At 46.6% G+C, this 56,856-nt stretch carries 56 protein-coding genes, 1 tRNA gene and 1 pseudogene (2 of these 58 running past the window's edge); 25 read left to right on the forward strand and 33 right to left on the reverse strand.

Going from position 1 to position 56,856, the window contains the following annotated elements:
- Both BGX14_RS12040 and BGX14_RS12045 read right to left on the reverse strand, forming a co-directional pair.
- Window positions 1-774: the start of a diguanylate cyclase gene (locus tag BGX14_RS12040; protein WP_095880015.1), read on the reverse strand. 1,011 nt of this gene lie to the left of the window's left edge; only the first 774 of its 1,785 coding nucleotides appear in the window; the start codon lies at window positions 772-774; the stop codon falls past the left edge of the window.
- A gap of 22 nt (window positions 775-796) precedes the next feature.
- Entirely contained in the window at window positions 797-2,311 is a 1,515-nt protein-coding gene (locus BGX14_RS12045; RefSeq protein WP_158223317.1) for an extracellular solute-binding protein, read from the reverse strand.
- A 263-nt stretch (window positions 2,312-2,574) separates the two neighbouring features.
- On the opposite strand from BGX14_RS12045, the gene BGX14_RS12050 reads away from it, so the two are divergent.
- From BGX14_RS12050 to BGX14_RS12075, 6 genes are all read left to right on the forward strand, one after another.
- Window positions 2,575-3,009 (forward strand): DUF3332 family protein, encoded by a 435-nt coding sequence (locus BGX14_RS12050; RefSeq protein ID WP_073306190.1) that lies wholly within the window; start codon window positions 2,575-2,577, stop codon window positions 3,007-3,009.
- Window positions 3,010-3,134: 125 nt separating this feature from the next.
- The gene (locus BGX14_RS12055) at window positions 3,135-3,545 is read left to right on the forward strand and encodes a hypothetical protein (protein WP_073306191.1); all 411 of its coding nucleotides are present in this window, start codon (window positions 3,135-3,137) and stop codon (window positions 3,543-3,545) included.
- A 45-nt stretch (window positions 3,546-3,590) separates the two neighbouring features.
- Window positions 3,591-7,406, forward strand: a complete 3,816-nt coding sequence (gene hrpA, locus BGX14_RS12060; protein WP_095880017.1) for an ATP-dependent RNA helicase HrpA — start codon at window positions 3,591-3,593, stop codon at window positions 7,404-7,406.
- 26 nt (window positions 7,407-7,432) lie between these two features.
- Window positions 7,433-8,248, forward strand: coding sequence for a hypothetical protein (locus BGX14_RS12065; protein ID WP_073306193.1), 816 nt, complete (start codon window positions 7,433-7,435; stop codon window positions 8,246-8,248).
- 7 nt (window positions 8,249-8,255) lie between these two features.
- Window positions 8,256-9,533 (forward strand): peptidylprolyl isomerase, encoded by a 1,278-nt coding sequence (locus BGX14_RS12070; RefSeq protein ID WP_073306194.1) that lies wholly within the window; start codon window positions 8,256-8,258, stop codon window positions 9,531-9,533.
- A 6-nt stretch (window positions 9,534-9,539) separates the two neighbouring features.
- A complete protein-coding gene (locus BGX14_RS12075) occupies window positions 9,540-10,229 on the forward strand; it encodes a cell division ATP-binding protein FtsE (RefSeq protein WP_073306195.1) in 690 nt (229 codons plus the stop codon).
- Window positions 10,230-10,310: 81 nt separating this feature from the next.
- Here the strand turns inward: BGX14_RS12075 and BGX14_RS12080 are convergent, their stop codons facing one another.
- From BGX14_RS12080 to BGX14_RS12125, 11 genes are all read right to left on the reverse strand, one after another.
- Entirely contained in the window at window positions 10,311-10,706 is a 396-nt protein-coding gene (locus tag BGX14_RS12080) for a hypothetical protein (RefSeq protein WP_073306196.1), read from the reverse strand.
- Window positions 10,703-11,713 carry a tRNA (adenosine(37)-N6)-threonylcarbamoyltransferase complex transferase subunit TsaD gene (tsaD, locus tag BGX14_RS12085; RefSeq protein ID WP_073306197.1) on the reverse strand — a complete coding sequence of 337 codons (1,011 nt, stop codon included), beginning with the start codon at window positions 11,711-11,713 and terminating at the stop codon, window positions 10,703-10,705. Before tsaD ends, BGX14_RS12080 begins: the two co-directional genes overlap by 4 nt.
- Entirely contained in the window at window positions 11,710-12,705 is a 996-nt protein-coding gene (locus BGX14_RS12090) for a YbbR-like domain-containing protein (protein WP_095880018.1), read from the reverse strand. Before BGX14_RS12090 ends, tsaD begins: the two co-directional genes overlap by 4 nt.
- Before the next feature lie 292 nt (window positions 12,706-12,997).
- Window positions 12,998-13,621: a DUF4417 domain-containing protein gene (locus tag BGX14_RS12095; RefSeq protein ID WP_083545932.1), complete on the reverse strand. Its 624-nt coding sequence runs from the start codon at window positions 13,619-13,621 to the stop codon at window positions 12,998-13,000.
- Window positions 13,622-13,693: 72 nt separating this feature from the next.
- Window positions 13,694-14,059 carry a hypothetical protein gene (locus BGX14_RS12100; RefSeq protein WP_073306200.1) on the reverse strand — a complete coding sequence of 122 codons (366 nt, stop codon included), beginning with the start codon at window positions 14,057-14,059 and terminating at the stop codon, window positions 13,694-13,696.
- Complete coding sequence (locus BGX14_RS12105) at window positions 14,059-14,403, reverse strand: EndoU domain-containing protein (RefSeq protein ID WP_095880019.1); 345 nt, start codon at window positions 14,401-14,403, stop codon at window positions 14,059-14,061. The genes BGX14_RS12100 and BGX14_RS12105 overlap by 1 nt, the downstream gene beginning before the upstream one ends.
- A gap of 72 nt (window positions 14,404-14,475) precedes the next feature.
- Window positions 14,476-14,841, reverse strand: a complete 366-nt coding sequence (locus BGX14_RS12110) for a hypothetical protein (RefSeq protein WP_095880020.1) — start codon at window positions 14,839-14,841, stop codon at window positions 14,476-14,478.
- Window positions 14,838-14,999: a hypothetical protein gene (locus tag BGX14_RS15625; RefSeq protein WP_158223318.1), complete on the reverse strand. Its 162-nt coding sequence runs from the start codon at window positions 14,997-14,999 to the stop codon at window positions 14,838-14,840. The genes BGX14_RS12110 and BGX14_RS15625 overlap by 4 nt, the downstream gene beginning before the upstream one ends.
- Window positions 14,980-16,026, reverse strand: coding sequence for an IS630 family transposase (locus BGX14_RS12115; RefSeq protein ID WP_073306514.1), 1,047 nt, complete (start codon window positions 16,024-16,026; stop codon window positions 14,980-14,982). Before BGX14_RS12115 ends, BGX14_RS15625 begins: the two co-directional genes overlap by 20 nt.
- 52 nt (window positions 16,027-16,078) lie before the next feature.
- Window positions 16,079-16,615, reverse strand: coding sequence for an EndoU domain-containing protein (locus BGX14_RS12120; protein ID WP_158223319.1), 537 nt, complete (start codon window positions 16,613-16,615; stop codon window positions 16,079-16,081).
- A gap of 486 nt (window positions 16,616-17,101) precedes the next feature.
- On the reverse strand, window positions 17,102-18,862 hold the full coding sequence (locus BGX14_RS12125; protein WP_095880022.1) for an N-6 DNA methylase: 1,761 nt from the start codon (window positions 18,860-18,862) through the stop codon (window positions 17,102-17,104).
- A 162-nt stretch (window positions 18,863-19,024) separates the two neighbouring features.
- Here BGX14_RS12125 and BGX14_RS12130 point away from each other — a divergent pair, with 162 nt between their 5' ends.
- Window positions 19,025-19,984 carry an IS30 family transposase gene (locus BGX14_RS12130; protein WP_095878741.1) on the forward strand — a complete coding sequence of 320 codons (960 nt, stop codon included), beginning with the start codon at window positions 19,025-19,027 and terminating at the stop codon, window positions 19,982-19,984.
- 6 nt (window positions 19,985-19,990) lie between these two features.
- Here BGX14_RS12130 and BGX14_RS12135 read toward each other — a convergent pair whose 3' ends face one another.
- The 5 genes from BGX14_RS12135 to BGX14_RS12155 all read right to left on the reverse strand — a co-directional run bounded on the left by BGX14_RS12135 (window position 19,991) and on the right by BGX14_RS12155 (window position 26,944).
- The gene (locus tag BGX14_RS12135) at window positions 19,991-20,824 is read right to left on the reverse strand and encodes a hypothetical protein (RefSeq protein ID WP_233126541.1); all 834 of its coding nucleotides are present in this window, start codon (window positions 20,822-20,824) and stop codon (window positions 19,991-19,993) included.
- 447 nt (window positions 20,825-21,271) lie between these two features.
- Complete coding sequence (locus BGX14_RS12140; protein ID WP_095880023.1) at window positions 21,272-21,823, reverse strand: hypothetical protein; 552 nt, start codon at window positions 21,821-21,823, stop codon at window positions 21,272-21,274.
- Between the two features lie 85 nt (window positions 21,824-21,908).
- Window positions 21,909-22,619, reverse strand: coding sequence for a hypothetical protein (locus BGX14_RS12145; protein WP_143159500.1), 711 nt, complete (start codon window positions 22,617-22,619; stop codon window positions 21,909-21,911).
- Between the two features lie 2 nt (window positions 22,620-22,621).
- Window positions 22,622-26,491 (reverse strand): hypothetical protein, encoded by a 3,870-nt coding sequence (locus BGX14_RS12150; protein WP_095880024.1) that lies wholly within the window; start codon window positions 26,489-26,491, stop codon window positions 22,622-22,624.
- Window positions 26,492-26,494: 3 nt separating this feature from the next.
- A complete protein-coding gene (locus tag BGX14_RS12155) occupies window positions 26,495-26,944 on the reverse strand; it encodes a hypothetical protein (RefSeq protein WP_095880025.1) in 450 nt (149 codons plus the stop codon).
- Window positions 26,945-27,450: 506 nt separating this feature from the next.
- Between BGX14_RS12155 and BGX14_RS12165 the strand changes: the two genes are divergently transcribed.
- The 4 genes from BGX14_RS12165 to recJ are packed head-to-tail and all read left to right on the forward strand — an operon-like array spanning window position 27,451 to window position 32,362.
- On the forward strand, window positions 27,451-28,323 hold the full coding sequence (locus BGX14_RS12165; protein WP_083545915.1) for an ABC transporter permease: 873 nt from the start codon (window positions 27,451-27,453) through the stop codon (window positions 28,321-28,323).
- Between the two features lie 42 nt (window positions 28,324-28,365).
- Window positions 28,366-29,556 (forward strand): murein hydrolase activator EnvC, encoded by a 1,191-nt coding sequence (locus BGX14_RS12170; protein ID WP_233126542.1) that lies wholly within the window; start codon window positions 28,366-28,368, stop codon window positions 29,554-29,556.
- Complete coding sequence (locus BGX14_RS12175; protein ID WP_158222210.1) at window positions 29,553-30,674, forward strand: DNA polymerase III subunit delta'; 1,122 nt, start codon at window positions 29,553-29,555, stop codon at window positions 30,672-30,674. Before BGX14_RS12170 ends, BGX14_RS12175 begins: the two co-directional genes overlap by 4 nt.
- On the forward strand, window positions 30,671-32,362 hold the full coding sequence (gene recJ / locus BGX14_RS12180) for a single-stranded-DNA-specific exonuclease RecJ (protein WP_073306133.1): 1,692 nt from the start codon (window positions 30,671-30,673) through the stop codon (window positions 32,360-32,362). The genes BGX14_RS12175 and recJ overlap by 4 nt, the downstream gene beginning before the upstream one ends.
- A gap of 19 nt (window positions 32,363-32,381) precedes the next feature.
- Here recJ and BGX14_RS12185 read toward each other — a convergent pair whose 3' ends face one another.
- The 3 genes from BGX14_RS12185 to hemG all read right to left on the reverse strand — a co-directional run bounded on the left by BGX14_RS12185 (window position 32,382) and on the right by hemG (window position 34,371).
- Window positions 32,382-32,822 (reverse strand): hypothetical protein, encoded by a 441-nt coding sequence (locus tag BGX14_RS12185; protein ID WP_078776446.1) that lies wholly within the window; start codon window positions 32,820-32,822, stop codon window positions 32,382-32,384.
- Window positions 32,823-32,839: 17 nt separating this feature from the next.
- Window positions 32,840-32,922, reverse strand: a tRNA-Leu gene (locus BGX14_RS12190).
- Between the two features lie 108 nt (window positions 32,923-33,030).
- On the reverse strand, window positions 33,031-34,371 hold the full coding sequence (hemG, locus tag BGX14_RS12195; RefSeq protein WP_095880027.1) for a protoporphyrinogen oxidase: 1,341 nt from the start codon (window positions 34,369-34,371) through the stop codon (window positions 33,031-33,033).
- 564 nt (window positions 34,372-34,935) lie between these two features.
- Here hemG and hisE point away from each other — a divergent pair.
- The 9 genes from hisE (at window position 34,936) to BGX14_RS12240 (ending at window position 41,937) form a co-directional block, all read left to right on the forward strand.
- Window positions 34,936-35,223, forward strand: a complete 288-nt coding sequence (hisE, locus tag BGX14_RS12200; protein ID WP_233126543.1) for a phosphoribosyl-ATP diphosphatase — start codon at window positions 34,936-34,938, stop codon at window positions 35,221-35,223.
- Entirely contained in the window at window positions 35,220-36,059 is an 840-nt protein-coding gene (gene hisG, locus BGX14_RS12205) for an ATP phosphoribosyltransferase (protein WP_073306136.1), read from the forward strand. The genes hisE and hisG overlap by 4 nt, the downstream gene beginning before the upstream one ends.
- A gap of 5 nt (window positions 36,060-36,064) precedes the next feature.
- Window positions 36,065-37,303, forward strand: coding sequence for an EAL and HDOD domain-containing protein (locus BGX14_RS12210; protein ID WP_095880028.1), 1,239 nt, complete (start codon window positions 36,065-36,067; stop codon window positions 37,301-37,303).
- Window positions 37,296-37,889, forward strand: coding sequence for a recombination mediator RecR (gene recR / locus BGX14_RS12215; RefSeq protein WP_233126544.1), 594 nt, complete (start codon window positions 37,296-37,298; stop codon window positions 37,887-37,889). The genes BGX14_RS12210 and recR overlap by 8 nt, the downstream gene beginning before the upstream one ends.
- Window positions 37,886-38,473, forward strand: a complete 588-nt coding sequence (gene yihA / locus BGX14_RS12220; protein WP_073306139.1) for a ribosome biogenesis GTP-binding protein YihA/YsxC — start codon at window positions 37,886-37,888, stop codon at window positions 38,471-38,473. The genes recR and yihA overlap by 4 nt, the downstream gene beginning before the upstream one ends.
- Complete coding sequence (locus BGX14_RS12225; protein WP_083545919.1) at window positions 38,470-39,342, forward strand: ABC transporter permease; 873 nt, start codon at window positions 38,470-38,472, stop codon at window positions 39,340-39,342. Before yihA ends, BGX14_RS12225 begins: the two co-directional genes overlap by 4 nt.
- A gap of 41 nt (window positions 39,343-39,383) precedes the next feature.
- Window positions 39,384-40,139: an ABC transporter ATP-binding protein gene (locus BGX14_RS12230; RefSeq protein ID WP_073306140.1), complete on the forward strand. Its 756-nt coding sequence runs from the start codon at window positions 39,384-39,386 to the stop codon at window positions 40,137-40,139.
- A 65-nt stretch (window positions 40,140-40,204) separates the two neighbouring features.
- Window positions 40,205-41,170: an MlaD family protein gene (locus BGX14_RS12235; RefSeq protein WP_078776453.1), complete on the forward strand. Its 966-nt coding sequence runs from the start codon at window positions 40,205-40,207 to the stop codon at window positions 41,168-41,170.
- On the forward strand, window positions 41,170-41,937 hold the full coding sequence (locus BGX14_RS12240; protein ID WP_095880029.1) for a hypothetical protein: 768 nt from the start codon (window positions 41,170-41,172) through the stop codon (window positions 41,935-41,937). Before BGX14_RS12235 ends, BGX14_RS12240 begins: the two co-directional genes overlap by 1 nt.
- Before the next feature lie 2 nt (window positions 41,938-41,939).
- Here BGX14_RS12240 and BGX14_RS12245 read toward each other — a convergent pair whose 3' ends face one another.
- The 4 genes from BGX14_RS12245 to BGX14_RS15360 form a co-directional block, all read right to left on the reverse strand.
- The gene (locus BGX14_RS12245; RefSeq protein WP_095880030.1) at window positions 41,940-42,182 is read right to left on the reverse strand and encodes a hypothetical protein; all 243 of its coding nucleotides are present in this window, start codon (window positions 42,180-42,182) and stop codon (window positions 41,940-41,942) included.
- Between the two features lie 9 nt (window positions 42,183-42,191).
- A complete protein-coding gene (locus BGX14_RS15355) occupies window positions 42,192-42,653 on the reverse strand; it encodes a hypothetical protein (protein WP_143394238.1) in 462 nt (153 codons plus the stop codon).
- A 309-nt stretch (window positions 42,654-42,962) separates the two neighbouring features.
- Window positions 42,963-43,400: a hypothetical protein gene (locus tag BGX14_RS12260; RefSeq protein ID WP_143394239.1), complete on the reverse strand. Its 438-nt coding sequence runs from the start codon at window positions 43,398-43,400 to the stop codon at window positions 42,963-42,965.
- Window positions 43,401-43,413: 13 nt separating this feature from the next.
- Complete coding sequence (locus BGX14_RS15360; RefSeq protein ID WP_143394240.1) at window positions 43,414-43,857, reverse strand: hypothetical protein; 444 nt, start codon at window positions 43,855-43,857, stop codon at window positions 43,414-43,416.
- A 388-nt stretch (window positions 43,858-44,245) separates the two neighbouring features.
- Here BGX14_RS15360 and BGX14_RS12270 point away from each other — a divergent pair, with 388 nt between their 5' ends.
- Together BGX14_RS12270 and BGX14_RS12275 are read left to right on the forward strand one after the other, a co-directional pair.
- Window positions 44,246-44,581, forward strand: coding sequence for a transposase (locus BGX14_RS12270; RefSeq protein WP_095878959.1), 336 nt, complete (start codon window positions 44,246-44,248; stop codon window positions 44,579-44,581).
- A gap of 11 nt (window positions 44,582-44,592) precedes the next feature.
- A complete protein-coding gene (locus BGX14_RS12275) occupies window positions 44,593-45,546 on the forward strand; it encodes a DDE-type integrase/transposase/recombinase (RefSeq protein ID WP_095878958.1) in 954 nt (317 codons plus the stop codon).
- On the opposite strand, the gene BGX14_RS12280 is transcribed toward BGX14_RS12275, so the two are convergent.
- Both BGX14_RS12280 and BGX14_RS12285 read right to left on the reverse strand, forming a co-directional pair.
- A complete protein-coding gene (locus BGX14_RS12280; protein WP_143394241.1) occupies window positions 45,522-46,580 on the reverse strand; it encodes an IS3 family transposase in 1,059 nt (352 codons plus the stop codon). The genes BGX14_RS12275 and BGX14_RS12280 overlap by 25 nt on opposite strands.
- Complete coding sequence (locus BGX14_RS12285; RefSeq protein WP_095879140.1) at window positions 46,562-47,050, reverse strand: hypothetical protein; 489 nt, start codon at window positions 47,048-47,050, stop codon at window positions 46,562-46,564. Before BGX14_RS12285 ends, BGX14_RS12280 begins: the two co-directional genes overlap by 19 nt.
- A gap of 801 nt (window positions 47,051-47,851) precedes the next feature.
- On the opposite strand from BGX14_RS12285, the gene BGX14_RS12290 reads away from it, so the two are divergent.
- Window positions 47,852-48,562, forward strand: coding sequence for a type II restriction endonuclease (locus tag BGX14_RS12290; RefSeq protein WP_233126580.1), 711 nt, complete (start codon window positions 47,852-47,854; stop codon window positions 48,560-48,562).
- 2 nt (window positions 48,563-48,564) lie between these two features.
- Window positions 48,565-49,047: pseudogene (locus BGX14_RS12295) on the forward strand (Dam family site-specific DNA-(adenine-N6)-methyltransferase); the annotation flags it as partial.
- 253 nt (window positions 49,048-49,300) lie between these two features.
- On the opposite strand, the gene BGX14_RS12300 reads toward BGX14_RS12295, so the two are convergent.
- Window positions 49,301-50,536, reverse strand: coding sequence for an IS256 family transposase (locus tag BGX14_RS12300; RefSeq protein ID WP_095879753.1), 1,236 nt, complete (start codon window positions 50,534-50,536; stop codon window positions 49,301-49,303).
- A gap of 43 nt (window positions 50,537-50,579) precedes the next feature.
- On the opposite strand from BGX14_RS12300, the gene BGX14_RS12305 reads away from it, so the two are divergent.
- On the forward strand, window positions 50,580-51,035 hold the full coding sequence (locus tag BGX14_RS12305; protein WP_158223320.1) for a DNA adenine methylase: 456 nt from the start codon (window positions 50,580-50,582) through the stop codon (window positions 51,033-51,035).
- Here the strand turns inward: BGX14_RS12305 and BGX14_RS12310 are convergent.
- The 5 genes in view from BGX14_RS12310 to BGX14_RS12330 are tightly spaced (at most 25 nt apart) and all read right to left on the reverse strand, a layout consistent with a single transcriptional unit that may run on beyond the window.
- Window positions 51,030-51,773 carry a hypothetical protein gene (locus tag BGX14_RS12310; RefSeq protein WP_095880038.1) on the reverse strand — a complete coding sequence of 248 codons (744 nt, stop codon included), beginning with the start codon at window positions 51,771-51,773 and terminating at the stop codon, window positions 51,030-51,032. The two genes, BGX14_RS12305 and BGX14_RS12310, sit on opposite strands and share 6 nt — an antisense overlap.
- A gap of 25 nt (window positions 51,774-51,798) precedes the next feature.
- Entirely contained in the window at window positions 51,799-52,671 is an 873-nt protein-coding gene (pyrF, locus tag BGX14_RS12315; RefSeq protein ID WP_233126545.1) for an orotidine-5'-phosphate decarboxylase, read from the reverse strand.
- Window positions 52,671-54,212, reverse strand: a complete 1,542-nt coding sequence (locus BGX14_RS12320; RefSeq protein WP_095880040.1) for a TrmH family RNA methyltransferase — start codon at window positions 54,210-54,212, stop codon at window positions 52,671-52,673. Before BGX14_RS12320 ends, pyrF begins: the two co-directional genes overlap by 1 nt.
- Window positions 54,209-56,077, reverse strand: a complete 1,869-nt coding sequence (gene dxs, locus BGX14_RS12325; RefSeq protein WP_073305946.1) for a 1-deoxy-D-xylulose-5-phosphate synthase — start codon at window positions 56,075-56,077, stop codon at window positions 54,209-54,211. Before dxs ends, BGX14_RS12320 begins: the two co-directional genes overlap by 4 nt.
- On the reverse strand, window positions 56,077-56,856 hold the 3' portion of the coding sequence (locus BGX14_RS12330; protein WP_073305945.1) for a polyprenyl synthetase family protein. The gene runs 108 nt beyond the window's last position; 780 of the gene's 888 nt are visible here — the last part of the coding sequence; its start codon lies beyond the right edge, outside the window; it ends in the stop codon at window positions 56,077-56,079. The genes dxs and BGX14_RS12330 overlap by 1 nt, the downstream gene beginning before the upstream one ends.

The raw sequence follows: 56,856 nt of genomic DNA on the forward strand, positions 1-56,856 counted from the left end.
CCGGTAAAAATCTTGAGAGGCTTTAAAGGTCTTCGCGTCAAAATCTTTCAATCCCAAATCTTGAACTTTCTTTTCGCCGTTTGCCCATTCTTGAATTTGGGGGTGATAGACAATGACATCGCTCTCATCTACGATAATGAAGAAACCTTTTTTCCCGGTGGAATAGTTTTCAAAAAATTCCCACAGACGTCGAATTGAGAATGAAGCCGAAAGATAGCCGTCGGATCGGGCGCGGTTTTCCACAAGAACCGCCATGATTTTTTTGGGGGTGCGCTGTTCCCAGAACAAGGGGGAAATATAGGGCTTTTGCGGCTCGACCGCTTGAAAATTTTTCAGTTCCTGGTAGGAAACGTTGATTTGGGAAATGCCGACCATCGAATTGTCGCTGACCTTTTCGTGATTGGAATTGTGCAGAACGACGTGCTCGCCGGGAATAAAAAGCGGGGAAACATTGTAGCCTTTGAGAAAACTGCTGGATTCAATGGGATCCTGATTCGATAGATAAGGCGAAGTGGCTAGCAGGGAAAGCCTTCCGATGAAAATATTGCATTGCGTCGAAATTTGCTCCAAAGCTTGTTTGGTGGCCAGTTGCTTTTCTTTGCTGGCGTTTTTTTGAAAGGAATTCATTTGCGCATAGACTAGAAAAATGCCGCCGCCTGCTAGGATGATAAAGAATACCATCGCAAAGACAATCATGCTGCGGAAAGCGATCGTATGGACAAACGGAATGTTGCTTTGGATTTTGTCGTTGGGCTTTGTATTTGCGGTTTCCATAGGACTTTTCGGAGGACAATGGTTAGCGTTTTCTCATATAAGTGAAGATGAAGCTCGAGAATACCGCCAAGAGGAATACGAAAATCGAGATGCCGATTTTATGGAAGTTCCCCGAATCTTCTGCCGGGGATGCGCTGGAATTTTCGCCGGACGAGATTTGGGTGGGAAGCAGCTCTGTAGCGGCGTTCCAAATTTTTAAAAATTCGTCGAGGCGAAGGGGCGGGCTGCTTCCTGTTGGAGCATGAAGAATATCGTTGATTTTTTGATTGTAGGTAAGGAGAGTACTGTAAACGGCCTCTTCGGAATAGAGCCCGCCGATGTCAAGCATACTCCAGATGTCGCTGAATAGATTGACCAGAGTGCCTTCGATTAAAGTCCATTCCGGGATGTTCGGGTAATTTTTCCCGTTGTCCAGCAAGCTTATGAGGATTTGATATGCCGAATCTTTTGCCCAGTCTTCAAGCACTTCCTTGACGGGAGGCAAAAAGCCGATTTGCTTGGTATAGGCGTCTAAGTTGTCGTCGCGTAGCAGGAAGCGAAGCAGTTTGGCGGCGTTAGGGTCGTTCGCCTTGGAACGGGGAATCGCCAGATTGCTCCCCCCGATAAAGCAGATGCTGCCGGCCTTGCCCATGGGGACCTGCATCATTTCGATTCCATCGGCGCTGATTTGCGAAGAGGCGAGACCGCCTTCCGCTGCCTTGTAACGGGTTTGCGCAACCAACTCGGTGGTGTTCAGAATGAAGGCGACTTCGCCGCTGTTAAAACGCTGAACCACTTGGGCGGTATTGTCGCGAAGGCTGGTTTTATTGACCAGAGAGTCTAAAATAAAATTCAGATAGGAAGCGATTCCCGTGATGGTTTGCGGATCCATCAAGTTGGAATGCCATTTGCCCTTTTCGTCTTTGAGGACGAAGCTTCCACCGGCGGACCAGATCCAGGGGGCGAAATTATGGGGAATGTTCCAGTCGCTTTTGCCCGGAAATGCGTAAGCTTTGACTTTGGATCCATCCTTGCGTAGAATTTTGGCATCGTTGATTTTTTTCAGGGATTTGCAAAAGCCTTCGTAAGTCGCGACATCTTCTGCGGAAATGCCCGCTAGCTTTAAGATGGCTTTGTTGGCGAGCAGCGCCCGGACATCGATAAACCAGGGGACGGAATAGATGGACGGATCTCCATCGGTTCCTGTTGTATTCCAGCTGGCTTTGACAAAACGCTCCGGTTGAATTTTATTCAAAATGGGATCGAGGGACGCCAGTTGCCCGCGGGATGCAAAGTAGGAAACCCAAGTTGTTCCAAGTTGGAGAACGGCGGGAGCTTCGGCTTTGCCTTCAAGGGTGTGGGTGATGGTGCTCCACGCTTCGCCCCAGTCCAAAACGACGACCTTGGTTTTCAAGCCGGTTTCTTTTTCAAAAAGGGCAAGTCTTTGTTCCAGCATTCCTTGTGGATTGGCTCCGTTTGGCATAATCCAAACTTCAAGAGGAGCTGCGGAAAGAGTTCCGATAGCCAGAACGGCAAAAAGGAAGGTTCGCACAAACATTCTTAAAAACATTTTCGACTCCAAATGTGAAACTAGCTAGAAATCTATTTAATATAATCACAAAAAGGACTTCGATGCGCGTGAAAACAGTTTTTTTATTCTTGAATTTTGTGATTTAAAGATTTGAAAAAATTGAAAATGCAAAAATGTGACTTATGTCACTAGGCGAGGGAGAGCCCCGGGGAAAAAATAAAATGGGAATAACTTTTTTTTTGGCTTTATTTCTATAATTTATCCCAAATACCTTAACGAAGGAGTTCAAAATGAAAAAAGGTCTCATCGCTCTTGGTCTCGCCGCAGCATTTTCTTTGACAGCTTGCTACGGTAGCTATGGGCTCACCAAAAAAATCTATAACTGGAACGGCACTCTGGGCAACAAGTGGCTCAATTCCTGTGTCCACTTCTTGATGTGGGTGATTCCGGTTTATCCGATTTGCATTGGTCTGGTTGATGGTCTTGTCCTCAACACCGTGGAATTCTGGACCGGTTCGAATCCGATTGCTCAGGGCGATACCTATTATGAAAAAGACGCTCAGGGTAACCAGGTCGCCGCTGTGAAGAACGCCGACGGTTCTCTCTCCATGGAAATCACCGACGTCCAGGGCAACAAGGCGAACCTCACTCTCGAACGTGATGCCGACGTCATCCGCGCTCTCGATGCCAACGGTCAGGTTGTCGCCCAGTACGAAGTCAAGTAATTTACAAGAACTTGAAACAGGCCGCAAAGAGGAATTTTCCCTTTGCGGTTTTTGTTTTTAAAGGGAATGGAATTGTTTTGAAGAGGCGGCACTTACCGCGCTGGAAATAAGTATATTAGGGAAATATGGAAGAAATGCATATCAAGTGCCCTTGTTGTGGAAACGAAATGGAAGTTTCTGTCTGCGGGAAGAAAAGCGCGCTGATGCTCTGTGTCTGTGGGCGTTGCAAAGCTCCGTTGATGATGATGGACGGCGATGTTTTTGAATTGGATCGAGAAGAATTTCAGTCTTTGCGGAAACGTTTGAGCCGCGTCGTGGACGTCTTGCGGGAAAGTGTCGAATTGCGGCGGGAAACGCTCTCGCTGACGGAGCACTTGCGGGAATTGCAAAATTCAGTCCCGTCGGAAAATCGGGAGGCGCCTGCGTCCGAAGATGTTGCGCTTCGTTCCGATAAAATCACGCAGGAAGATGTGGACAATCTGCAAATCGATTTGGAAACCTGCAAGGATGTTTCCGAATTTATCGATAGAATGTAATCCGGAATTTTTTGGTCGGGTGCTTGTGCGTCCTTGTTTATTAAAATGGCGTTGGATTTTTTGAAAGCTCCCATTGAATATCCCGATCTTCCCGTTGTTAAAAAGCGGGAAGAGTTTTTGGAATTGCTGAAAAATCACCAGGTGGTGATTGTGAAGGCGGATACCGGTTCCGGCAAATCGACGCAGGTGCCTAAATTTCTGCTGGAAAGCGGACTTGCGGAAAAGGGAAGAATCGGCGTGACGGAACCTCGCCGTCTGGCTGCGATGTCCATTGCGGACAGGTTGCGGGAAGAGCTGAAGGACGAATCGCTGGTTTCGACCCGAATCCGTTTTTTGGAAGAGGGGCCGAAGGATGCGCCTCTTAAAGTGATGACGGATGGCATTCTGTTGCAGGAGTTTCGGCGGGACAGGCTGTTCCAAATGTATTCGGCGATTTTAATCGATGAGGCGCACGAGCGTTCGCTGAATATCGACATTCTGCTTGGCATTTTCAAGGATGTCCTCCGGAATCGGCCCGATTTTCGTTTGGTGATTGCCAGTGCCACTTTGGATGCGAAACTGTTTGAAAAATTCTATGAAAATTCCGCCGTTCTTGAAGCGGAAGGACGAATGTTCCCGGTGCAAGTTGTTTTTGCGGATCCGCAGCAAAATGATTCCAAAAGCCGTGGAGATTCCGGTTTGGTCGAAGAAGCTCGCGATGCGATAATCGCTTTGGAGGAGACGGTTGGCAAGGATAATCTGCTCTGCTTTTTGCCGACGGAAAGGGACATCCAGGATTTGCAAGCGGAACTGCTCTCGAAAATGGACGAATCTAAATTCGAGATTCTTCCTCTGTTCGGTCGGATGAGCCCGCAGGAACAGAAAAGGGTTTTCAAAAATTCGGGCAAGGTCCGGATAGTGCTAGCGACAAACATTGCCGAAACATCTTTGACGATTCCCGGCATTGCTTATGTCGTAGATTCAGGCATGGCGCGGGTTTCTCGTTACAGCCCGCAAAATCGGATTCAGGGGTTGCCTGTCGAAAAAATATCACAGGCGAGCGCTCGTCAAAGAACGGGAAGGGCGGGACGTGTAAAGCCCGGTATCTGTGTTCGCCTTTACACGCAAGAGAATTTTGAAAGCAGGGAAGAATTTACGGAGCCGGAAATCCGGCGTTCCAATCTTTCGAATGTGGTTTTGCAGCTGCGCAGTTTGGGGCTTTCTGTGGAGGATTTTCCTTTTATTCAGCCGCCGCCGCGCTCCGCTTTTCGAGGGGCGTACAAAACCCTGTTTGAACTGGGGGCGCTTTCGGGAGTGGCGCGGGATGCCCGCGTGACGCCGCTGGGAATCGAAATGTCTCACTTGCCCATGGACGCGACGCTTTCGGCGGTTTTGCTTCGGGCGAGGCGTTTGGGCGTTTTACAGCCGGCGATAATTGTCTGTTCGGCACTTTCCATTCAGGACCCGCGGCTGTATCCTTCGGATGACGAAGGCCGGGAAAAGGCTCGCCGGAAACATAAATCCCTGGGCGGACACAAAAGCGATTTCCTTTGCTACTTGGCGGAATGGAACGCATTTTGCCGGGAGTGGAATGGAACCAGCTGGAATTCTCTGCGCAAGTATTGCGAAAAGAACTATCTGCATTTTTTGCGTTGCCGGGAATGGATGGATTTATACGAACAGTTTTCCCGAATTTTAAAAACGCATTTTGAATCCTATGTTTGTCCTTTCAATTCTTTTCATCGGGACAGTTTGCACATTGCGCTTCTTTCTGGGTTTTTAGGCGGCGTCGCGCAGCGCGATCGGGATAATGGATGCTATCGGCTGGTGGGTGGAAAAGACGCTTATCTTTTTCCGGGTAGCGATCTGGCCGGGAAGTTTCCTGAGTTTGTGGTGTCTGCAGAAGTTCGGGAAACAAGTCGCGTCTTTTTGAATAAATCGGCGGAAATTTTACCTGAATGGATTATCAAAGTCGCCAAGGATTTTTGCTCGTATCGTTGGTTTGCTCCCAAGTGGAATTCGGTGCGCGGTTTTGTGGAAGCATTGGAGGAGGTTTCTTTTCGGGGCATGGTGCTTTCCCGTTCTCGCCGCGTGGATTATGGGCGAGTGGATGCTAAAGAGGCCGCGCGAATTTTCTTTTTAGAAGCGGTTGTAGAAGGCGATATGCCGACGCCGTTTCCGTTTATGGAGCATAATCAGCGCGTACTTTCGGCACTTCGGGCGACCGAAGCTAGGCAGCGGCGGTGGGGAATTTGCCCTTCCGAAGATTTGCAGGTGGACTATTTGATGGATAGGGCTCCCGGCGTTTTTTCGTTGCAGACGCTGAAGGATTTCATCGAAAAAAATTCGGACAAGGCTTTACGTTACAACGAGGCGGATTGGATAAGCGCTTCAGAAGCGGGAGTGGAGCATATTGAAGCTTTTCACAATAATCCGGTGATGGACGCGCTACATAGGAAAAAAATCACCCAGATTTTAGAAGACAAAAAAAATGCCAAATTGGGCGGAGTCGTGGAATTTGAAAAAATTCTCAACCGTCAGATTCGTGCGGAGCTGGTTTTTGATTCGAGCAAGTCATGGGACGGATTGTCTTTGGAAATCCCCGCGGATTTTTTACCGCAGCTTTCTCCGGCGATTTTAGCGCATGAAATTTTAAAATGGCGTTTCTGGATATTGGAATCGTTTTTGCGTGAATTGCCCAAGTCGGAACGCAAGAGGCTGGACTCCAAAAAAGAGGAATTGGACGATAGCTTTGTGGATGCATTAGAAAGAAATCCGCAAAAATCCCCGTTGATTTCCCTTTATGAAGCGTATCGGAATTGGGGAGAAACGGAGGGAAGTTTGCCGGTGTTGAATCCGCAGAACGAACATCATTTGCGGCTGCATTTGTCGATTTATTCGTCGGCATATTCTGAAAAATTTTCGCTGGAACTTTCACCGGAATGGGGAGTTTGCACCTTTTTTGATGCGGTGCGCGCGCTCGTTTCTCCTTGCGCCCTTTCGCTATCGGTACTCGGAGTGGCGTATGCTTGGTGCCCTGAAGGTGTTCGGGCGATGTCGCTTTCTGAAGCGGAGTTCTGGCAGAAATTCTACCGGAGAATTTCTGGCGTTGGAGTGGACGATTCGCCTTTGAAATCCTTGTTTGAATCTCGATTTGTTTTTTTGAACCGGCGAGAAGAATCGACTTTTGCGTTGCGCTCCCTTTTGGCGATGACAAAAGAGGAAAAGGAAAAATTTGGAATCGAAATATTGGAATTGTCGCTTCCCCGTTTTTCGGGAATTGAATTCGCCCGGTCGCATAAAGTGCGGTCCTTTTCGGATATTTCTTCGCATCGGACAAATGAGGAAAATGCGTTTCGAGAAGGGCTGCTTCGCTTTGTTTCGGATTCGGCGTATCTCGGCGTTTCGGCTTTTGTGAAGGCTTGGGACGTTTTTCGGGAAGCCTTTGCCGGCTTTCGCAAGGGCGCAAAAGTTTCGGATTCTTTGTTGCGCTTGGCTTCTGTTCTCTCCGCTGAAGATTCTCTCTATTTTCGGATTCGACGCATTGCGGCGTTTTTGCAAGGGGAAATTTTCCGGGAAAATAGCGGGGAAGAAATGGCTTTGCCTTTGCCGTCGGCAAAGAGTTTTCGTGAAAGTTTCTCTCCGTATTTTTCAGGGCGCTTTTTGAAAGAACACGAACTAAAAAAAGCGCGGGAAGCGTTAGCCTGTGCAGAAAAAGCTCGAACGGAAAGCGAACGCTTTGAATCGGCGCTTGTTTTGCAAATTCTGTTGGAAAATTTTGAACTTCTGCGTTTTAAACGATCCATTCTGGCGCAAGCCCCAGAAGAAAAGGTGGAAATGTCCGATCTTTTGAAACTTCGGGAACGCTTTAAAAATCGCTGAAGGATAAATTTTCTAATTTAAGGCAAATGCGTTTTTATTTTTTAATTTTGATGGCTTTGATTTTAAGCGTTTCGGCCTGTAAGGTCTCGGATGACGCTTCGGATCCGACGCTTGCGCGCGTAGAAAATTCAGAATTGAAATTGTCCGAAATGCGGAAGGATGAAACTTGGGATTCGCTTTCGCAGGATGAAAAATTTCTTCGGGTAGAAAGCTGGCTTTCGCGGGCGTCGATTTATGAACAGGCTTTGGCCGAGGGCGTCGATAAATTGCCCGAAGTACAGAATTTGCTAGAAGATGCGAAAAAGAAAATCGTTTTGGATGCGTTTTTTGCAAGGGCAGTAGATACGATTTCGCTGACGACAGCGGAGGCCATCGATTTTTACGAGCAAAATCCGGAATATTTTCTGCTGGATTCCAGCATTTACAATTTGGCAGTGGTCACTTATGCGAGCGGACAGACCGCGTGGCAGTATTATGGTCCCGCGTCCCGTAAGACGATTGCAGAGGCTCCTCATAAAAATTGGCTTTTGCGGGATGTGGAAATTTTTGATTCCACCAAGACTTTGCCATTGGATTGCCCGCGGGTTGATTTGGAAACTTTATCCGTAGGTAAAATTACTCCGCCGAAGACCTGCGGCAAAAATTTGAAGAGCGTTATCGTTCTTTCTAAAATCGCATCGGGAAGCGTTCGTCCGTTTGCGGATGTCGCGGAACTGGCGCAGACGCTTGCCGCCAATGAAAAAAGAAAAAAGAGCATTGCTTCTTTGAAAAATGAAATCAAAAAGCGGCAGGCTATTTTTGTGTATCCGGAAGAAATCGCCAAAACCGTTTCGGAGGATTGAGGCTTTTATGAAATTCAAGTGGATTGTACCTTTCTTTTTGTGTGCGACAGCATTTGCCGCGCCGGAACTTTTCGAATCGATTGCGGCCATTGTCGATGGAAAGCCGATTATGCGTTCCGAAGTCATGGGGAATTTGTACCAGTTTCAGAATTCGGCTGAAGCGGCTGGGCTTTCTGAAAAAGAACAGGTCGCTTTTGTGATAGACAGGCTGATAGATGACAAGGTCTTGCTTTCTCGCGTGGACAGGGATTCCATCCAGATTTCCGACGACGAAGTGGAAATGCGGGTGACGCAGCATTTGCAAAATCTGGCCGCTCGCCAAAATATCAGCATGGCTGTTTTGGAACGGGCGATCCGTGCGCAGCTTGGTATGAGTATGGCTCAATACCGTGAAAATTTGGCGAAACAAGTTCGGGAACAAATGACCATCGGGCGCATTCGGCAGCGCTATGTCGGTGGAATCAAGCCGACCCGAAAAGAGGTTGCCGCTTTTTACGAGCAATATAAGGATTCCATCCCGCGCCAATACAACTGCATGAAACTTGCGCATATCTCTTTGAAAATTCACCCGGATTCGACGGTTGTGGATTCTGTTCGTCGTTTTGCGGAATTGCTAATCGATTCGCTGGATCATGGAATGAACTGGGAAATTTTGGCCAAAGCGCATTCGCAGGATTCGAGTGCGAACAAGGGCGGCGACATCGGGTATTTTCAAAAGGGACTTTTGGATCCGGCTTATGAGCGTGCTGTAAAATGGGTGGATAACGGAGCTTACACGCCTCAGCCGGTTTTGACGGAACGGGGCTGGAATATCATCCGCGTTATCGGGCGCAAGGAAGACGGTATTCGGACGGCGATGATTCTTTTGCAGATGATTCCGACAGCGGCGGATTCCGCTCGAGTTTTGCAGCTTGCTGATTCGCTCCGGACTGCGCTCTCTTCGGATTCGCTTTTTGAAGAAGCGGCAAAAAAAATCAGCTCGGACAAGGCGACGAATTTTAACGGCGGGAGTCTGGGCTGGGTGGAAAAAATAGAAGTGGATTCGACTTTCCAACCGATTGTTTCGGAATTGTCTGTCGGAGAAGTCTCTGAACCTTTTTTGGCAGGGGACGGTTATCATCTGCTTCGCTTGGAAGATATGAAACAGGTTCGCGATTATACGTTGGAAGATGACTTTATGAAAGTGGAAACCTTCGCCATCAATTATATGGAAGACCAGAAATTGCGAGAGCTGATTAAAAAATGGCGAGAGGAAGTGCATATTGAAATCCGCATGAAGGAATGATTTTCGATGATTCGATTTTTGCACGTCACCAAAACCTATGAGGACAATTGGAAAGCTCTTTCCGATGTGACGTTTCGCATTCATCAGGGTGAATTTGTTTTTTTGACGGGGCATAGCGGAGCGGGAAAATCGACTTTATTGAAATTGATTTATATGGACGAGCGTCCCGATGATTTTCACGGCGGCGAGGTAATGCTGCAATTTACAAAGGAGCTGGTGTTCGATTCCAAAACGGCTTCGGAAAATCAGGTTCAGGAATTGCGGCGTCACATGGGAATTATTTTTCAGGATTTTAAACTGCTTCCGGATCGCAATGTTTTTGAAAATGTGGCGCTGGCGCTTCGCATTACGGGAACGCCGACGAAACTTTTGAACGCTAAAGTTTTTGACGCGCTAGCTCTTGTGGGAATTAGTCAAAAGCGTTTAGCGATGCCTTATACGTTGTCCGGTGGCGAACAGCAGCGGGTCGCCATTGCCCGAGCTATGGTGCACAATCCGTATTTGATTTTGGCGGATGAACCGACGGGAAATCTGGATCCGGAAAATGCGAACGAGGTTTTTAAAATTTTTAAAGAAATCAACGCTCGCGGAACGACGGTTCTGATGGCTACGCACAATCCGGATTTTTATATGAACAGTCCGTTCCGGAGACTGACATTGAGCCATGGGATTCTGCAAAATCGCGATATTCTTTAACGGCGACTTCTAAAAATTCATTTTCAAAAATCGGTTGCTTTAGAGTGGCTAGAAGTGAGTGATTAGGGATTAGCGGCTAGGTTATTCGTTCTCTTCGTCTTCTTTGGCTTTTTGAATTTCGCTGGGGAAAATGCGGAAGTATTCGCGTTTTTTATCTTCAAAAAGTTGCAGCATCCGTTCCTGCTCAAATTGCTCGCGGTCGATATTTTGCATATAATATTCGTTGTTCCGAAATTCATGCTTTGTGAGCAATTCCTTGACTTCGGCAGAAAGATCGATATCGTCCCAAAGAATGTACATGGAGCCGACGGCGCCTTCGCCAAAAATGCTGACATCAAATTGGATGGAATGCGAGTTTGTGGAATCGATGTTGGAAATTTGCGCCGCTCTTTGCGGTTTGAAAACGAGAGGATTTTCCGCAGCAAAAGCCGTAGAAAGAATCAGGAATAAGGCGAAAAGGAGGACTGCTTTTTTCATAAGGCGAGAGGAAGCCAAGGTTTGACTTCGGTGGAGGTTTCGGAAAGCATTCCGGCTCGGGCCCGGCGAATGGCGGCGGCGGCGATCATCGCTCCGTTATCCGTGCTGTTGTACAGTGTGGGGAATGCTAAACGGATGCGGTGATTTTCGCAATATCTTTTCAAGCGTTCTCGTAAAAGGCCGTTGGCAGAAACTCCGCCGCCTACAATCAGGGTTTTCATTCCGGTTTTTTTGAGCGCCCAGATGGTTTTGGAAACGAGAATATCGACAATAGCGTCTTCTATGGAAGCGGCGATATCGCCCAGATTATTTTGTATAAATTCGGGCGAGTGAGATTCGACATAACGCCGAACGGCGGTTTTCAATCCGCTGAACGAAAATTCTCCATTGTTTTCGTTCTTCAAGGCGCGCGGGAAAATGTGGAACTTTCGATTTTTTCCCACGGCCAGTTTTCCGATGGCGGCTCCCGCTGGATATTGCAATCCGATGAGGATTCCGCTTTTATCAAACGCTTCTCCTGCGGCGTCATCCCTTGTTCTTCCAAGCAGGGTGTATTGGAATCCGGGTTCTTCCAAAACCAATTCCGTGTGCCCGCCGGAAACGGTCAGAGTCAGGTAGGGCGGTTTCAAATCCGGTTCGGTAAGCCATGCCGCAGACAGATGTCCTTCCAGATGGTTGATTCCGTAAGCGGGAATTTTCAAATCCCTAGACAATCCCCGAGCAAAACTCGCTCCGACCAGAAGCGGTCCCATCAGTCCGGGTCCGCGTGTAAAGGCGATGGCGTCGATATCCGAAAGGGAAATTTTGGCTTGGGAAATGGCCTCTTGACAAATGACGGTGATTTTTTCGAGATGGGCGCGGGCGGCGACTTCAGGAACGACTCCTCCGTAAAGGGCGTGTTCTTGAATCTGGCTGTAAAGCGGGTTGGAAAGGATTTCTAGCGGATCGTCGCGCAAAATCGCACAGGCTGTTTCGTCACAGCTGGATTCGATGCCTAGCCAAATCATTTTCTGTTTTCTCCATTTTTGTGCGCAGAGGAATCGCCGAGTGCAGTTGTTTCAATTGGTGCCACAGAAACGTTTTTCTTTTTGAGATAGAATTTTTCGGGATGCATCTGGAAACTTTTGATTTCTTTGTCGATTCGGACGGTCGGCGTCAGGCTGTCGGTATCTTCGATGGCAAACCGGTTAAATTCGATAAGCAGCAGAATGTCTTTTTTTTCCATTTGGGAAAGAATACCGGCTCCTCCGGAAACTTCCACGGTGGCGTTGGCGGGTTGGAGTTCGTAAAGCGAGTGGTCGTACTGGCCGATAAGCCGGACGGGAATGTTATTAAAAGACTTCCTGTCCAGTTGCTGAATGGAAACCGGAATGCGGGCGATGCTGTCGCTGGGGAGAACGTAGGGCGGAAATTTGGAAAAGTCCAAGGGCACGGAAAATTCGGCGTTGGAATCCAGATTGGACTGGATGATTTCTTCCGTCTGGATTTCAAAAAGTCGAGTCAGAGCTTCGCGGGCTCCCGAGATGGTGATGGTGTCGGGCTCTGGCGTGGGCGTTCCGATAATGGTGTAGCCTTCTTTGGGACTGAACGAACCTTTGAGGTGTACCGGAATGGTTCTGGAAATTCTCGTGTCGATTTCAATTTCAATCGCTGCGATTTGACTTGCCGATTCAAATTTGACACGCGGAAAATCCGGGGCAAAAAAATTGTCTTCCGAAAGAATGACGCGTTCTAACCCGAGTTCCGCATCGTGCAAATCGACAACGATACGGGCGGCGTTTTCGTGGGCGCTTTTCAACCGGATTAAATCGATGGTTTTTCCGCTGACGGAGATGGTAATCTGCTGGGCGGGTCTAGAAGCAATCGCCAGATTTTCCGGAAGCCGGGAAAATATCAGGGGAACCTGTATGTCGATGGTCGTCGTTCGCGCGGAAACCACGTAGAACCACAGGGCAATTCCAAAAATACAGGCGACAATTTTTAATCCGATGTGTTTCATCTTTCAAAAAATAGTTATTCGTTTCGGGGTTTTCCAAAAGAATGCATCGATTGTGATGCTTTCTAATCCCCCGGGAGTAGGAATTGAAAGAACTCATCGCTTGGAATAGGCTGTTCACCATTTTCTTCGATTACGATAAAACTGCTGCACCACCAACCGGAAGAGAGAATTAACATCTTTGGGGATTGGTTTCAAGATACTTTCTGCATCTAAAATTTCACCGTAGCAATGTTTTAACGACATTTTATTTTTTCCATTTGGATTTGCGGCTAAAGGCCTGTTCTCATTAGGTTTATAATGCCCGCTGTTGAGATTTATGTGCCAGCTCGTATTGGCTGGGATAACGGACAAGGGAAACGCCCCGCTCTCCACATTCGTTCCAGATTCTTTTATCCACAGCTCCGTAAACAAGCAAGGTACGCGGGCTTTTTCTTTTTATCAATTCCATCGTTCCTGCGAATTGGACTGTTTTGTAATCGGCATGGCGCTGCGTCCCGTGATTCCCGATAAACAGCGTTGAATTTTCAGGAATATCGTGAAAACAGAACGGATAGGATTTTTCATCGCCGAAGCGCACATTGATTATATATGGGATTCCGTTTGCGGCAAACACTTCTCGGCTGTGTTTGTTCAACTTGTCGGCATCTTTTTGAACATCCAACGGATCACACCAACCGATGCTTCTGTCGAGAGTGAGGGAACCCGAGAACTTTTTGATGTGATGGATGTAAGGCGAGAGGCCCTCCGTATAAGCCTTGCAGAGTTCCTCTTTTTCGTAGTAGTGAATCCACGCATTGTAATCCGGATAATGCAAGGACAAGGAAAAAGATTGTACCCGCTTGGGAATTTCTCTTTCGTCAAAATCTTTGCCTTTGTGCAAAACTTCAAATGGACTTGAATATTCTTCGTTCATCATTCCTCAATAGAAAAACATAAACCGCGGAATCTGAATGTGATGCCGCAATTTGCAGTGTGATGCAGAATCCGCCTAGATTTCGCCTTTGGTTTTCTGTTCCCGGAACTTGTCGCGGGCGGCAATCCATTCGTCAATCAAACGGCGAAGCTCCTGCGTGTCAACCGTGATTTCCGACGGTTCACCCTCATTCGCGAAGTTGTCGACGATTAGGGTTTCCTTGGGACCGATGTTCCAGTAGCAATCGTTACCGGAACATTCAACACGTCTTTTCTTCTTGGAAAGGACTTGTTCAATCTGGTCCTTGATTGTTTTGTAAAAATTGACAACTTCTCCAGTAAAGAAGTTCGTAAGGATTCCCGTTTCTTCTTCAAACGAGAAATACAGAAAATCTTTCTTCCCTTCAAATTCAAGGTACTTAACTGTGTAACTATAATTCATTAGTTTTCCTCCATAATCGGAAACGCACTTGAAATTTTCCCGTTTGAATTAATTCGCATTTTTATTTTCACACCTTCTTTAGAATATCCGTAAAATACTTTACCAGAAGGGTTTATCTCGCTTTTGCCCTCATACGCCTGGTTTATCGCATTCACGATATGTTGCGGCGACCAGTGCGCAGGGAAAAATGTTGACATTCCTCCCATGGTACGTTTGCGAACACCCTTGACGGTAACTTTTGACGACAAGGAAAAAGATTGAATCCGCGCAGGAATTTCTCTTTCGTCAAAATCTTTGCCTCTGTGCAAAACTTCAAATGGACTTGAATATTCTTCGTTCATCATTCCTCAATAGAAAAACATAAACCGCGGAATCTGAATGTGATGCCGCAATTTGCAGTGTGATGCAGAATCCGCCTAGATTTCGCCCTTGGCTTTCTGTTCCTTGAACTTGTCGCGGGCGGCAATCCATTCGTCAATCAAACGGCGAAGCTCCTGCGTGTCAACCGTGATTTCCGAAGGGTCGCCCTCATTGGCGAAATTATCGACGATAAGGGTTTCCTGAGGACCGATGTTCCAGTAGCATGAATTCCCGGAACATTCGTTGTGTTTTTTCTCACCACGAAGAACCGATTCCAGCTGGCACTTAATGTCGTTATAAAAATTGACGACTTCGCTATAAAGGAATATGGGCAGTATTTGATTTTCTTTTTGATCATTAAATTCAAAAATCAAATCGATCTTTTCACCATTGCGTTCAATATACTTTATTTTGTAGTTCATTTTAAGTTCTCCTTAGAGGGAAAGGCTGTTGCAATTTTGCCATTTTCGTTAATTCGCATTACAATTTTAATGCCGTCAGAATTTCCTGAATAGAGGTTTCCACCTATTATTGCTCCGGCGGATATATTTTTTACATAGTCATGCTGCATAAGAGACATGCTTGTCGCCAAAATACTTGATTACTCGTTCAGGGCTGTTGCTCACCATTTTCATGTGGGATTCCGCATGGGAGCGCAGCTTTTCGCGAGTCCGAGCCGGTGCGTTGGAAGATATTTCGTGTTTCAGGTCGGCATTAAGACGTTCGTCAGGATTCAGCTCGGGACTGTAGCTGGGCAGGTAGAATACGCTTATCTTGTCCGTGTTCGCTTCAAGCCATTCCTTTACCGGCTTGCTGTGGTGAACCCTCAGGTTGTCCATCACGAGAAACACTTTCTTCCCTTTCCCGTCTGCATACACATCCTTCACCAGAGCCGTCATGAAGTCGATGAGCTTCGTCGCGTCGAACGCCCCGTCAATCATCATCCAGTGGCACTTCCCGCGATTGTTCACCGCCGATATCATGGAAAAGCGCTCCCTGCATCCGGGAGCCTTCACGACCGGGGTCTGCCCGCAGGGGGCGTAGCTGCGGCCACGGACATCCGTGTTCACGATGGCGGTCTCGTCCGCCCAGTGGATTTCCGCATTCTCGCATACCGCATCGGCCTTTATTTTCGGGTATTCCTCTTCGAGCCACTTCTTCACCGCTTCGGGGTTTTGCTCGTACGCGCGGACAATCGGTTTTTGCGGGGTGAAGTTCCATCTTTTGAGGTAGTCGCCGACCGTTCTCTTGGCCAGCTTCACTCCAAATTTGCTGCGGACAAGCTCCGCAACCGCTTCGCGGGTCCAGAGGGCGAACTTGAACTTGAGCTGTTCGGGACGCTTGTCCCGGATTAGTTTCTGTATCTCGGATTCTTGATTGGCGGAAAGGAGCCTTTTTTCCCTTTCCTTGCGGCCCCTTGTCTTCGGCTTGAGCGCATTCATCCCGCCTTTCTCGTAAAGCGATAGAACTGCATCCACCATGGGGCGGCTCACGCCGCAGGTCTCTGCGATCTTGCTTTTCTTGAATCCCGCCTTCTTCATTTTTACGATTGTCTTCCGTTTTTCGAGAAGGCTCTGGACATTCTTTCTTGCATCATCTTTTTCCATGATGCAAATATAGTAAACTTTGCTTGTTTTGTAAAGTATTTATCTGCCTAATCTATAACTGTCGATTCTCGTAGGCATGATTGATTGCATTAACAACCTGTTGTGGCGACCAGTGCGCAGGAAAGAAGGTTGAAATTCCGCCCATAGCACGTTTTCTGATTCCTTTGACTATTACTTTACCTTGATAGACTCCATTGGCGTTTGGTGTCGACCTGGTTCCAGGAATAATTTGGCCTTCGGCATTCTGGATTACCTCGGTGTGGTAACCCGTCGCTTCCAGCCGCCTTTTCCCTTTGCCCGCCGAAGCGGACTTGATTTCGCCATTAAATATATGTTTTATCAGGTTCGCTTCAAAGTGCTCCGTATTTTCCAAGCATTCCAAATCCCCCTTGAGATAACTCTTGGGCGAATTTTCCGGTTCCTCCGTTTGGGAAAGTTCCGGGCGTTTCTGCGGAACATTTCCTTCTTCGGGAAGAAGCTCTGTTTGGATATATTTCTGGGGGAGTTCATGCAGCAAATGCTGGTGCTCCTTGGGAAGTTCTGGTGGTTTGTAGGCAACCCCTGGTTGCGTTGCGGCTTTTAGGCCCATAATATTTTCCCTTGCCTTGCGGCTGAAAAATGTTTGGATTGTTTTTTGGTAACAGTCCTTAACCTGTCGGACGGTTCGCCCGACAACTGGATGGGAATTCGATATCATTCGCTCTATGGTCTTATGCTGGACTCCTTTGGTCTGCGACCGATTGAGGTTCCATTCTTATTTAGCGGCCTTATTTGCAAATCTCCTGAAAAAGTTTTCGCTTTCCATTTTTAAAGTAGGGAAAACACAAAAAAGGCGTGGTGTCGAATGTGCTTACCTATCCTGAGGGCTACCACACCCTTTTACACAATAAGCACAAACGACCCACGCCCTAAATGGCGAGCGAAGATTCATTTGATTCTTGTGTAAAATCCTTGAAAGTGGTAGTTTCAGGGTAGGGAAACAAGAATCTTTTCAGTCTATGTCAAAATCGGATTACTTGATGGTTTTATATTCCTCCGAAGGATGTTTTTTCATTTCAAGAATGTCTTCGTTGCTTTATTGCTGTTTTAGCCAACGAATGACTTTTTGAACAACAAGTTTCTTTTGGGCAGAAATGAAGGCTTCCATGAAATCGAAATCAATTTCTCCTTGAGGCGAAATAGGTAACGAGAAAACATCCTTTCGAATTTTCGTTTTAGATATTGAGTCTCCCCAGCTATAAATGGGCTTCAAAAAATGCTTTAGCACACAAACGCAAAATAGTTGTATGTTTTCAGTTCGTTTTGCGTAGTCCTTAAAATACAATATCAAGTTATGAGAATCGTTAGAAACAAAATCTTCTGGTTGATAAGTTACAACAAGAGTTTTTCCACCAATCATTATGGAGTTTCCAGACTCTTTCAAGTTGTCTGCACATGAAATTCGAGAAACGACAGAATTATTCCCCTCGCTTGCTGTGACATAGGGCGTATTCCCGCTTTCAAAAATTACATCGCTTTTCAGATTGTTTTGGCTATTCTTTATATCGAACTTTTCAATAATGTCAAAAGGTTTAAATTCTATTTGTTGCGCATTAAATTTTTTTAGAGCCGTTTTTTCTTCCTTCGTTAGTTCGCAATCGTCTAGTCCGATGCTTTTTCCCAGGCAGTCGTCTCCGTTTTTAATCAAGTCGCCGATTTGCCAAGCCATGTATTCTTGGACAACTTTTTTGAAGTCGTCCTCGGTTGGCTTTATATCGATTTTCTTGTGCTGGCTATAGGTCCAGTCGTTGCCTTCCAATGAAATGTAATCTTCAATGTAGAAGTCCTTGTAATAATTCAAATTCTTTTCGTCTTTGCCTTTGCCGCGAACCACAAGGTTTACAAGTTCGTCGTAGCGTTCCTTGGCGTTGTCCACATCTTTTAGATTGACGCATTGGCTTGATTTTTTGCGATTTTGCCGAGCGTATCCGTCATTTGAAAAATCGATGAACTTCACGAGTTTTTCGGTATCGTGGGGAACGCCCACATCGAACACATAGATGGCCGTTTGGACGCTCGATTTCCCGATGAACAAATCCGTGCTCATGTGTATGGAGGCGACGAGTGTATTGCGCTCTAAAATCCGTCTGGTGAATCCATCGCCTTGGGAACTTCCCGCGTTTTCCTGAATCAGTACAGCGGCCTTGCCCCCGTTCATTTGAGAAAGCGCCTTCTCCACAAAAATCATTCCCTTGCCGGGCGCCGAATAGGGAGGATTCAGCAAGAATACATTGGCCGGGAATTTTTCGTCGCGAAGTTTCCCTTGCTGGTATTTTCCATCGAATTGCGTTAGAGAGTTGCCATTAATAATATTCGAAGAGCCGTCGCCCATCAAAATCATATTCAATACGGCCAGAATATATATTTCGGGAAGTTTTTCAATACCGAGCAACTGTTCCCCCTTGATTTTTGCCATTTTAGAGCGCAGTTCGTCGGGACTCTTGATTTTACGCGTTGCATCGGCAATCATCAAATGCATCGCCGAAATCAGAAAGCCCGCCGATCCCGTTGCGTAATCCCAAACATAGCTGTCCTTATTGACGGATGCCAATCTCGCCATGACTTCCGTTACGTATCTTGGAGTCAAAACGACATCGTTTTCGGCACCGTCGGGGACATCGACCCAATCATTAAGGACATTGAAAAGTCTTCCTGTAAAATCGATATTGTGCAATTCGGAAGAGAGGTAGGGCAGAATATCGTTGTGGACGATGGTGTAAACTTTTCGGAGTTTGCTTTCTCCGTTTTGGGGAGTATAGAGGTCTTGGTTTTTGAAGACGTTTGACACTTCGTTCATGATAACTTCCCGTTTTTCTTCGGGCAGTTTTTTCTCTCGCGAATTTTCACCGTCAATGCGACTGATATAGGTTGAATCGGGAAGAAAAAAAGTTCCCTAGGGCTAGCCCCTGGGGAACCTGGCCGAAACTTTTCTACCTTGCCGATTCTACCAAAAAAGGACATGGCGGTGAGTCTCAACCAAGCACAAAGATACGAAATACGAGCGCTCAATGCGGCAAAGATCCCCCCGAAAAACATAGCCTTGCAGCTGAAGGTCCACAAATCCACAATCTACAGGGAACTAAACAGGGGCGGCGGCCGCCAGCATTACGACCCGGTCAAGTCGCAGGAACGGGCAGACCTCCTTGCCGCGACAAGTCACCTGCATTACGACTACGACGAGGACGACTGGAAAATCGTGGACGGGAAAATCAAGGAAGACTACTCTCCCGAACAGGTGAACGGACGCGCGAAACTCGATGGGATGGGTGTCCCTAGCGTCGCCACGATATACAGGCATGTGAACAAGGACGAGGACCTGAAGAAGCACTTGCGGCACGGCAAGAAACCATACCGTAAGCGCGGGGAGAAGAAGGACAAGAGAGGCCAGATTGTAGGCCGCGTGCCCATCGAGGAACGTCCGGCAATCGTGGACGAGAAATCACGCGTAGGCGACATCGAGATAGACCTGATAAACAGCGCGGACCATGACGCGAACCTGCTCACGATCAACGACAGGATGACGAATTACAGCCTGATAAGGTATCTTCCGACGAAGAACGCGAAAGACCTGAAGAGAACGCTTGTGAGGGCGCTGAAGGACTTTGAGAAAACGTTCGAAGTCAAGATTCTCACAATCACTTCGGACAACGGGAAGGAGTTCGCCTGTCACGCAGAAATAGCGAAAGCTATGAAGGCGGATTACTACTTTGCGAACCCGTACCACTCCTGGGAGCGCGGTGCCAACGAGAACATGAACGGTCTAATACGCCAATATCTTCCCAAGAAGGAGTCGTTCAAGGGAATCTCTCCCCGGAAAGTTCGCTGGATACAGGATAAACTGAACAACAGGCCTCGAAAAAGGCTTGACTTTATGACCCCTTTAGAGTATATTTATACGCAAGTTAAACTACAAACCTAAGTCGCGTTAGCGACGAAAATCCGCCTCTCGTAAAAAGTCTTCTATTTTATCTACAATCTTTTGTCCGTCGTTGGATTTTTTCCCTGTTTCACCTTTCAATTCCTCGACTTTCAATCCGTCGGAAACTTCTTCTACACCGAGTCCTGCCATAATCAACCCGACAATGAGCATCACCCTGGATTTAACAGCGATTCCCAAATCGTCATGCAGGGTTTGGTTCAATCGTTTCAGTTTGGATTCGATTTCATCTTCCAAGGCGAGTTTCCGGTTTTCCAGTTCTTCTGATGTCAATTGGATTTCATCAATCATCTTGAAGAAATTCTTCCAATTTTTCTTTTTCAAAAAACTCAAATCCGTGAATTTTTCAACTTCTTTGGGTATGCTCAGGTTTTCCTTCGATAGGTAATAAACGCCTATTTCAGTTTTCAGATCATCATTCTGCTTATAACCATTCACCCCAACGGCAATCGCTTCCTGATAGGTTTCGGTATAATCGAGAATGGATTTTGCATAGTGGATTGCTCCATTGACGGCGTATTTGGCAATGGCGGCATAGTCGGGTTCCCCTTTTTTGTTCGTATTGGAAACCAATCCGTTTTCATCGGTTTTTATAAAGTCCCCTTTCGTTCCCTTGCATTCCACCATGACGGGAAGGTTCCTAAAGTCAACGGACACAAAACATTTGATGTCGGGAAGATTTTGACCGGATCCCCCTTTTTTGCTGGGGGCTTTCTTGAGAGCTTCGTCAATTTCGAAGTTGATGCTTTCTGTTTTGGTGAAGTATTTTTCCAATTGGTTTTTGCACCAATCTTCTACCTGTTCTTCAATACTTTTGGCCATTTGCGCTCCGCGTTAAAGGGGATAGAGAATCACCCTTATTCAAGCGATTGCGACTCAAGCCAAAATGTCGGGGCAACAAAAAAAGGCGTGGAGTCGGTGCGCTTATCTCTGCTGAGGACTACCACATCCTTTACCTAATAAGCACAAACGACCCACGCCCCAAACGGGACGTGAGCGTTCGTCTTATTCTCAGGAAATTTGAAAAGTGGTAGTTTTCAGCAGAGAGAATAAGAGACGAATCTCGAAATTTTCCGGGCGTTTAGAAATCCCCGCTTTGGGCGGAAATTCCTAAACTATGTCGGGATGAAATATAGATTATTTCAAGGAGGCGGCTATTTTTCCTTGGAATGTCCTTTCTTGATTTCTTCTTCACTCGGCCAGATTCAAAATGGCAGGCCCCGGCTCCTGAAGACATTTCGTCAGAAATTCCCCATATAGCGCCCCATTTTACCGCCAATAGGCAGTAAGCCAAAGATACAATTCATCCGTATATTTGCCGACATCAAAGTAAAAATCGTCGTGCCAAACTCTGAAAAACGGATAGAAAGTGGAGTCGTTCGGAACCGTGATCTTTTCCGTTCTTTCTTGAATGGTTTGGCAGTAGGATTCGCCTTGAACTTTGTAAAAGCAAACTCTAGAACCCACCTCAAAATTGGTAAAGGCGACCGAATCCTGCGATGGCGATGCTTCTCCCAGCCAGTGAGCTAAATCAAAGTCGTAATCCTTGTGCCTTTTCTTCTTATCCAAAAGGGAAAAGCGGACATGCCCATCTGTCACGGGAAAATTCCATGACGGCAACGTGTCCCCACTATCAATAAATCGGTCGGATTCCGCAACAAGGGTATCGTTTCCGGCGATGAATGTATAATGGAATCCATATTTGTATTCGCTTTTGGGTGAAGGAGTTCCCTTAACGCGTACGCTGGAACGACACGACATGTCCCGTTCGCAATGAACGGCAAGATAAACAAATAAATAAGAGCCGTGAGTTTTTGCCATCTTCACTTCTTGGGAATCATCAGAAGAGAAAATATCCGATAAATCGGAGCAGCCTAAAAATATCAGGCAGAAAAGGCAAAGGATTCTACAACGCGTCATAGTAAATCCACTTAAAAGTAAAGGAGTCTTCTTCCATCTTGTCTTCTTCATCAAAATCGTAGCGAATCACATAAGATAAACGCTCTAACGCGGCTATTTCCAAAGTAATGGTTTGCGGGTCTTTAGACGCTTTATATCTCCTGCATTCTTTATTGAATTCGTTAAAATCATCAATGCCATTATAGCAAGAACCGGAATACACAACATAAAAATTCCCTTCGGGAAGGAATATGTCGATGGAATCGCCACGAATTTCATAACGTTTTGGACTATTCAAATAAGACAATACAGGAGCCATATCCAAATCATAAGATTTAATTTCATCTGCCGAATCCCTTAAAGAAAACTTGAGATGCTTCGTAGAATCAATAGACCGGAACAATTCGACAAGAGTGGAGTCTATTCTGCTAAAAGCCTCATCCTTTACATAAAGCGAGTCCAGATAGATTCCATTCCATTCCAAAGCATAGCGAGCTCTAGAAATTATACAGTCGTCTGGACAGTCCAAGCGGTCATAAGGACCTAAGAGGGTGGCGGAAGCATTACGCAGAGAATCATCTATCCATGTAAATTCAAACCTCAATGGTTTATGAGTTGTTGTTGTTATAAAATAAGTAGCGTTGCTAGAAGGATCGCCGTAAAGTTCAATATCGCACCCCAATAGCAATAAGCAGATGAACAGTAAAATTTTAACCATGCTCACCTCAAGAGAAGAATTCGCAACGCAGGCAAATCAACGGAGCGCCCATGTCGGTATTCGCCAAAAGTTTGACCATCTAAAACCTCATATTCCCAAACATTCGTTTTATTTCGTGTGGCTAGCATAATACCATCCAATTCAGGAAATCCTGAAAAATTTTCCAACACCGAACTCGCTTTATACTTTACTCCTTGCGGAGGAACAATCAAACGTTTGTTTTTTTCGGTGTTTTCAAAGCACTGAAAATCCATAGGGCAACGACTTGTTTTTTTAGAAAAAATTTCACCATTAATGGGGTAATTCATTACGTAGGTTTTTGCTTGATAATCTTGAATTACAAACCAGTTGTTCAATAAAACTTTATCCTGTCCAAGATAATCGGCCCGCGATGAATTTTGCTGAACATTTCTAACAACGCTTTGAGAACCAATGCCTAGATCCTCTTGAGCAACCCCATAAAGATGGATGCCCATATCGACCCAGTATTTTTGAGGTGAATTTGCCAGCCACGCCATCCCTTGCTCGCCAGGCCTATCAATGACCCAAAAATTTCCACCAAAATAAAGGATGGAACGATGGTTTTCGACCGTTGATGGCATTGCAAGTTTATCGAATTTTGTGAGAAAATGCTTAGCCGTATATCCTTTCGCTTCCATCCCGGCATTCGGCAGAGAATCTACAATAAAAGCGTCCGAACCTCCTTCCACATTAAAATCGTCTCCCAGCAAGTCAAAATGAGTCACTAAAAAAGACAACAACGACCAAAATACTCCCGGGACTTCACCGGAAAATTCTTCTATCCTTTGGCGGACTTCATTTGCTCCTATAATACGGTTGTCGCTTTGTGCACCGACAGCAAGACACGATTCGTTTGGCGCATTCTTATCACAATTTGACGCCAACGTTAAAACGTTGTGATTGATGTGATGGTGAAAATCATCATCTTTATTTCTTTTACCAAACCCGGAATAGCCCCGATCTTGAATCAGAAACCCTTTTTTAGAACTAGAAAGCGTGATGGAAAGGTTGTCCTGCTGGTCATGAGCCTGTCCTCGAGTCCACATCTTGCCATTTTCCGCAATCATAGACAAAGCAACCGTATCTTCCACACCAAAGACCGTGATTAAACAAATACCGTCTTTGCAGCTGCTCCTTACCCCGGATTTAGATGGCAGGTCAGCAGGTTTCAACTGATACAAGCTTTCGTCTGGAAATCCAAAGGCAACCCACGGATTGATTTTTCCATCTTCCGGTTTTAACGGATAGGCTTCCGACCAAGCTAAAAAATTGGCGTCGCCAGTCAGTTTTGCCCAAACACGATAATCCGGATTATAGGTGCATCCATCGTCTATTTCAACAGGAATGTAGCCATAAGACGACATCGGTCGAGAAAATTCGATCATATAGTAGGGTGACTTTAAAAATTTATTTTCGATAGCGGGCATTGTTTTATTGACCGATCGGTATGCCTCCTGCAATGCGGCAAGAATGTAAGGAGCATCGTCCCAAATGTATTGAGAATAACCAGATCCTTCTGCATAGCCGCCATGTTCACCATAATGCATTTTCAAAGCACTGTTTAAATAATCTAAATTTTCGTGTGTCCCATAAAATATGAATTCATACAAGGCAATGCTCGCATAAGCTTTGGCAACTAAATTATTTTCTAAGAGCATCGGACCAGCCAATTCAAGCCACGCTCGAATGCCATCATAAACGGATTTGTACGCATCCTTTATATGTTCTCTAAATTCTCCTTTATCAATCCACGCTAGCAAAGAAATTCTTGTCATCGCATTGGAGATTTCTTGGAGTTTTCCAATATGAGAATCGAAAAAAGTTCTTGCAGAGTTCCATTTGACCGCAAATTCACCACATTCAATGACATCGTTTAAATAGCCTTCGTTATGCCCGTAGGTATAGACAAGCCTTTTGCAAAAATCTTGATAATCCAAATCGTGAATGCTTTTTCCCCATTCAATCCAATTCGTCAGTGTCGCGCCGGTTATATTCGTCGCATTGTAGCATCCTTCCAATCCTCTTACTACCCAAGCCGCATCGGAAAGCATTCCACTGTTTGTCAAGAAATAATCGGTAAAATTCATTTTTTCTGAATCGGGTTGTGTAGCATCTTGGAAATACAATTCGTCAGAATCCCTTGAAAAAGTAAAGCGTCGTTTAAATAAAGAATTTGAATCATTATTGCTTGTATCGGGATTTAGCATTCCTAAAATAACATCTGCCAATACGGCATCTAGATTTTGGGCTGTTACTTTCCAGGCATATTCTTGACGATTGCAAGTAGTGTCAGGTAAAGCGCAATGCGAAATGGCTTCTTTTTTGGTTGTTAATATCGATACTTTCTTCTCTTTAAGAGAATTCAAAAGCAAGGAGTCCCTAAGTATAGCATCCGACAATTGTCCTTGTGGAACATCTAAGTTCTCGGATTCGGCATTTCGAAACAATCGATTAAACCTATCTCTCACTCCGTCAAAATCGAAGCACCGGAGTTCATTATATAAATCATACAGCCAATAGACACCATCAACCACTCCATTCACAATGCCGGTTTGGATATCCGTCCATCCGGCAGCAAACGATTCTATCCCATCGCGAACATCTTCTGAAAAAATAGCTGAAATGCCTATCGCAGGGACGAAAGCTGCCGTCGCTACCGTATTTACAACTTTACACGCTTTTCGAAAAACACTCCTCAAACTAAAAGATTTTGCTCTAAAGAAAACGTAATTACCGACAATGCTATCCACGGGCTCTTCTATCCAACGATTTTCGGATTCAATGAAATGACCGACAGTTACCGAATCCCGCCCGGAAACATAATTAAAATCCAAGGGAAGTGCCAAAGTTACCTCCTGCCCTGATTTTAATTGTGCTTGAATATCAAAAATATCGCCTATCATTGTAAATTCATCTAAATTTTCCGGACCATGTGGATTGAAAGAAAGTTTTTTTATAACGGGGATTTGCCCATCAACAAAAACATTCTTGTCGAATTTCAATCCAACAGATGCTGACGTGTAAGGCGTTTTACCAAATGCATAATTTGCTTGAACGGAATCGCTTCCTAAACTAGTTTCGGATGCTTGTATTTGTATTTCGACAGGTTCTTCTTTTGTTGCCCACCATTTCATTTTTACTTTACGGTATTCGGGGAAAGCCATTTCAAAATAAGGAGCATATTTTGCTTTTTGGGAAAGAACAACTGTAGAAGTCCATCCTCGAATGTTTGCCTTTTTATTGCTTGCGTAAGCAAATCCATTCAGTTCCTTGCCATCCAACGGTTCGATTAGCACATAAATGCGATTGTACATATCTTCAGGCAATTTGGAAATTTTGAACATTCGAGAGCTTCCGGCAAAAATAGATTCGGCATTCATTTCTCCCAAATCCCGATAATGTGCGGTTCTCATTTCATAAAGAGAATCTGCGAATTTATACACGAGTTTCCAAATAGAATCCGCACGTGTCAATTCCGCATGTTCACATTTAGAAAAAATACGATTGTCATCAACCCACCATTGTATGGGCATCCTCTGTTGCGGATTTCCCGAATACGTAATTTTAATCTCTGTCGCAAAGGCAAAGGCGATTTCCCGGTAATAGGAGTCCAGAGCGTATTTGCAGTTGTTGACAACAAGATGCCCTGCCATCGGGACGGATGGCGTCGAGTTGATGCCGAGAACCACGCGGGAATACGCCCACCCCACCGGAAATCCCGTCAGGGAAAGCGTGTCCCCGTCGCTTAAATCGAGAACCGTCCGGACATTGTAGGGAACGGCATGAACCGCCGCAAAAGCAGACGGCGCAAACAAGAAAAAGGCAAGCAGGAGAGAAAACAGACGGACCATGGGCTATTCAAGGATAGAGAGCGCCTGAATAGGACAATACATGTAGGCGGCATTGCCCGCATTGTCCGTATTCGTGCTGCAGTTGGCATCATTTAGTCCGGCATTGGCATTGGTGACCGTAGTGGTCGCATAATTGGGGTAGATGATTTCAACCGAGCTGCGGGTGGCATAGCCCGTTTGCGCCAGGGCCTGTATTTGATTATACGCCCCGCTCGCCGATGTGACAAAGAAACGCAGCCAGTAAGTCTTGCCTCCATATTGGACGCTCTTTACCGGATCGATAAAAAACATCCCGTTGTCGGCCTGGATTCCCATGTAGAACGAGGAAAGTTTTTCGTAGCAGGACTGAACGGGAATCCCCGAGATTTGCCCATTCCCCGAACAGCCGCCCTCGGCGTATGAAAGTGTCGCAGACAAAAACAAAATGGCTAAAACGGCGTGAAATTTTCCCATAAAAGCTCCTATTCTCTTAAGAAAGGTATAATATTTTTAAGGAAATCATATACAGCATTTCAGGATTTTGGGGAGAATATGGCATTTCATCAAAAATCTCCCACAAAATCCCCAAATTCGGCTCGTGGCATTTTGCCATTCGTTGACTTTAACCCATTCCGGCTTGTGGCATTTTGCCGAATGCCGCCTTGGAGAAATTAGAGCTTAGTAGGGAGAACTTAGAGTTTAGATTTTCCGCCGCCAAAATCAACTCCCAACTCCTGCCTCTCGGCATTTTGCCTTTTGCCGACTTTCTCCGGATTGGAGTCGTGGCATTTTGCCGTTTTTTATGAAACATTATATAGTCGTTTCAAAAAATCCTTTGAATTTGTTTCAGGAGCGTTTGCAAAATTTCCCATCTGCACATTTTGTAGCTTTTGACTTTTCTCCGTTTGGGTTATCTCTAAAAATCGTGCATGGTGTATAATCCCTTTCAAAAAACTATATTCTCTTTTGTGTTTAGCTTGATGCGTTATCTTATTTTTGAAGCTTTTCGCGGTTGGAAAGAACATCGGACTGTCGTATTCCCGTCTTTGGTGACGATTTTTCTGTGCGCCGTCCTTTTGGGGCTTTCGGGCGCTTTTTTGATGGGCGCACATCGCCTTTCTCAGGTGGAAAATCGGCTTTATCGAATCGAAGCTTTTTTGAAAGATCCCGTTTCCGAAGATTCCGCGATGAGTTTGCGCCGGCAGCTGCTGATGGTGAAGCAATTTGAATCCGTCGATTACAAAAGCCCAGACGCTGCGATGGAAGATTTTAAAACGCGGTTTTCGGGAGACATGCTGGACCTGGTGACGGCAAATCCACTTCCGGCTTCTTTCATTTTCACTTTGTCCCCGCGTTATCAGGAACCGGTCATTTTACATGAATTAGTGAACCAGTTGAAAAAAAATCCGGCATTCGATGCGGTGGAATCGCCGACGGCTTTTGTGGACAGGATTGCGGAATGGAAATTCCCTTTGATTTTTTGGCCGATAGCGACGACGGTTCTGATTTTGGTGACGCTTTTTTTGATTATCGGAAATGCGGTGCGCCTTTCGCTTTTTTCGCGCAAGCTTCTGGTAGAAAACATTAAATATGCGGGCGGGTCATCGTTTTTTATTGAATTTCCCTTTTTGCTGGAAGGTGTGATGCAAGGGGTTTTTGCCAGTGGTGCGGCGGCGCTGCTTTTGCTCTTTGCCGAAAAATCGCTTTGCCGTGAGCTTCCGGTTTTAGCGTATTATCTTTCGGGTTTCGGCTATCTGCTGCTTTTGGTTGTGGTGGCGGTGACTTTGGTCTCTGTCTATTCGAGTTACCGGAGCGTTCGGGAATTTCTTCGGCGGGATGCTTTTGAAAAGTAGGCAAATGTTTTCATGAGGTTCCGTTTTTTATTCGTCGGTTTTTTGATAGTTCTTTTGGGAACGGTGCCTTTGTGGGCGGCGAAAAAATCGACAAGCTCGCAGCTCGCCAAGCAACGGGCGGAACTGAAAAATCTGGAAGCGAATCTGGCGAAGCAGCGCAAAAAAGTCCGGCTTTTGGAATCCGAAGAAAAGGGCGTTTTGAACACGATTGCCGTTTTGGACGAGAACTTGAACCGGACCAAGGAATATGTGCAGGTTCTCGCAAAAAATGAATCCACCGTGAAACAGCTCCTTGCGGAAATCGGGCATTCACTGGATTCTTTGGACAAAGAAATCGCGCGGCGCAATCGGGCGATGCAAAAGCGGATTCGCGAATTGTATATCCACGGAGATCGGGGAACGCCGGAAGAAATTCTGGCCATTTTAAAAGGCGAAACTTCGCCGGAGCGACAGATCTATTATGTGAACCGCATTTTGACCGACGACCGCGAAAAAATGGATCGGCTTTCTTGGCTTTTGCGGGAGCGGGCGCTGAAAAAGCGGGAAGCCTCGGGGCGGCTTTCGGAATTGCGCAGCCTGCAATCCAAAAAGACGGCAGAAGAAGAGGGGCTGAAACAGCAAATCCAGACGCAGGGCGCCGTGCTGGCTTCGGTACAAAAAAGCAAAAGTTTGCAGACCAAAGCGATTCAAGAAATTGAACGAAACCAGAAAACAATGCTTTCGCTGATTCGCCAGCTGGAAAAAAAGCGGGAACAGGAATTGGCGCAGGCAAAGAAAAAAAAGAATTCCAAGAAAAAAGTAACAGGGAAAAATGCGCTTCCCCGTATTCCGGTCAAGCCGATCGGCCCGAAATGCTTGCCGCTGAACGGGAGCATCATCGCGGAATACGGCATGCACGAACATCCGGTTCTGCATATTATGACCCGGAATCTGGGCGTTGAAATCCGAGGGAAAAAGGGCGACAAAATTAAAGCGGCGGCAGCGGGAAATGTGGTGATGGTTACGGAAATCGATGGGCGAGGACCTTCCGTTATTATTGAACACGAGGGGGGCGTTTATTCCGTTTATGGACACATGAGCTCTATTCGGGTAAAAGAAGGCGATCGGGTGGGAAATTGCGAAGATATTGGAACTGTCGGCGACCTCGCTTCGTTAAATGGAATTAAATTGTATTTCCAAATTAGCGAAGGAACCGATACCGTCGATCCTTTGAAATGGTTGAAGAAAAAATGACGAAATTCTGCTTACACGGACCTGAATCCCAAAAGGCGGCCCGAAAGCGTTTGGAAAATGCTTACGCCGCCGGACGATTTCCTCAAGCGTTGCTGATAGAAGGCAATCGGGGAATCGGAAAAAAGGCGCTGGCGATAGAAGTCGCCAGAATGCTTTCTTGCACGAATTCGGAACAGGTGCCTTGCGGAATATGTTCGGGCTGTAGTCTGGCGTCGAATCCCGGAAACACTCACGGTTGGATTATCCCTTTGGAAACAGCGGAAGCAAACGCCAAGTCGGCGACAGATGTCAGTGAAAATTCCAAAGCGAAAACCGTAGAAGATATCAAAGCGGGCTATATCGCAAAGATTTTTGAAAATCCCTATTCGGTATCCTATGTTTCTGGCATTGCGCAAATCGCCGTGGAACAGATTCGCGGAATGACTTCGCAGTTCTCGCTGACGAGCGAAAATTCCCGGGTTGTCATTGTGGCGGAAGCGGACAGGATGAATGAATCGGCTGCCAACGCTTTGCTGAAAACGCTGGAAGAAGTTCCGCCCAATACCTATTTTATTCTCACGTCTTCGGCTCCGGGACGTTTGCTCCAGACGATTCGAAGCCGCTGCAATTCTCTGTGTCTGCCCTCGCTTTCCCTTGCCGAAACCGAAGAAATTTCTCGTACGGTCACGGGAGAATCTTTATCGCCCGATGCTTTGGGGATGGCTCTTGGCTCTCCGGGCATGGCGATGTATTACAACAGCGATATCGCCGAAAATGAAACGCGCGCTTTCCAATTTTTAAAGGACAGCGCAGCAGGCAATTATTCGGATTTGTTTTTTGATTTGGACAAGTATTTTGCGAGGGACGCATCCGCTGTGGATTCGGCCATTGTGATGCTGGACTTTGTGGAGTTTCTGGTGGGGGACGCTTTACGGCTTTTGGTGGGGGAAGCGTGCCGCTTGCCCGATCAGCGACAAAATCTGGAGACTTTGGATTTAGGGCGTTTTGGCTCTGTCGCTTTGGAAAAAGCGATTCTGGAAATCGTATCGGCATCGGAAAAAATCGCCAATCGGAAAAATTCGGTGATTGTCGCTCTGCAGACGCTCTCGATTGGACTTTTTGAAGGCTATAAAAAATGAACGACGAGTTGCTGGCAACATCCATCGCGCACCAGTTGCATGTGCCCCATCTGATCGCCCGGATTCTTGTCGCAAGGGGTTGCGGCTCGCTGTCTGCCGCGTATGAACGAATCCATTGTACGCGGGAACATATTTTGAATCCGCTGGACGAAAAAAGACCGATGCGAGGAATGGAAAAGGCTCTGGACTGGATTCTTGCCGCTAGAAAAAGCGGAGGAAAGCTGTGCATTTTTGGGGATTATGACATGGACGGCCTTACGGGAACCGCCCTTTTGAAAAGAGGCCTTTCGGAAATCGGCATTGACGCCTCCTGGCATTTGCCTTGCCGTTTTGGAGTCGGCTCTGGTTATGGACTTTCGACGGACATTGTGGACTTGATGCTGTCGGAAAATGTCCAGCATCTTTTGACGGTTGATACGGGGATTACGGCGGTAGCAGAAATCGAGTATGCCAAATCCAAGGGCATGAACGTCATGGTGATTGATCATCATGAGCCTTCGGGGGATGGTCTCCCGGCGAGTGACGTTCTGCTCGATCCTTGTCAGGACGATTGCCCGTATCCGAACAAGGCTCTTTGTGGCGCGGGTGTTTCGTATAAATTCATCGACGCTTTGTTGAAACAGGAAAATAAAGGTTCTGCGGACAAATATCTGGATTTGGTGGCTTTGGGAACACTGGCGGATTTGGTCGAAATGACTCCGGAAAATCGCTACTTGACCCGTCGCGGGCTTTCGATGCTTTTGGAAAGTCGCTGGCCCGGAGTGCGCGCACTGTGTCGTCGGCAATTGGAAAATGCGCCCTATGTGGGCGGGCAAGACGTGCTTTTTCGAATCGCGCCATTGATGAACGCTCCCGGACGCATGGACAAACCGGATGTCGCATTGGAACTTCTTCTTTGTGACGATACGTCAAAAGTTGCATCGATTTTGGATAGGCTTCTCAAATACAATGAATTGCGCAAAAAAACGGAAGCCGATATTTCCAAAGCGGCTGTAGATTGGGTTGAAGAACGTTACGGTTCGGAACTTCCCCCGGTGCTTGTCGTCGATGGTGAATCTTGGCATCCGGGAGTGATAGGCATTGTTGCGGCAAAGGTTGCGCAGACTTTTAATCGTCCCACCGCCGTTTTGACGGTGGAAAACGGCATTGCCCAGGCGTCGGCTCGGGCGATTCCGGGATTCAACTGGCACAAGGCGCTTTTTGATGTCCGCGATCTTTTTTTGCGCTGGGGAGGCCATGCGAACGCCGCGGGATTCAGCTTGCGGGACAAGGATATTCCCACATTGCGGGAACGTCTGGTGACATGGGCGACCAGTCGAAAAGATTCCTGTTCCGGTGAACCTGTGGAAGAACATTCAGAACGGATTGCTGCGGCGTTGAATGAAATCAATGCGGACTTTATGAATGCTTTGCAAAATCTGGAGCCTTTCGGCGGGAAAAATCCTTATCCGGTTTTATTTGCTGAAAATGTACAGGTCGAAAAATTACGGGAATTGCACGGCGGCCATCTGCAATTGAAATTATCGCAGAGCGGCAGCTCATCCTTTGCGGGCATTGCGTTCGGTATGGCGAAAGCCAAAAAAATCATTGAAGAAAAGCGGAAAAAAATATCCATTGCTTTTGAACCGTCCTGGAACGTGTTCAATGGGCGAAAAAGCATTCAGCTCTTGATCAAAGAGATTTGTTAGGCTGTGAAAAATTTCCGGTCTATTTGCCGGGAGTTCGCAAAATCTGAATCAATTTGTCTTTGCAAATGTCGATTAGAACAAATGCTTCGAACATTCGAGCCTGACGCCATTTTTTTTCATATTGCTCTTCCCAATTGATGGCGACTTCCTGGGGATTTTCTTTTCCCTTTTGCTCTTCGTTCCGATACCAGACTTCCTTGTTAATTTCTTTAATCAAATCCGCCATATCCGCTGCGGGCTGAAGGGAACCGCGAACAAGCAGATAGGCTCTTAGATTGTCCAGAAGGACTTCGTTACTCGGTTCGGAACTATCTTCTTTGGAAATAATCCAGACGCGATTCTTGTGGCGTTCTGCAAAGCCCATCAAGCGTTCTTCCACTTTGGCAAGCTCGCCCTTCTTGTATTTGGCTTCGACCGTCTCGCGGGGATAGTAGATGGAATCCGGATAGTATTCGATCATGGTTTTTCTAGTGGTAATGCCCGAGGCGGGACTTGAACCCGCACGACCTTGCGGTCAAGGGATTTTAAGTCCCCAGTGTCTACCATTCCACCACCCGGACAGGTGTGAACGCACTTAATATAGAAAATTGAAAAGCGAAAAGAAGCGTCAAATGGCAAAAAGTGGTCGCCCTTTTCGTTTTTTTATACAAAAAGGGAATGTCAAAGGATTAGCGGATCCTTTCTGCGAGAGCGCGCCCTTGAGCAATTCGCTTTGCCATGCCGATGCCGTCAATGCCGTTTCCGCCCATCAGAATTCCGGGGTAAGCCTGTTCGATTCCTTTGTAGGCTTTTTCTCGAAGAGGGGTTTTCTTGTCGTATTGGGGAATCGCATGCTCGTGCCGGGTGATTTCAAAAAGGTCGGGTTCAAAATGCGGAATCTGCATGATGCTTGCGACTTCTTTGCCGACCATTTCCCGGAATTGCCCATCGTTCAGGTCCAGAAATTCCGGATGGCGAAGCCCGCCGACAAAAACGGCGAGAAGCGCTCCCCCTTGCGGTGCGCGATTCTGGAACAGGGACGACATATACAGAATGCCCAGGATGTTTCGCTTTTCCTTGGAGGGCATCAAGGCTCCGAATCCGTTCAGCGGAAGACCTGTCCAATGATTGAAACCGATAGCCGCTTCGGCGACTTTGGCGTAAAGAACCTGCGAGGCGTCGGGAAATTTTTCTTGTGCAAAGGGCAGTGCTTCGAAAACGTGGTCTGCGCCCGCTGTGAAAATCACACGGTCGAAAGGTCCGAAATTTTTTTCTCCGACTTGAATTTGGTATTCTCCGGCGGCAGGGATGACGATCGGATTGGCGTTCATCACAAAGTTCTCTTTGCCGATGTCTTTTTCGAGATGTTCCGCAAGAACGCTGAGTCCGCCTTTGGCTGAGAAAGTTTTCTTGGACGCTTTTTTATCGCGATCGGTTTTGGGTTGTTTCATTTTGGCGATGGAGCCTCGAATAAAACTGCCATAATCCCGTTCCAGATTATAGAGCTTGGGCAATGCGTATTTGGGAATCATATCGTCCGGAGTGCCAGCGTACACACCGGAAACAAACGGATCAACGGCGTATTCTAGAATGGAATTCCCAAGCCGCCTGCGTACAAATGAAGTCAGATTTTCTTCGGGGTCAGTTCCGCGCGGACGAAATGGCTCTAGGGGCATTCCGAATTTGTCTTTCCAGGAGAAAAGAGGCGTTGCAAGTCCGCTCAAAGGTCCCGTTGGAATGGGGTGCAGTTTGCCGTTTTTTAAAATGAAACGATTGCCGGAAAGTCTTGGTGCCTCTTCGAGCAGATGATGAATATTCAAATCTTCAAAAAGTTCGGTCACTTCGGGAAGGCTGACAACGCCTGTGCTGGGTCCGGTTTCATAAATGAATCCATTTTGGGAAAGTGTCTGCATGACGCCGCCGACATGGGATTTTTTGTCGAAAACAGTGACCGCGTTTCCCGCTTTTTTGGCGTAGAATGCCGCAGAAAGGCCGGTGATGCCGGCTCCGATAATTGCAACCTTTTTCATAGCGCTGCTAAAGTAGAAAAAATGGCTCGCGGTGACCGCAAGCAAAAATTCTGAATGAAAGTTTTGGGATTATCTACAATTCTTCACGAAATACCCGCAATTAAATTTAGTTCTCAGTTCCCAGTTCTCAGTTCCAACTCCCAACCTCCAACTCCCAACTCTCAACTTCCAACTTCCAACTCTCAACTTCCAACTTCCAACTTCCAACTTCCAACAAATCCCTAACCCCTAACTCGGGAAATAAGGACGAAAATGGAAAAGTTAATTTGTTTGAAAATCGGATTGACGAAGACTTGACGGAATACTTAAAAGTTTGAATAATAGAATCGAAGGATTGATTTTTGCAAATTCGAGCAAATGTTTATAAGCGGGAGTCGCTATTGCACAATCGGAAATCGTTTGCCAACGTCGCTTCAAATGAAGGAAGGGCGGATTGGCTTGCGATGGCGGGGCTTTGTTGCATTCCAAGTTCGGATTTTAAAAAAAACGCTTGCTGCTTGGAACCGTATTCGGCTGGCTTTCTTTGGCGAAAACCTTTTCGGGAGCGCATTATTTGCTAATTTTGTGGCAAAATTCAAAATCGAGGTTCTTATGACTTTTGAAGAAATGTATGCGCTCGCCTGTCAGCGAAAAAAGGAAATGCCCGAAGGCAAGGGCACGACTGAACTTTTCAAGAAAGGTCCCCATGGAATCGGCAAAAAGCTTGTGGAAGAAGCTGCTGAATCTTGGATGGCCGCTCGATTTGAATCGCATGATGCTCAATGCCTGGAATTGTCTCAGGTGCTTTATTACGTCGCCGTGATGATGGCGGAAAAGGGAATTAAACTCGAAGAGGTGTATGCGAAATTATGATTAAGGTGGCTCTCCCGAACAAAGGAATGCTCTTTGAACCGACTCAGGAGCTTCTTAAAGAATGCGGTTACAAGGCGACAAAGCCGTATAAAACGCTGACACAGATAGACGCGAAAAATGATATCGAGTTTTTCTTTTTGCGTCCCAGCGATATTCCGATGTATGTCGGGCGCGGTATTATCGACGCGGGCATTACGGGAATCGATTTCAACGCCGAAGCGAAAAGCCCTGCGGTAAAAGTGTTGGATTTGCCTTATGGTGCATCGAAAATGTGCGCGGCGGTTCCGAATGCGAGTCCCGTCCAGACGTTGGAAGATCTCAAGGATGCGACGATTGCAACCAGTTTTCCAAACATCGTGAGCGGCTACTACAAAAAGGACATGAATTTTGTCGTGCTGGAAGGCGCGGTAGAAATTTCCGTGAGCCTAGGGGTCGCCAATGCGATTGTCGATGTCGTGGAAACCGGGACGACATTGAAGCAGGCCGGACTTCGTATTGTCGGCGAACCTCTTTTTCGCAGCAACGCCGCGTTGTTCTGCCATCCGCAAAAGCAGGACTTGGAAGAAGTCCATACGCTGATTCGTCGGATTGAAGGAAAGCTCGTCGCCAAAAATTACATGATGATCGAATACGATTGTCCTTCCGAAATTTTGGATAAGGCGTGCAGCTTGACTCCGGGGCTAGACGCGCCGACGATTTCCAAATTGCATGGACGCGACTGGTATGCGGTCAAGGCGATGGTTCCGCAGGACGAAGCCAACGCGATTATGGATAAACTTTGGGATGCCGGCGCCCGCAGCATTCTGCTCTTTGCCATCAAGTCCGCTCGGATTTAATTCGGATGAGTCCAAAAGAATCTCCAGCTTATTTGGCGCGGCAGCCGATTTTGGATGCGCACCAGAGTATTTTCGCTTATGAACTTTTGTTTCGGGATTCTCCGAACAACAAGGCGGTAATACACAATGGCGTTCGCGAAACGGCGCAGGTCTTGGAAAATGTCTTGAATAACATCGGGCTTTCCAAGTTGGTGGGAAACCACAAGGCGTTTATCAATTGCAGCCGAGAAATGCTTTTGGACGGAATTTTCAGTCCATTGGATACGGAGCGTTTTGTCCTTGAAATTTTAGAGAGCGTTTCGGCGGATAAAGAAATCGTTGCTGTCGTGAAAAAATACCATTCCCGCGGATTTGATTTTGCGTTGGACGATGTGGTTTTTGAAAAGGAAAATCTAAAACGTCTGGAGCCGTTTTTCCCTTATGTGAAATATGTCAAGCTGGATTTGATGGAAAATTCTGCCGAAGCTTTGAACGCGGCGGTGCCTTATTTTAAAAAGCGGGGCATTTTGCTTCTTGCCGAAAAGGTGGAAACCGAAGAGGATTTTCAGGAACGCTTGAAAGACGGCTACGACTATTTTCAAGGTTTTTTCTTTGCGCAGCCCGAAGTGGTTCAGGGCAAACGTCTGGACGGTTCGCTGGCCTTTATTTTGCACTTGCTGCAATTTTTGCGCGGAGAGCCTTCCTTTGCCGATATAGAAAAGGTCTTTTTGCAGCAGAGCGCCCTTTCGAAAAGTCTTGTCCAATACGCCAATTCCCAAAAATCGTTCCGCCGTCGTTCGATAGAAACCGTTCAAGATGCCATCGCCTGGCTGGGGATTCCCCAAATTCAGGATTGGTTGATGCTCTTGCTTTATGCTCAACCGGAAATGGAGCGCTTTGCCCAAGGGACGCCGCTTTTTCAGAATGTTTCGCAACGGGCGCGCTTTGTGGAATCGCTTGCCGAAATCATCGACCCGGACGGTCCTCTTCCCGCACAGGCTTTTATTACGGCGATTATCAGTCGGATGGACGCTCTTGTGAAAGCGCCGATGCCGACGATTCTCGAGGATTTGAAAGTCGATAAGGAAATTACCGGTGCGCTTTTGCACGGCTCCGGGAAATTGGGAACATTGCTGGCTTTGGCGGACGCCGTGGAAAACGATCGCAATGAACGGATTGGAACGCTCTTAAAAAGGCTTTCCCTTTCGGCGCAGAATCTTGCGGACTGCTTGAATGCTGCCTATGGATGGAACAGTCATGGTTGAATCGCCAAGTCTTGAAAAGCTGGTACAGGAATTTGCCGCCCTTCCCGGAATCGGAAAAAAGACCGCTCGCCGATTGGCTTACTTTGTACTGAATCGTCCACGTCAAAATATCGAACCGCTTTCGGCGGCGATTGCGGACGCCTGTGAAAAAGTCAAGCGTTGCAGCCTTTGCCATTCCTTTGCCGAAGAGGATCCTTGTCCGATTTGCCAATCGAGAAGAGGGGCGAAAACCATTTGCGTCGTCGAAAAATTTTCGGACATCTTGCCGTTTGAAAATGCGGGCATTTATCATGGGCTCTATTTCGTTTTGGGAGGAGTCCTTTCTCCGTTAGATGGTATCGGGCCTGAAAATCTGCACATCCCGCAGCTTATTCGTCGTATTGCGTCCGAGGGGATCGAAGAAATCATTTTTGCTTTAGGTTCCAGCCCCGAAGCGGATTCGACAATTCTTTTGATTGACAAACTTCTTTCCGGCAGTCCGGTAAAACGTTCTAATTTGGCTCGGGGCATTCCGATGGGCAGCGAATTGGAATATATTGATGAAGTCACCGTTTTGCGTGCATTTGAATCGAGAACTGGATTATGATGGTAGAAGCGGAATTTATAATGGCAGCGACAAAACCGTCGCAGTTTCCTTCGGATGGACTTCCTCAGATCGCCTTTTTGGGACGTTCCAATGTTGGCAAATCCTCTCTTTTAAATGCGCTTTCCGGGAAAAAGAAGCTCGTCCGGATTAGTTCTAAACCGGGAAAAACCAAGGAAATCAATTTCTTTAAAATCAACCAGGCGTTTTATTTGGTGGACCTTCCGGGCGTTGGCTTTGCCGGCGTGAACTTTGAAAAAGTCCGGGAAATGGAAGTCGGCATCCGATCATATGTGGAAAATGCCAAGGAGCTTCGCGGCATCATTTATTTAATCGATTCGAAAATCGGCCCGCAGCCCATCGACGTGGAAGTCATTGAAAATATTCGTTCTCTTGGCTGCCCCGTACTTCCGGTGATGAGCAAATGCGACAAGGCGAATCAGTCGGAACAGGCCAAAACTCGCAATGCCATTTCTCGGATTTTTGGAAAAGATGTTCGCCCTGTTCGAATCAGCGTTCTCCGTAAAATCGGGCTGGATGAAATCTGGCAGGAAATTCTTTCGTCTGTTGCCGTCGAGGTAAAATGAAAATCCACAGAACACTGGATGATTGGAGTTTTTTTGGCTCGGTGTTCAACAAGTTGGGACGCTGTTTCCTCTCGACCGTTTTTGGAAAACAGTTTTTTCTTTTTCTACAGACGATCCATTCGATTTTTGCAAAAGAACGCAATTTCAACAGGGACTTACTGCGGATTATTCGACAGGTTTACTTCACTGCGGTTGAAATTTTTCCAGTCCTGTTTGTCGTCGCGGCTCTTGCGGGAACGATTACGATTGTCGAAGCGCTTACGGTAATGCCCCGTGTCGGCTTTTCAAGTTCTTTTGGCGGTTTGATGGTGGCGGTCATTATTCGCGAAGTCGGACCGATTTTGACCGCTTTTTTGATCGCGGGACGCAGCGGCTCGGCACTCACGACGATGATAGGAACCATGGCCATCAATTCCGAAGTGGACGCCCTTTCGACTTTGGGAGTCAATCCCATTCGCTATCTTGTCATGCCCGCGCTCATTGGCGGCGTTATCGCCATGCTGATTTCCAATGTACTGTTTTCCGTGTGCGGAATTTGCTCTGGCTTTTTGATTACGAAATTTCTGGTCGCCGTTTCCGGGGATTCGCTGAATTTGAACATTTCCTGGCATTTCCTCTCCGGCACCATCCTCTCTTCTCTTACGCTGACGGATTTTGTGCTGGCGATTGTTAAACCGATTTGCTTCGGAATCATTATTTTTATAAATGCCTGCTACCGCGGTCTCACTATCCGGCGGGATATTCGTCAAGTTCCCAAGGCGACTTCCAGTTCGGTTATCTATTCCTTTTTGTATGTGATCGTCGTCGATGTTTTGTTCTCTCTATTTTACATTTTTGACTATGCGACCCAGATGTCGAGAATTATTTAAGGATTGGGCGTGGAAATGGCTGTGGACATTGCGGAGAAAAGATGAATCAGGGCGAAGCTTTACGGATTGAAAACCTGCATTTTCGCTATCCGGGCGATTCGGAAGACTTGATCGAAGGTTTGAATATGCAACTGGGCCGAGGCGAAATCCTTTGCATTGCGGGCGCTTCCGGCCAGGGTAAAAGCATGCTTCTCCGTTTAATTGCGGGTCTGGAAATGCCTAGCGACGGAGCCATCTATTATTTTGGCGAATATCTTCCCGCCTCTTTGCATTCGGCTTTGGAAGTCGCCGAGCGTGGCGTGGAATTGATTTTCCAGAATGCGGCCTTGATTTCGAACCTGAACGTTCGGGACAATATCTCGATGCCGTTATATTATCATCATCGGGGAACGGACGAAGAAATTGAAGCCCGCGTCAATATGGCTTTGGATTTGATGCGGGTTCGCAGTGTGCAGGATCGTTTCCCGCACATGTTGAGTTCGGGGGTCGCCAAACGTGTCGCTATCGCAAGGGCGTGGGCGATGGACCCGAGGCTTCTTTTGATGGACGAGCCTACATCGGGCCTGGACAATTATAATCGCAATACGCTGATACCATTGATTGACAATATGCAGGCGATGTTCAAAACGTCTTTGATCCTGGTGACGCACGATCTGCTGATTTCTAAGGAGCTGAATGCGGACTTGTGCTTTTTGGAAAATAAAAAACTTTCCAAGCGTTGCAAGTTTGACGAATGGCTTCGTTCGGATTTGCCGATTGCGCAAGAAATGTTTCGCAATCTGCGCGATTTTTTATAAGCGGGAAAATTTTGAAAATGAAAATTTTATTTTTGAAAACGTTGAATCGATAAGGAGATGGCAGGTTGTTAAAACCGGTGCGAAAGATCAACTGGATGGAAATGTCTGGCTTGCTGGTCGGCGTGTTCATTACTTTTGCGCTGATGGTCTTTCTATTTGTCTTTTATGCCCGCTTGACATCGGCCGGGGTCATCGGAGTCGAAGAATATAAACTCTATAGCTTCTTTGAAAAAGCGCAGGGATTGCATCCGGGAACGGAAGTCCAAATCAACGGTGTCCGGGTGGGGCAAGTGTCGAATTTGAATATCGATGCCTCTGGATTGGTCCGCATGGAATTTACCATCCGGAAGGAATTCCAGCCGTGGATTACGGACAAGGCGATGATTTTTGCCATTCGCGACCAGAACGTGATTTCGGAACGCGTCGTGAATATAGACGTTCGCAAGGGCGAAGGAAGGGTCTTGGAAGACGGCGACATGATTACCGGCGGGAAAGCGCAGGACATCGAAACGGTTCTGGAAACGCTGAACGAAGTACTGGAACGGGTGACCGTTCTGATTGATGCCGCCGATACGCTTGTCGCCTTGACGATGGATACCAATACGACCATCGGAGCGTTGCTCGGATCCAAATTGGTTTACGAAAAATTGAATACCCAGCTGGATCGCCTCGACTATTTCTCGTATGAAGGCATTCGGCTTTTGGATGTCCTTTCGGGCGAAGTCCCTCGCATTTTGTACCGTACGGATTCCCTTACCCAGAAGCTTTTCTCCATGACGAACGAAATGGAAAACGTGCCGCAGAAAATCGACAACGCGTTCCTTTCTCTGGATCGCTTCTTTGGACAGATGAACGGGGCCATGGATTCGTTGAACCGGATGGTGGGTGGTGTAAATGGGCTGGTTTCGCAAGGCGAAGAAACGCTTTTGAATGCGGACAACCTGATTGAAGGCGCGTCCAATATGTGGATAATCCGCCGTTCATTGCCCAAGCGGGATTCCGTTCCGTTTGTTGCGGAGGACGTCTGGTGATGCGCCGCCTTTTCGTTGCGATTTTTTTCCTTTCCACTGCGCTCCTTGCCGCCGATTCTCAAAATTTCGCTTTCCGTGCGGACAAGGCTCTACAGGCGGGAAAGTTTGCCAAAGCAAATGGGTTGTACGAACGGGCGCTGCTTTCTTCTCGAAAGGAATCGGACATTGTTTCGGAAGGGCGCATTTTGATTTCGATGGCGATGCTCCGCGTGCAGAGTCTGGATTTGAACATGGCGAAGGATTTGCTGAAGCTGGTTCGCAAATCGGATTTGGACACCAATACGTTGGGCGCCTATTATCTTGCGTGGATGGAACTCTATCTGGAAGAGGAAAATTACGACAAGGTCATCGATATCAAATACTCGCTTTCGGAAAAGTTTTTGAAAGAAATTCCGGACGGATTGCGAGGAGGCATTTTAAATGTGGCGGCGATGGCGTTTGCTGGAAAGGGAGACGCTCAAAACGCGCGGCTTTATTTGAAAGATGCGGATGACGCTTTGGATGGGGAAGCTCCGGGCAAGATGGCTTTCGCTTCGGCGCGGGTGGCGCATTTGCTGCAGGATGACGCTGCGGATTCCCTTTATGACGTGGCGTTGAAATCGGCAGTCCGCTCGCACCGCCCTTTTATGTCGGCGACAATCCTTTATTACCGCGGGTTAAACGAAAAACGCCCGGACATCGCTCGGGATTACTTTGTACGCAGCGCGAACGCTTTTGAACTGATGGGACTCCGCCGGAATAGCGAGCGGGCGAAGGCGGGACGGTAGCTCTAAAGTTCAACACATTTCCATTTAGGAAACCAGTAGCCATGACTTCCCTTGGGGTAGTAAAACAATACATATTCTCCAGCTTTTGCATGAACGCCAAAATAATCAATCCATTCTCCTTGGTAACTGTAACGCCCATTTCCCGGTGACCATCCATTGCGGGATAAGCATTTGAAGTTGTAGGCAAAAGTATTGCCAAACGCAAGAAAAATGATTAGGAACACCACGACAATACATTTTTTCATTTTATTTCCTTATTTGCAATGTTTCGGCCCTTTGACAAGATTCAAAACCTTTTTCCCATTTTTGCTGAAACAGAAACCTAAATCAACACTGCCCATATACTTAATAGTTCCGTTGCTCCGGGAGATTTTAAAAAGCATTTCGCCTTTGTCTGCAATAGCTGCAAGTATAAACATTTTCATCATGTCGCTTTTTCCAGAATCGAACATCTTGATAGAAAAGTTCAAAAATTCTACGCCGTCTATAGGCTGCTGTAGCGAGGTTTCCATAAAAACGGTATCAATTTGTTCGGTTTCTTGGTAATTGCAACTAGAATAAAAGACTCCATAATTGCCATAGTCAGAGAAATCAATATGCCCCTCAACGTCATCTCCCCATCGAGTTTCCGATGTTCTGAATACCTGATGATTACAGCAGTATTGCTCTAGCGATACACGACCGTATTGAATTCCATTTCGAGTGAACCGTTCCATTTTTTTGATTTACTGTGTCTGTATGTGTCAAAGCAAGTTGTTCCTTCTTCAGGTTTTTCGTCTCCATTATCGTATTCAGGCCATTCTTGGCTCACATAGACAAATTCATCTCCAAAAGAATAACACTTCGTCCTGTAAATTTCATCCTGTTCGGAATTGCTACAGATGGGATTTGCGGCAAATAAATATGCACATAGGCAAAACCAAATAAAAAATATCCTTTTCTTCATTTGTTATTCCTTAATCATTTTCCTTCTTAAAAATGACGTATAGCATAGATGAGTTCGCTGCAAAAAAATAAAATACGGATTAGTTCCCTTCATATTGCGAGGCGTATTCTACAGATGTGTAGTAATCGCCACTTTCCAAATCTCTGCATTTTAATTGATAATCTCCGGCATAGACGCAATCGAATCCATAAGTTCCACTCTTCAAGTAATAATCGAAAAGCATCCCAGCCGGGTTGTATTTTTTACTCTCTAGATACAATCCACCCCCTGCATTTTGCGAACGGAGATGGTATTCTTTAGGCATTCTATTTGAATAATATTCCATTGACTCTGAATCATATCCATTATGCTCAAATCGCTCGCGCAAACGACCATTGAGGTAATCACAAATGAGCCTAGCACTGCCACTATAATGATATTCAAGGCGGGGTTCATCGCTAGTCAATGGACACGAAGTGGCGAATGTAATCGTGTGAGCAGATACGATGTAGCTCAAAAGAACGAAAATTTTTCGCATAAGATTTCTCCTTTTATTTTTGATGTTTTCTTCTAGCTGAAGAGGAAAGAAAATCGCGTAGGTAATTACCGAAATCGGTATATTCAACATGGTCGCAATAACCGCTACTGGTTGTAGTTTTACAACTTATGACATTGGCTCCACGATACCTGATTTGGCCATAATATCGAAACTCACCCAGAGCATAATAAAATTTGGTCATAAGAATATCACCATTGTCTTCAAAGATAAGATTTCCTTCTTGTCCAATCTTTTTTTCATAATAACGGGCATAGTTGTCTTTGCCGTTGTAAAAATGAACATCTTGAATGGCGTTCTTCACAACTTGACAAGAGATTTTCTTGACCTTTGTTCCTGTATCATAACTTGTTCGTCTGCTTTGGAAATAGCACTGTTCAGCAAAAGCGGATGTGCACAGAGCAAATAGAAGTGTAACAACTGCAAATTTATTTTTCATAGTTTTATCCTTTTCGCCTTAGGCGGTGATTGCGAATAAAATTTTGTTCCACGCCAATACTTCGGTCACCATCATAAGTCCAGTGACTATGAATATTTCGGCAAGCCCCTTCGCCTAGCTCAGGGACTTTAATTTGCAGAAACCGCACAATTTTCAGGAAAAAGAAAAAGGTGCGAAGTCGCAAGGCTTATCGGCAATTTTCAGGCAATATGTCCGCTCGGTTAGTTTAGTTTAAAGTTAGTATGTCATACTGCTTTTTGCAAGTGGATTCGATGTTTTAGGCTGACGGTTTCATCAATTTTGTAGAACTTTCTGTAGCGCTTAACCGCAACTTGGAAAAAATTGAGGAAGCTAATAAGGTGTATATTTCCAACCAAGGAGCCACCTTATGGCAGAAGAAAATAAACCTGAAAAACAGAAACGTCGCCGCCTGAGTGCGGAGGACAAAGTCAAAATCCTGAGCGAAATTCTCCTCAAGGGCAGGGGCTTATCTGAACTTGCGGACGAGTACAAGATACATCCGAACAAAATTCTCGAATGGAGGAAGGTACTTTTCGAATCCGCTACGGGGATTTTCGAGCAGAAACGCCCCGACATAACCGAAAAGGCGCAACAGCGTAAAATAGACGCTCTCGAGAAAACCCTGGCCGACAAGGATGCCGTCATCGCCGACATCGCTCAGGAGAACCTGGCCCTCAAAAAAAAATTAACTGGCCGTCCCTAGGAAAGAAGAAAATGAGCCTCTCCGAACGGACCGCCATCATTGCGGAAATCGACGCCATTTACGCAAGGACGGGAATCGCCCCGTCCAGGCTGGTATCCTTTTTGGGAATCCCGCAAAGTACATGGAACAACTGGGTTTCGCGGAGGAAGGCGGAAACGCGGCATAACCACGATACGCCGAAGTCCAACTGGATGACCCCGGAAGAGACTCGCGCCATCGTCGACTTCTGCAAACAGTACAAGGACCATCTGCATGGATACCGCTACCTGGCCTGGCTTATGGTAGACAGGGATATCGCATACGCCCGTCCATCGACGGTTTACAACATACTGAAGAGGAACAACCTTTTCGGCAAATGGGCTTTTCCTGCGGAAGCGCGGAAAAAGGGGTTCGACCAGCCGACACGTCCGAATGAACAGTGGCATACGGATTATTCCTACGTCAGAGTTTGCGGAGTGTTCTTCTACTTCGCCTGCGTCCTGGACGGGTTCAGCCGCAAGGTTCTCGTCTGGGACCTTTTCTCCACGATGGAAGGCTTGAACGTTGAAATTCTCGTGACCAGGGCGAAGGAACTCCATCCCGATGCGCATGCCCGCATAATCCACGATAACGGGAAGCAGTTCGCCTCGAAGGATTTCCTCGATCTGGTTTCGAAACTTGAACTCAGGGAGACCTCTACATCTCCCTTCCATCCGCAAAGCAACGGGAAAGTGGAACGTTTTCACAAGACCCTCAAGGCGGAGGAAGTCCGTCGTGACGCTTACCAGGACTATTCCGATGCAAAGAGGAAAATGTCGGACTGGATCAATTACTACAACTCGGAACGGCTACATTCCGCAATCGGATTCCTGACTCCTGACGAGGTTTTCGCAGGAAAGATGGAGGAACGACTTGCAGAACGAAGAACAAAATTGTATAATGCGACAAGAGAACGTGAGGACTATTGGGCTAACCAACCGACCTGACGGAATCCCTTATTAGCTTTGTTAAAATTTTCCAAGTTCAACTTGGGCGGGACATTTCTCCTTCCCCCAAAGCGTTCAGGATGCAGTTCCCTGGACCTTTCCAGCAACGCATTTCTGCGGTCGAGAATCTCCTGGTGGTAGCCAAAATGAACGGCGCACGGCGGCAGCAAATCCAGTCCGGAGTGCAGATGTTCGTTGTTGTACCAGTCCACAAATTCCACGACAAATCGTTCCGCGTCCTCGATAGTCATGAAGTATTCCGGATATACCACACGACTTTTCATCGTAGCAAAAATGCTCTCGGCAAAGGCGTTGTCGTTACTCGTATGCGGCCGGCTATGGCTTGACATCACGTGCAGCTTTTCAAACAAAGATTTAAGATCCTTGCTGCGCATGGGTTTCCCGTTGTCCGCATGGACCAACAGAGATACGTTTTCGCCGGGGCAATATTTTTGTAGAGTCTCCGCAAAGAGCATCTCCGCCAGTTTTCCATCTTCTTTTGTATGCAGACTCCATCCGACGATGTACCTCGAATACATGTCGATAATCAAGTAGAGGTAATAGTACTTCCCGGTCACTTCGGAATGGAGCCAGGTAATGTCCCAACACCAGACCTGGTTCGGTCCTTTCGCTGAATATTCAGGCCGTTTACGCCGCACAATATTGCGGTCGGCGACTCTGCCTATGCCTTGATAATAAGCTTTCATAACGCGTTCGCAAGTCGACGGCGAAGCAATGTAGATTCCTTGATCCATAAGCTTTGCATGGGCGATATTCAACGGGAGGTTACGGTATTCTTCCCTCGTAAAGTTTTCGATAATCGAGGCTGTTTCTTCCAGGGAAAGCCGTTGTGAATTGTTTTCACGATAGCCACCTCGGTTGTCCGCAACATTCCTTCGCCAGCGCCTGTAACGACGTTCGCAAAGACCGATTACATCGCACGCCTTGGAAAGCCTTGCGCCATTTTGGATAGCCTCCTCGATGGCCGCAAGGATTTTCCGTTTCTTTTCCTCTTCTACTTTTCCGGTCCCAATATTGCCGAAGTTTTTTTTTGAAGAATCAGGAGTGCGGCTGCTTCGGCAAGTGCTTTTTCCTTGCGTGCAAGTTCCGCCTTGAGCTTGGCAACTTCATCCTCATGCTGTTTTACGGACATCACGTTTCCGTCACCAGAGTTCTCCATTGCGGAAAGAGAAAGGTCTCTCCAGGACTGGAGTTCTGCAAAAGAAACCCCGTTTTCGGCACAGAACTTTTCGAGTTCCTCGGGTGTCATGCCCTCAGATTTTGCGACGAGGCTGAACTTGGTGAGTGCGGATCTTTTTGCCGATTTCTTGCTCATGGAGACTCCCTGACGTTTGCGTTGCCGTTCCGCAGCAATCCATGAGTACAATGTAGCTTTTGGCAGGTTCATTTCTTCGGCGATGGTCTTGACAGACGGGCATCCCGGCTTCTTTATTCGCTCAAGAAATGAATCCCTGAGTGTTGTATCGGTAGTTTTTCTGGACATAAAAGTCCCCTTTCCGCCCCGGATTTAGGAGATGAAAGCGGACATTTTGACCTGAGGAAGGGGGCTTATGTATTGAAGGCTCTGGTAAACCTGTTAGCGATAAGCAACAGACGACCCGCACCCACAAGGGTGCGAGCGATGTCTTATTCCCTGCTAACATCGAAGTTTACCAGACTTTTCAATACAGGAACAAGATTCTACTCTAATTCAAAATGTCCCTTCAAATATAGCTCAATTTTGATCTATTCTTTGAACAACATGATGAATACAGGTCGTCTGCTGCCGATTTTGGTCTCGCCAACTGGGCCGGCTTCATACCTATAGTCGTATTTTAGGTTGTCTTTAAACCCACATTTTTTGTAAAAAAATTGAATACAGAGACGTTGCTAGTTCTGTTTGAATGGAATATGTTGTTCTGCGGCGAACTTTGTAAAAAACATTTTCAAGCGAGATGAAAGCGTTTTGGAAATCGATATTTCTAAATGTTTGCGAGCGAAGCTGTTATGAAACTTGGCAATTTATTGACTTAGTCAAGTTCAGGGTGGCGGCTCGCATAGGTTGGTGGGCTTGCCGTACCGCTTTTAATTTTTCTTGACAGCCAAATTTTTTATATTTCACGTTATGAACGATATCGGCAAATTTAAAAAGTCATTTGAGACGTCGCTGAATGAGTTTGTCGCTTCCTTTATCTGAAGTTGTTGCCACTGAGGACGGAAGTTGGACGATAAAAGGATTTATTGATGCTTACAAAACATTTATACCATTTCTGCTGATACGAAAATTATTTCTAAAATTTTAGAAATACATTTATTTCCTCAAATTATGGAATTTGCTCAACGATTCGGTTATAAAGTCGTTCTTGCCGATAAGCAAAACTGGTATCCTGATTTAACATTTGTCTGTGAAGAAAATGAAAGTATTAAATTCGCAGTGGATATAAAGACGACGTTTAGACGGAATGGGAAAACTGCTGGCTTCACCTTGGGGAGTCATGGAAGCTATTTTAAGGAGAGAAACAAAAGTAAAAATATTCAGTTCCCTTACAATCAATATGCTGCACATTATTGTCTCGGTATTGTTTATACAAGAAATGAAATTCCTGATTCGGAGCAATTAAATATCTATAAAACGGAAGAAATAGATGCTACACAATCTATGGTTGGCTATAGAAAAGTTACGCGTGTCAAAAAGTTGGAATCCATTGTTTCTGTCATAAAAGATTTTGATTTTTTTGTCGCTGAAAAATGGAAAATAGCAAGTGATAAACAAGGCTCTGGAAATACAGCCAATATAGGTTCTATAAGTGATATAGAAGATTTAAAAGAAGGGAATGGTGTATTTTCTTCTCTGGGTGAAAAATTTTTTGACGAATATTGGATGAATTTTGGTACAGCGGTTTTGATAAAAGATGGAAAACCTCTAAAAATTAAGAACATCCGAGATTTTTTAGAATTTAAGGGGCGTTTGGACCTTCTCGAAAAAATTAATCCAAAATATTTGCCAAGGAACTAAAGATGTCTGTTATAGTTCCACCAATAAAAAGTCAGGGAATCAAAACCAAGCTGGTTCCTTGGATAAAACAATGTCTGCCTTTATATAAAGGAAAATGGATTGAACCATTTATGGGAACGGGTGTTGTTGCTTTTAATTTAGCAGGAGAGCGCGCCGTACTAGCTGATACGAATCCCCATATCATCGGTTTTTATAAAAAAATTCAAAACGGGGAAATAACGGGAGGTAATGTTCGTTCTTATCTTGAACAAGAAGATATTTTGCTGCGAAATTCTTCAAGTGAGGGCTATGATCATTATATTGAAGTTCGCAAAAGATTCAATTCCGGAGAATATTCGCCGTTCGATTTTCTTTTTCTTTCTAGAGCAGGCTTTAATGGAATGATGAGGTTCGGAAAGAAAGGGAACTGGAATATTCCGTTTTGCAAAAAGCCAAACCGATTTGCTCCTGCCTATATCACAAAAATTGTTAATCAGGTGAATAACGGGTTCTGTCAAATAAACTGTGTCATTTAGTTTTTGTTAGCTAAAAAAAGAGCTTTGAAATTTCAAAATTGAAGAAGCGAAAAGCAAAATCAAAGCGATGTTTTTTCAACTCGATTTTGTCTTTGCGACAACTTCAAATTTCTCCTTTTGAAGCAATTCAAATATAACAAGAAATGATAAAATTATCATTCCTTGTTTGAAAAAAAATCATCCAATTAAAGTTTTTGTGTTTCCGTTTGGGGGCGGAGAAAATTCATTTTGGAATTTGATTTAAGTTGAGTGGATTAAATCTTTGACCAAAAAGAATCGATAATTTTTGTACGCAAGTTGTCCAGTTTTGCAATGGCTTTTTCCACTTCTTTTTGATATTTCGATACGCCAAGTACACGAGTTTTACAAGCGAGTCATCATTTGGAAACAGACCTTTTGTTTTTGTCACTTTTCGAATTTGGCGATGATAACCTTCGACAGTATTTGTCGTATAAATAATGCGACGAATTTCACTTGGATAATCAAAATAACACGAAAGTTTATCCCATTTTTCTTTCCAAGATTGAATGACGATTGGATATTTTTTTGCCCAATTTTCTTCTAATTTTTTTAGTGCAATTTCGGCTTCCGTTTTGGTCGATGCCGCATAAACTAACTTCAGTTCTTTCAAAAATTCTTTTTGTGATTTTGCGTTAATGTACTTGAGTGAATTTCGAATTTGATGCACTACACACAACTGAACATTGGTCTTTGGAAACACGGATTCTATTGCGTCCGGAAAGCCTGAAAGTCCGTCTACACAAGCGATGAGAATGTCTTCCACTCCGCGATTTTTCAAATCGGAAAGGACTTGCATCCAGAATTTTGCACCCTCGCTTTGCGACACATACATGCCTAGCAAATCTTTGTAACCATTTGAATCAACACCGATGACATTGTAAATTGCTCGCGTTGTTACGATGCCTGATTCATCTTTTACTTTGTAATGAATTGCGTCCATCCAAACGATGGGATAAACCGTTTCTAAACGTCTCGTTCTCCATTCGTTAATCTCTGGCCACACGCGTTCTGTGATGTTGCTAATGGTATCGGCTGAAATGTATTCGCCAAAATCATCTTCCAAATATTTTTGAATATCGCGCATACTTTGTCCGAGTCCGTAAAGGCCGATAATTCGGTCTGCAAGACCTTCGGCAAGCACGGTTTGACGTTTCTTCACAATCTCAGGATTAAAGCTTCCTTCGCGGTCTCTAGGCGTGTTTATTTGGACTGCTCCGTATGCCGTTTTTATCTCTTTCGGCATTTTCCCATTGCGCCGATTTTCTCGATTTTCGGGCTTTGTTTTTTCCAAATGAACATCCATTTCCGCTTCTAATGCAGCATTCAAAAAATCTTCCAATACTTGGTGAAATGCTCCGTCTTTGCCAAAAATTGGCTTTCCTGTTTTGAACTGAGATGCTGCTTTTTTGATCATCTCTTTATATTCTTCGTGTGTCATCATAGTTCCTCAATTTACATCATTTTTCAAATGATGCTTGGTGGTGAATGACACAGTTTTATGGATAGAGTCGAATAACGTTGCATCGATTATCAAACCCCAATGGAAATTTTTGAATCAGTCATTTGAAAAAACGATTCTTGATGCTCAAAAGGATGATATGATTTATTGCGACCCTCCCTATTATGGTCGTTCTGTAGATTATTTCAATACTTGGACAGAAACGGATGAAAAGAAATTATTCGACTTGTTAAGAGAATTTAAGGGAAAATTCATTCTTTCTACATGGCATCACAGTGAATGGCGTGCAAATGAAATGATTGAAAAATATTGGAATCATTTTAACATTGTTACAAAAGACCATTTTTATCATAATGGTGCTCATTTGGAAAATCGCAGAAGTGTGGTGGAAGCGTTAGTTTGCAATTATGATGTGCCTAAAGTTATTGAATTTTCCAAAAAAATTTTAGAAAATGAACAATTAAGTTTGGCTTTATAGTTTCTTCATCGAGAGCAGCCTGTGGAACGCTTCGTTCGGGTCCATCGAGTGCTTGGAAAGCCTTTCCAGAATATTTTTGACTTCTTCTGCCGCGGAAGTGTCCTGTTTTAAAACCCGCAAGGTTTTGGGAGTGAAGCCGTGGACAAAATCGCTGTATTCCGGATTCATGACGTCGTTGATAATCATTTCGAGCGCCATTTCGGTCTGCATCGTGTTCAAGGCAAAATTGCGGTAGATGGAACGGATATGTTTGGGAATCGTCGAGTCCGGGCTTGTCGAAAAAGGTTCCATGATTTTGGAAGCTTCTGCATAGTTGTGAGTAGGACCGTTTGCCAGCCGGAGCGCCAGATAAATCGCCAAACGCCAGTCTTCAGGATAAACCCGAATGCCTCGCCGCATGACGATAAAATCGGTGGTGTCCGCTTCGTCGTTGTGCGTGATTCCGCCGACGACTTGATACGGCGTGTAGAAAAGGGAATCGAGCTGGGTCGAAAGGTTGCCGACATGGGAAAGCCACGAATAGGAATTTCCGGTGATGTAGCTTTCTCCCAGATCGATGACTCCCCGAATCCAGAACAGCCCGGCGGCGGTTACATTGTGTCCCATGGCGAACGCTTTCGCATAATTCGCCTTGGGCAGAAATTCTTCTTTTTGCGGCAGTTGCGGCAGGGGCTTTGCAAAATGGAAAGCTCCCGCGATAATCAGGCAAGACAAAAGAATGCAGACGATGTAACGCATACCGGTAATGTATTTAATTTAGCCGTTAATGGAGGGCTTCCGCTAAAGATTCCATCGCATCGACGCAGGCGGCGGCGTATTCCGCTTCTTTTCCGCTTCGCTGCCAGGCAAAATTGAGCCCGCTGGAGCTGTTGAGCACGTGGAAGTGACGCTTGCCTCCGCCATTTGCAATGGCTTGCAGAACGGTTTTGGCGTCTCCGCCTTGCCCGCCAGGAACGCCGGGGATGGAAACTCCGGGAATCAGGAACGGGATTTCGTGCTGGGCCGCGACAAAGAACGAGGTGATTTTTTCGAGTTCTTCGGGGTGCGTGGCTCCGACGACGGCTCCCAGATTGCCATTGTCCCATTCGACGAGTTTTTGGGCGACTTGGAAAAAGGCTGTGCTGTCTTTGACAGGCATGTCCTGAAAATCGGCGGCACCTTTGTTGCTGGTGCGCAAGAGAGCGTAAACGCCTCCGTTTGCCGGATGTTCCAGAAATGGCCCGACGGAATCTTTTCCCATCCACGGGCTGACCGTTACCGCATCGGCTGCGTAAATGCGAAAGGCGGCATCAGCGTAGGCGGCACTGCTTTTCCCAATATCCCCGCGTTTGGCGTCCAGAATGACGGGAATCCCTGCGCTTTTGTAGGCGGCAATCAGGTCGTGCAGAACCCGCATTCCTTCAATGCTTACGCATTCGTAGTAGGCGCTGTTCGGTTTGACGACGGCGGGCTTGACGTTCCGCTTTTCGCATTCTTCCAGAATATCCATATAGAAGAAGCGGATTTTGTCTTCTGGAGTATGGACTTGGGAATGTCTGCGTTCAACGGGCATCAAGGACAGCTTGGGATCCATGCCCAAGCAGATGGGATTTCCGCATTCGGCGATGCGAGCTTTAAGACGGTCGGAAAAAAGCATCAGGCGAGATCCTTTTGAATTTTTGCCATTTCGTAGGAGAGAATCCCGTGGGCCACGGAAACGTTCAGGGATTCCAAATCGCTGGACATCGGAATTTTCACGGTTTCATCGGAAATGTCAATCAGGTGCTGGTCGGTTCCGGCTCCTTCGTTTCCGACGAGGAAAGCGACTTTGCGGAGTTTGCGCGGTTCGATTTCGGCGAGGCTCTGTTTGCCGTGTAAATCCGTAGCGATGATCGTGTAGCCGAAGGAGTGCAGCTCGTTGATGACTTCGATCAGATCCCTGTCCTTTTCAAATGGAACCCGAAGGAATGTGCCCGAGGAACCGCGGACGACTTTGGGGTTGAACGGATTGACCGAACCCTTGCCGATGATGATTCCCGACGAGTTGAACCCGAGGCTGGTGCGGAAGATGGCACCGAGATTGCCGGGATCTTGAACGGCATCGACGAGCGTCAGAATGCTGCGGCTCTTTTCGTAGTTCGGTTTGGTGCTGGCGGAGCGGCAAACGGCGACAACGCCTTGCGTGGTCACTGTCGAAGAGAGGCGCTTCAGCTGTTCTTCGCTGATAACGTGGATGTCCACTTTTGCCGTGCGGGCCTTTTCGATAGTGGGCTGCAGATTGGCAAGCGCTTCGTAGGTTTCTTCACCCAGGGAATTTAAAATCGCTTCGCCGTTTTCATCGACTTTTCTTTTTCCGGCGACGTAGATTCCGATAATCAAATCCAGATGGTTGGCGAGGATTTCTTCGACAACACGAACGCCTTCCGCAATAAATTTGCCTTCGCGTTCTCGTCCTTTTTCTGTAGTGAGAACGAGGAGTCGGCGGAACCACGGCGGATTTGAACCGGTGGATTCGGGAAGAATGTCCGGGGAGTCGGCGAAATTTAAAACGGCGTCTTCATCGCGGACGATTTCTTCGTCGTCAATGCTCTTGTTTTCGGGCTTTTGGCGGAAAATCGGACGGTCGTCTTCTTGGAACGGATTGTCTCCAAAGCGGCGTGGGCGTCTGGAGTCTTTGCCAAAGCTTCTTTCGCCGTCTCGGTTGAACGGTCTGCGCTCCCTGTCGCCGAAGGATCTGCGCTCGCTTCTGTCGAAGCTTCTTTCGCCGTCTCGGTTGAACGGTCTGCGTTCCCTGTCGCCGAAGGACCTGCGTTCGCCTCTGTCGAAGCTTCTTTCACCGTCTCGGTTGAACGGTCTGCGCTCCCTGTCGCCGAAGGATCTGCGCTCGCCTCTGTCGAAGCTTCTTTCACCGTCTCGGTTGAAGGGCTTGCGTTCCCTGTCGCCAAAGGATCTGCGCTCACCTCTGTCGAAACTTCTTTCACCGTCTCGGTTGAAGGGCTTGCGTTCCCTGTCGCCAAAGGATTTGCGCTCTTGCGAACGTTCGTATGCGCGGCGTTCGCTGCGGGTTTCTTTTGCATCGGGATCGGGAACTTCGGGACGTCTGCCAAATCCATGGTCTGCGGGATCGTCGCTGACGCCGAATTTGCCTGTAAAAGTCTGCCGGACAACGTGTTTTGGGGAGTTGTTTTCTTCTGTCATAGCTCTTTCAATAGTTTGTTTGCAATGGACGTGCCGTCAATGCCGAGCATCCGATACAAGTCCGGTATTTTTCCGTGTTCTACAAACGCATCGGGAAGTCCGAAACGCATCAGCCTGTGACCATCCAGATTCAAATCGGAAAGCAGCTCGGCAATTTCGGAACCGAATCCTCCGACGATGGAATTGTCTTCCAGAGTGACGATGGTTTTGTGCGATTGGAACAAGGTGCGGTAGTTTTCCTTGTCGAGCGGTTTTACAAATTGTGCATCCACCAATGTGGGATTAAAACCGTGTTCGGCAAGAATCTTCGCCGTCTTTTCGAGTTCGTGCAGCATAAAGCCAACGCCTAAAAGCAGAATGTCTTTACCTTGCTGCAGGATTTTGAATTTTCCAAAGGGTATGGGTTTTGTTTCTGCGTGGAGTTCCGGAGAAAGGGCGGAGCCTCGCGGGTAGCGGATGGCGACGGGGCCATCCATGTCAATGGCTGCGGTCAGCATATCCCGAAGATTATTTTCATCGGAAGGAGCCATGATCGTCATGCCCGGAATGGAACGCAGATAGGTGAGGTCGAGTGCGCCGTGGTGAGTGGGACCGTCTGCACCGACAAGTCCCGCACGGTCGAGAATGAAGACGACGTGCAGATTTTGCAGGGCGACATCGTGAATTATCTGGTCGTAGGCGCGCTGGAGGAAGGACGAATAGATGGCGACGACGGGAATCAGACCGCCGCAGGCAAGTCCCGCGGCAAAAGTGACGGCATGCTCTTCGGCGATGCCGACGTCGATAATCCGGTCGGGCAATTCCTTTTGCATGATGTCCAGGCCGGAACCGTTCGGCATAGCTCCTGTAATGCCGACGATTTTTTCGTTCTTTCGGGCGAGTTGCAGAAGCGTATTTCCAAAGATGCTGGTTAAAGAAGGAAGCGGATTTTTTGGAGAAAGCACTTCGCCGCTTTTGGGATCAAACGGAGCGGAAGCGTGCCAATGACTCGGGTTGGATTCCGCGAGTTTCATACCGCGGCCTTTTTCCGTCATGACATGGATAAGGCATGGACCCGGAATGGATTTTACCCGCTCCAGAATGGAAACGAGTTCTCCCGTGTTGTGACCGTCAATGGGTCCGAAGTAACGGATTCCCAGATCTTCAAAAAATTGCCCCGGCTTTAAGGCGCTCTTGACCGCTTTCTCGGTCATTTGGAAAAGCGAACGAAAATGGTGCCCGATGATGCCCGGAATTTTCGCCATGACCTTGTCTATATCCGAGCGGAGCTTGTTGTACATCGGGTCGGAGATGACGCGGTTCAGGTATTTGGGAAAACCGCCGACGTTGGGCGCAATGCTCATCTTGTTGTCGTTCAAGATGATGGTCATGTTCTGCTGGGAAATGCCGGCGTTATTGAGTGCTTCGAAAGCCATCCCTCCAGTCATGGAACCGTCACCGATAATCGCGACGACGTTGTGATGCTGGTGCAGCTTGTCTCGGGCGACCGCATAACCCAAGGCCGCAGAAATCGATGTGGACGCGTGCCCGACGCCAAAAGCGTCATAGGGGCTTTCCGAACGTTTGGGAAAGCCGGACAGTCCTCCTTGCTGACGAAGCGTTTCGAATTTGTCGTAACGCCCGGTGAGCAATTTATGGACGTAAGCCTGGTGCCCCACATCCCAGACGAGAATGTCTTCGGGAGCGTTGAATACGTAGTGCAGAGCCAAAGTCAGTTCGACAACGCCCAAGCTGGAAGCCAAGTGCCCGCCGTGAGTCGCCACCTGGTCAATGATTTTCTTGCGGATTTGTTCTGCAAGATTGTCCAGCTCGGAGATGGAGCAGCCCTTGATATCTTTAGGAGATTGAACGTCTTTGAGCTGCATTACTTAACCCGTGTGATGATGAATGCGGCAATGGCTTTGAGGATGGTTGTGTCCCCTTGCAGGCCTTCGAGCTGCTGGAGGGAATTTTCGTAGAGTTCCTGCGCTTTCTTCCGGGAGTTTTCCAACCCGATTAATGCGGGATATGTCGCTTTCCCGCTGGCGATGTCGGAGCCGGCGTCCTTGCCAAGGACTTCCGTTGTAGAAACGATGTCGAGAATGTCATCGACGATTTGGAAGGCTAGCCCGATAGCTTTGCCATAGGCTTCGACTTTTTTCACTGCGTCATCAGAAGCGTGGGCGAGTTGGGCCCCGATGACGAGGGAAGCCTCGATGAGCGCAGCCGTCTTGTGGTAGTGGATGTAATCGACGACTTCTAGCGAAACATCTTTTCCTTCGCTATCGATATCCGTCATTTCTCCGCCGATCATACCGTAAGTTCCCAATTTATGGGCGAGGCTTTCCATGGCTTTCGGGTTACCGGTTTTTGCCATCAATTCAAAAGCGAGAACGCAAAGGGCATCGCCGCTCATGACAGCGGTCGCTTCGCCGAATTGCTTGTGGGCGGTCGGTTTGCCCCGGCGAAAATCATCATTGTCAATGCACGGCAGGTCGTCGTGAATCAAGGAAAAAGTGTGCAAAAACTCCAGCGCGCTCATGGCGTACCAGATACTGTCATCCTTGCCGCCAAAAAGTTCAAATGCCGCATACGCCAGAGCGGGGCGCAAACGTTTTCCGCCGGCGAAAATGGAATAGCGCATCGCTTTGTGCAGATTGCAGGG

Origin of the sequence: Fibrobacter sp. UWS1, assembly GCF_002300445.1 — a bacterium.
GTDB classification, from domain to species: Bacteria; Fibrobacterota; Fibrobacteria; order Fibrobacterales; family Fibrobacteraceae; genus Hallerella; species Hallerella intestinalis.

Bases quoted from the DNA above. Each gene is read 5' to 3' on its own strand.
- BGX14_RS12045 (WP_158223317.1), bottom strand. From the start codon at position 2,311: ATGTTTGTGCGAACCTTCCTTTTTGCCGTTCTGGCTATCGGAACTCTT.
- BGX14_RS12050 (WP_073306190.1), top strand. From the start codon at position 2,575: ATGAAAAAAGGTCTCATCGCTCTTGGTCTCGCCGCAGCATTTTCTTTG.
- BGX14_RS12055 (WP_073306191.1), top strand. From the start codon at position 3,135: ATGGAAGAAATGCATATCAAGTGCCCTTGTTGTGGAAACGAAATGGAA.
- hrpA (WP_095880017.1), top strand. From the start codon at position 3,591: ATGGCGTTGGATTTTTTGAAAGCTCCCATTGAATATCCCGATCTTCCC.
- BGX14_RS12065 (WP_073306193.1), top strand. From the start codon at position 7,433: ATGCGTTTTTATTTTTTAATTTTGATGGCTTTGATTTTAAGCGTTTCG.
- BGX14_RS12070 (WP_073306194.1), top strand. From the start codon at position 8,256: ATGAAATTCAAGTGGATTGTACCTTTCTTTTTGTGTGCGACAGCATTT.
- BGX14_RS12075 (WP_073306195.1), top strand. From the start codon at position 9,540: ATGATTCGATTTTTGCACGTCACCAAAACCTATGAGGACAATTGGAAA.
- BGX14_RS12080 (WP_073306196.1), bottom strand. From the start codon at position 10,706: ATGAAAAAAGCAGTCCTCCTTTTCGCCTTATTCCTGATTCTTTCTACG.
- tsaD (WP_073306197.1), bottom strand. From the start codon at position 11,713: ATGATTTGGCTAGGCATCGAATCCAGCTGTGACGAAACAGCCTGTGCG.
- BGX14_RS12090 (WP_095880018.1), bottom strand. From the start codon at position 12,705: ATGAAACACATCGGATTAAAAATTGTCGCCTGTATTTTTGGAATTGCC.
- BGX14_RS12095 (WP_083545932.1), bottom strand. From the start codon at position 13,621: ATGATGAACGAAGAATATTCAAGTCCATTTGAAGTTTTGCACAAAGGC.
- BGX14_RS12100 (WP_073306200.1), bottom strand. From the start codon at position 14,059: ATGAATTATAGTTACACAGTTAAGTACCTTGAATTTGAAGGGAAGAAA.
- BGX14_RS12105 (WP_095880019.1), bottom strand. From the start codon at position 14,403: ATGATGAACGAAGAATATTCAAGTCCATTTGAAGTTTTGCACAGAGGC.
- BGX14_RS12110 (WP_095880020.1), bottom strand. From the start codon at position 14,841: ATGAACTACAAAATAAAGTATATTGAACGCAATGGTGAAAAGATCGAT.
- BGX14_RS15625 (WP_158223318.1), bottom strand. From the start codon at position 14,999: ATGTCTCTTATGCAGCATGACTATGTAAAAAATATATCCGCCGGAGCA.
- BGX14_RS12115 (WP_073306514.1), bottom strand. From the start codon at position 16,026: ATGGAAAAAGATGATGCAAGAAAGAATGTCCAGAGCCTTCTCGAAAAA.
- BGX14_RS12120 (WP_158223319.1), bottom strand. From the start codon at position 16,615: ATGGGCCTAAAAGCCGCAACGCAACCAGGGGTTGCCTACAAACCACCA.
- BGX14_RS12125 (WP_095880022.1), bottom strand. From the start codon at position 18,862: ATGAACGAAGTGTCAAACGTCTTCAAAAACCAAGACCTCTATACTCCC.
- BGX14_RS12130 (WP_095878741.1), top strand. From the start codon at position 19,025: ATGGCGGTGAGTCTCAACCAAGCACAAAGATACGAAATACGAGCGCTC.
- BGX14_RS12135 (WP_233126541.1), bottom strand. From the start codon at position 20,824: ATGGCCAAAAGTATTGAAGAACAGGTAGAAGATTGGTGCAAAAACCAA.
- BGX14_RS12140 (WP_095880023.1), bottom strand. From the start codon at position 21,823: ATGGCAAAAACTCACGGCTCTTATTTATTTGTTTATCTTGCCGTTCAT.
- BGX14_RS12145 (WP_143159500.1), bottom strand. From the start codon at position 22,619: ATGGTTAAAATTTTACTGTTCATCTGCTTATTGCTATTGGGGTGCGAT.
- BGX14_RS12150 (WP_095880024.1), bottom strand. From the start codon at position 26,491: ATGGTCCGTCTGTTTTCTCTCCTGCTTGCCTTTTTCTTGTTTGCGCCG.
- BGX14_RS12155 (WP_095880025.1), bottom strand. From the start codon at position 26,944: ATGGGAAAATTTCACGCCGTTTTAGCCATTTTGTTTTTGTCTGCGACA.
- BGX14_RS12165 (WP_083545915.1), top strand. From the start codon at position 27,451: ATGCGTTATCTTATTTTTGAAGCTTTTCGCGGTTGGAAAGAACATCGG.
- BGX14_RS12175 (WP_158222210.1), top strand. From the start codon at position 29,553: ATGACGAAATTCTGCTTACACGGACCTGAATCCCAAAAGGCGGCCCGA.
- recJ (WP_073306133.1), top strand. From the start codon at position 30,671: ATGAACGACGAGTTGCTGGCAACATCCATCGCGCACCAGTTGCATGTG.
- BGX14_RS12185 (WP_078776446.1), bottom strand. From the start codon at position 32,822: ATGATCGAATACTATCCGGATTCCATCTACTATCCCCGCGAGACGGTC.
- hemG (WP_095880027.1), bottom strand. From the start codon at position 34,371: ATGAAAAAGGTTGCAATTATCGGAGCCGGCATCACCGGCCTTTCTGCG.
- hisG (WP_073306136.1), top strand. From the start codon at position 35,220: ATGATTAAGGTGGCTCTCCCGAACAAAGGAATGCTCTTTGAACCGACT.
- BGX14_RS12210 (WP_095880028.1), top strand. From the start codon at position 36,065: ATGAGTCCAAAAGAATCTCCAGCTTATTTGGCGCGGCAGCCGATTTTG.
- recR (WP_233126544.1), top strand. From the start codon at position 37,296: ATGGTTGAATCGCCAAGTCTTGAAAAGCTGGTACAGGAATTTGCCGCC.
- yihA (WP_073306139.1), top strand. From the start codon at position 37,886: ATGATGGTAGAAGCGGAATTTATAATGGCAGCGACAAAACCGTCGCAG.
- BGX14_RS12225 (WP_083545919.1), top strand. From the start codon at position 38,470: ATGAAAATCCACAGAACACTGGATGATTGGAGTTTTTTTGGCTCGGTG.
- BGX14_RS12230 (WP_073306140.1), top strand. From the start codon at position 39,384: ATGAATCAGGGCGAAGCTTTACGGATTGAAAACCTGCATTTTCGCTAT.
- BGX14_RS12240 (WP_095880029.1), top strand. From the start codon at position 41,170: ATGCGCCGCCTTTTCGTTGCGATTTTTTTCCTTTCCACTGCGCTCCTT.
- BGX14_RS12245 (WP_095880030.1), bottom strand. From the start codon at position 42,182: ATGAAAAAATGTATTGTCGTGGTGTTCCTAATCATTTTTCTTGCGTTT.
- BGX14_RS15355 (WP_143394238.1), bottom strand. From the start codon at position 42,653: ATGGAACGGTTCACTCGAAATGGAATTCAATACGGTCGTGTATCGCTA.
- BGX14_RS12260 (WP_143394239.1), bottom strand. From the start codon at position 43,400: ATGCGAAAAATTTTCGTTCTTTTGAGCTACATCGTATCTGCTCACACG.
- BGX14_RS15360 (WP_143394240.1), bottom strand. From the start codon at position 43,857: ATGAAAAATAAATTTGCAGTTGTTACACTTCTATTTGCTCTGTGCACA.
- BGX14_RS12270 (WP_095878959.1), top strand. From the start codon at position 44,246: ATGGCAGAAGAAAATAAACCTGAAAAACAGAAACGTCGCCGCCTGAGT.
- BGX14_RS12275 (WP_095878958.1), top strand. From the start codon at position 44,593: ATGAGCCTCTCCGAACGGACCGCCATCATTGCGGAAATCGACGCCATT.
- BGX14_RS12285 (WP_095879140.1), bottom strand. From the start codon at position 47,050: ATGTCCAGAAAAACTACCGATACAACACTCAGGGATTCATTTCTTGAG.
- BGX14_RS12300 (WP_095879753.1), bottom strand. From the start codon at position 50,536: ATGACACACGAAGAATATAAAGAGATGATCAAAAAAGCAGCATCTCAG.
- BGX14_RS12310 (WP_095880038.1), bottom strand. From the start codon at position 51,773: ATGCGTTACATCGTCTGCATTCTTTTGTCTTGCCTGATTATCGCGGGA.
- pyrF (WP_233126545.1), bottom strand. From the start codon at position 52,671: ATGCTTTTTTCCGACCGTCTTAAAGCTCGCATCGCCGAATGCGGAAAT.
- BGX14_RS12320 (WP_095880040.1), bottom strand. From the start codon at position 54,212: ATGACAGAAGAAAACAACTCCCCAAAACACGTTGTCCGGCAGACTTTT.
- dxs (WP_073305946.1), bottom strand. From the start codon at position 56,077: ATGCAGCTCAAAGACGTTCAATCTCCTAAAGATATCAAGGGCTGCTCC.